The 57,011-nt window shown below is 64.0% G+C and carries 47 protein-coding genes, 1 tRNA gene and 1 pseudogene (2 of these 49 cut by a window edge); 23 read left to right on the top strand and 26 right to left on the bottom strand.

Annotation, left to right across the window (positions count from 1 at the left end; all coding sequences use genetic code 11):
- Positions 1–469: the 5' portion of a hypothetical protein gene (locus AC6H42_RS03630; protein ID WP_057157189.1), read on the bottom strand. 248 nt of this gene lie to the left of the window's left edge; only the first 469 of its 717 coding nucleotides appear in the window; the start codon lies at positions 467–469; its stop codon lies beyond the left edge, outside the window.
- Between the two features lie 100 nt (positions 470–569).
- Positions 570–1,019, bottom strand: a complete 450-nt coding sequence (gene smpB / locus AC6H42_RS03625) for an SsrA-binding protein SmpB (RefSeq protein WP_057157190.1) — start codon at positions 1,017–1,019, stop codon at positions 570–572.
- 92 nt (positions 1,020–1,111) lie between these two features.
- Here smpB and AC6H42_RS03620 point away from each other — a divergent pair, with 92 nt between their 5' ends.
- The 3 genes from AC6H42_RS03620 to AC6H42_RS03610 all read left to right on the top strand — a co-directional run bounded on the left by AC6H42_RS03620 (position 1,112) and on the right by AC6H42_RS03610 (position 2,656).
- A complete protein-coding gene (locus tag AC6H42_RS03620) occupies positions 1,112–1,546 on the top strand; it encodes a type II toxin-antitoxin system RatA family toxin (RefSeq protein ID WP_057157191.1) in 435 nt (144 codons plus the stop codon).
- A 7-nt stretch (positions 1,547–1,553) separates the two neighbouring features.
- Positions 1,554–1,832 carry an RnfH family protein gene (locus AC6H42_RS03615; protein ID WP_229418299.1) on the top strand — a complete coding sequence of 93 codons (279 nt, stop codon included), beginning with the start codon at positions 1,554–1,556 and terminating at the stop codon, positions 1,830–1,832.
- A gap of 128 nt (positions 1,833–1,960) precedes the next feature.
- Positions 1,961–2,656 (top strand): DUF899 family protein, encoded by a 696-nt coding sequence (locus AC6H42_RS03610; RefSeq protein WP_497547431.1) that lies wholly within the window; start codon positions 1,961–1,963, stop codon positions 2,654–2,656.
- Between the two features lie 151 nt (positions 2,657–2,807).
- Here AC6H42_RS03610 and AC6H42_RS03605 read toward each other — a convergent pair whose 3' ends face one another.
- The 7 genes from AC6H42_RS03605 to AC6H42_RS03575 form a co-directional block, all read right to left on the bottom strand.
- Positions 2,808–5,063, bottom strand: coding sequence for a beta-glucosidase (locus AC6H42_RS03605; RefSeq protein ID WP_497547430.1), 2,256 nt, complete (start codon positions 5,061–5,063; stop codon positions 2,808–2,810).
- A complete protein-coding gene (locus tag AC6H42_RS03600) occupies positions 5,060–7,417 on the bottom strand; it encodes a GH36-type glycosyl hydrolase domain-containing protein (protein ID WP_497547429.1) in 2,358 nt (785 codons plus the stop codon). Before AC6H42_RS03600 ends, AC6H42_RS03605 begins: the two co-directional genes overlap by 4 nt.
- A 39-nt stretch (positions 7,418–7,456) precedes the next feature.
- On the bottom strand, positions 7,457–8,812 hold the full coding sequence (locus AC6H42_RS03595; RefSeq protein WP_497547428.1) for an MFS transporter: 1,356 nt from the start codon (positions 8,810–8,812) through the stop codon (positions 7,457–7,459).
- 84 nt (positions 8,813–8,896) lie between these two features.
- A complete protein-coding gene (locus AC6H42_RS03590; RefSeq protein ID WP_497547427.1) occupies positions 8,897–11,323 on the bottom strand; it encodes a TonB-dependent receptor in 2,427 nt (808 codons plus the stop codon).
- 22 nt (positions 11,324–11,345) lie between these two features.
- A complete protein-coding gene (locus tag AC6H42_RS03585) occupies positions 11,346–11,858 on the bottom strand; it encodes a gluconokinase (protein WP_057157197.1) in 513 nt (170 codons plus the stop codon).
- 201 nt (positions 11,859–12,059) lie between these two features.
- Positions 12,060–13,088 (bottom strand): HTH-type transcriptional regulator GntR, encoded by a 1,029-nt coding sequence (gene gntR / locus AC6H42_RS03580; protein WP_497547426.1) that lies wholly within the window; start codon positions 13,086–13,088, stop codon positions 12,060–12,062.
- Between the two features lie 55 nt (positions 13,089–13,143).
- Positions 13,144–13,686 (bottom strand): DUF4124 domain-containing protein, encoded by a 543-nt coding sequence (locus tag AC6H42_RS03575; protein ID WP_497547425.1) that lies wholly within the window; start codon positions 13,684–13,686, stop codon positions 13,144–13,146.
- Between the two features lie 143 nt (positions 13,687–13,829).
- On the opposite strand from AC6H42_RS03575, the gene guaB reads away from it, so the two are divergent.
- Together guaB and guaA are read left to right on the top strand one after the other, a co-directional pair.
- Positions 13,830–15,293 carry an IMP dehydrogenase gene (gene guaB, locus AC6H42_RS03570; RefSeq protein ID WP_057157200.1) on the top strand — a complete coding sequence of 488 codons (1,464 nt, stop codon included), beginning with the start codon at positions 13,830–13,832 and terminating at the stop codon, positions 15,291–15,293.
- A gap of 66 nt (positions 15,294–15,359) precedes the next feature.
- Positions 15,360–16,970 carry a glutamine-hydrolyzing GMP synthase gene (gene guaA / locus AC6H42_RS03565; RefSeq protein ID WP_057157201.1) on the top strand — a complete coding sequence of 537 codons (1,611 nt, stop codon included), beginning with the start codon at positions 15,360–15,362 and terminating at the stop codon, positions 16,968–16,970.
- 134 nt (positions 16,971–17,104) lie between these two features.
- Here guaA and AC6H42_RS03560 read toward each other — a convergent pair.
- Positions 17,105–17,610: pseudogene (locus AC6H42_RS03560) on the bottom strand (TetR/AcrR family transcriptional regulator).
- 188 nt (positions 17,611–17,798) lie between these two features.
- On the opposite strand from AC6H42_RS03560, the gene AC6H42_RS03555 reads away from it, so the two are divergent.
- The 3 genes from AC6H42_RS03555 to AC6H42_RS03545 all read left to right on the top strand — a co-directional run bounded on the left by AC6H42_RS03555 (position 17,799) and on the right by AC6H42_RS03545 (position 20,666).
- The gene (locus tag AC6H42_RS03555; protein ID WP_497547424.1) at positions 17,799–18,692 is read left to right on the top strand and encodes an NAD(P)/FAD-dependent oxidoreductase; all 894 of its coding nucleotides are present in this window, start codon (positions 17,799–17,801) and stop codon (positions 18,690–18,692) included.
- 188 nt (positions 18,693–18,880) lie between these two features.
- The gene (locus AC6H42_RS03550) at positions 18,881–19,756 is read left to right on the top strand and encodes an alpha/beta fold hydrolase (RefSeq protein ID WP_057156247.1); all 876 of its coding nucleotides are present in this window, start codon (positions 18,881–18,883) and stop codon (positions 19,754–19,756) included.
- Positions 19,757–19,802: 46 nt separating this feature from the next.
- Positions 19,803–20,666 carry a class I SAM-dependent methyltransferase gene (locus tag AC6H42_RS03545; protein WP_057156248.1) on the top strand — a complete coding sequence of 288 codons (864 nt, stop codon included), beginning with the start codon at positions 19,803–19,805 and terminating at the stop codon, positions 20,664–20,666.
- 475 nt (positions 20,667–21,141) lie between these two features.
- On the opposite strand, the gene AC6H42_RS03540 is transcribed toward AC6H42_RS03545, so the two are convergent.
- On the bottom strand, positions 21,142–22,095 hold the full coding sequence (locus AC6H42_RS03540; protein ID WP_497547437.1) for an aromatic alcohol reductase: 954 nt from the start codon (positions 22,093–22,095) through the stop codon (positions 21,142–21,144).
- Between the two features lie 185 nt (positions 22,096–22,280).
- On the opposite strand from AC6H42_RS03540, the gene AC6H42_RS03535 reads away from it, so the two are divergent.
- The 7 genes from AC6H42_RS03535 to AC6H42_RS03505 all read left to right on the top strand — a co-directional run bounded on the left by AC6H42_RS03535 (position 22,281) and on the right by AC6H42_RS03505 (position 28,684).
- The gene (locus tag AC6H42_RS03535) at positions 22,281–23,177 is read left to right on the top strand and encodes a LysR family transcriptional regulator (RefSeq protein WP_057156249.1); all 897 of its coding nucleotides are present in this window, start codon (positions 22,281–22,283) and stop codon (positions 23,175–23,177) included.
- Between the two features lie 419 nt (positions 23,178–23,596).
- Positions 23,597–23,678: transfer RNA gene (locus AC6H42_RS03530), tRNA-Gly, on the top strand.
- Between the two features lie 94 nt (positions 23,679–23,772).
- Entirely contained in the window at positions 23,773–24,501 is a 729-nt protein-coding gene (locus tag AC6H42_RS03525; RefSeq protein WP_229418242.1) for a DUF1326 domain-containing protein, read from the top strand.
- Positions 24,502–25,335 carry a DUF2182 domain-containing protein gene (locus AC6H42_RS03520; RefSeq protein WP_497547423.1) on the top strand — a complete coding sequence of 278 codons (834 nt, stop codon included), beginning with the start codon at positions 24,502–24,504 and terminating at the stop codon, positions 25,333–25,335.
- Between the two features lie 142 nt (positions 25,336–25,477).
- Positions 25,478–26,047: a hypothetical protein gene (locus AC6H42_RS03515; RefSeq protein ID WP_057156251.1), complete on the top strand. Its 570-nt coding sequence runs from the start codon at positions 25,478–25,480 to the stop codon at positions 26,045–26,047.
- A 191-nt stretch (positions 26,048–26,238) separates the two neighbouring features.
- Positions 26,239–27,336 carry a serine hydrolase domain-containing protein gene (locus AC6H42_RS03510; RefSeq protein WP_497547422.1) on the top strand — a complete coding sequence of 366 codons (1,098 nt, stop codon included), beginning with the start codon at positions 26,239–26,241 and terminating at the stop codon, positions 27,334–27,336.
- A gap of 163 nt (positions 27,337–27,499) precedes the next feature.
- On the top strand, positions 27,500–28,684 hold the full coding sequence (locus AC6H42_RS03505) for a hypothetical protein (protein WP_497547421.1): 1,185 nt from the start codon (positions 27,500–27,502) through the stop codon (positions 28,682–28,684).
- A gap of 281 nt (positions 28,685–28,965) precedes the next feature.
- On the opposite strand, the gene AC6H42_RS03500 is transcribed toward AC6H42_RS03505, so the two are convergent.
- The 3 genes from AC6H42_RS03500 to AC6H42_RS03490 form a co-directional block, all read right to left on the bottom strand.
- Positions 28,966–30,042: a glycoside hydrolase family 62 protein gene (locus AC6H42_RS03500; RefSeq protein WP_497547420.1), complete on the bottom strand. Its 1,077-nt coding sequence runs from the start codon at positions 30,040–30,042 to the stop codon at positions 28,966–28,968.
- A 317-nt stretch (positions 30,043–30,359) separates the two neighbouring features.
- Positions 30,360–31,469: an alpha/beta hydrolase gene (locus AC6H42_RS03495; RefSeq protein ID WP_057156253.1), complete on the bottom strand. Its 1,110-nt coding sequence runs from the start codon at positions 31,467–31,469 to the stop codon at positions 30,360–30,362.
- Positions 31,470–31,596: 127 nt separating this feature from the next.
- Complete coding sequence (locus AC6H42_RS03490; RefSeq protein WP_497547419.1) at positions 31,597–34,263, bottom strand: TonB-dependent receptor; 2,667 nt, start codon at positions 34,261–34,263, stop codon at positions 31,597–31,599.
- 384 nt (positions 34,264–34,647) lie between these two features.
- Here AC6H42_RS03490 and AC6H42_RS03485 point away from each other — a divergent pair, with 384 nt between their 5' ends.
- From AC6H42_RS03485 to AC6H42_RS03470, 4 genes are read left to right on the top strand one after another with little or no spacing between them, the layout of a single operon-like run.
- A complete protein-coding gene (locus tag AC6H42_RS03485; protein WP_162249912.1) occupies positions 34,648–35,937 on the top strand; it encodes a cyanophycinase in 1,290 nt (429 codons plus the stop codon).
- Complete coding sequence (locus tag AC6H42_RS03480; RefSeq protein ID WP_497547436.1) at positions 35,937–37,277, top strand: M20 metallopeptidase family protein; 1,341 nt, start codon at positions 35,937–35,939, stop codon at positions 37,275–37,277. Before AC6H42_RS03485 ends, AC6H42_RS03480 begins: the two co-directional genes overlap by 1 nt.
- 3 nt (positions 37,278–37,280) lie before the next feature.
- Complete coding sequence (locus tag AC6H42_RS03475; RefSeq protein ID WP_497547418.1) at positions 37,281–38,291, top strand: GlxA family transcriptional regulator; 1,011 nt, start codon at positions 37,281–37,283, stop codon at positions 38,289–38,291.
- Positions 38,288–39,313 (top strand): arginine N-succinyltransferase, encoded by a 1,026-nt coding sequence (locus AC6H42_RS03470; protein WP_057156258.1) that lies wholly within the window; start codon positions 38,288–38,290, stop codon positions 39,311–39,313. Before AC6H42_RS03475 ends, AC6H42_RS03470 begins: the two co-directional genes overlap by 4 nt.
- A gap of 92 nt (positions 39,314–39,405) precedes the next feature.
- On the opposite strand, the gene AC6H42_RS03465 is transcribed toward AC6H42_RS03470, so the two are convergent.
- From AC6H42_RS03465 to AC6H42_RS03425, 9 genes are all read right to left on the bottom strand, one after another.
- The gene (locus AC6H42_RS03465; protein WP_057156259.1) at positions 39,406–40,659 is read right to left on the bottom strand and encodes an NAD(P)/FAD-dependent oxidoreductase; all 1,254 of its coding nucleotides are present in this window, start codon (positions 40,657–40,659) and stop codon (positions 39,406–39,408) included.
- Between the two features lie 2 nt (positions 40,660–40,661).
- Positions 40,662–41,018: a RidA family protein gene (locus AC6H42_RS03460; RefSeq protein WP_057156260.1), complete on the bottom strand. Its 357-nt coding sequence runs from the start codon at positions 41,016–41,018 to the stop codon at positions 40,662–40,664.
- 31 nt (positions 41,019–41,049) lie between these two features.
- Entirely contained in the window at positions 41,050–41,883 is an 834-nt protein-coding gene (gene kynA, locus AC6H42_RS03455; RefSeq protein ID WP_057156261.1) for a tryptophan 2,3-dioxygenase, read from the bottom strand.
- Positions 41,880–43,136: a kynureninase gene (gene kynU / locus AC6H42_RS03450; protein WP_200953985.1), complete on the bottom strand. Its 1,257-nt coding sequence runs from the start codon at positions 43,134–43,136 to the stop codon at positions 41,880–41,882. The genes kynA and kynU overlap by 4 nt, the downstream gene beginning before the upstream one ends.
- Positions 43,133–44,293 carry an aminotransferase class I/II-fold pyridoxal phosphate-dependent enzyme gene (locus AC6H42_RS03445; protein WP_082551907.1) on the bottom strand — a complete coding sequence of 387 codons (1,161 nt, stop codon included), beginning with the start codon at positions 44,291–44,293 and terminating at the stop codon, positions 43,133–43,135. Before AC6H42_RS03445 ends, kynU begins: the two co-directional genes overlap by 4 nt.
- The gene (locus AC6H42_RS03440) at positions 44,290–45,750 is read right to left on the bottom strand and encodes a M81 family metallopeptidase (protein ID WP_057156263.1); all 1,461 of its coding nucleotides are present in this window, start codon (positions 45,748–45,750) and stop codon (positions 44,290–44,292) included. Before AC6H42_RS03440 ends, AC6H42_RS03445 begins: the two co-directional genes overlap by 4 nt.
- Positions 45,747–47,072: an MFS transporter gene (locus AC6H42_RS03435; RefSeq protein ID WP_057156264.1), complete on the bottom strand. Its 1,326-nt coding sequence runs from the start codon at positions 47,070–47,072 to the stop codon at positions 45,747–45,749. Before AC6H42_RS03435 ends, AC6H42_RS03440 begins: the two co-directional genes overlap by 4 nt.
- A complete protein-coding gene (locus AC6H42_RS03430) occupies positions 47,065–47,742 on the bottom strand; it encodes a hypothetical protein (protein WP_497547417.1) in 678 nt (225 codons plus the stop codon). Before AC6H42_RS03430 ends, AC6H42_RS03435 begins: the two co-directional genes overlap by 8 nt.
- 93 nt (positions 47,743–47,835) lie before the next feature.
- Entirely contained in the window at positions 47,836–48,678 is an 843-nt protein-coding gene (locus AC6H42_RS03425; protein WP_497547416.1) for a serine hydrolase domain-containing protein, read from the bottom strand.
- 53 nt (positions 48,679–48,731) lie between these two features.
- On the opposite strand from AC6H42_RS03425, the gene AC6H42_RS03420 reads away from it, so the two are divergent.
- Entirely contained in the window at positions 48,732–49,340 is a 609-nt protein-coding gene (locus AC6H42_RS03420) for a TetR/AcrR family transcriptional regulator (RefSeq protein ID WP_082551908.1), read from the top strand.
- On the opposite strand, the gene AC6H42_RS03415 is transcribed toward AC6H42_RS03420, so the two are convergent.
- Positions 49,300–50,343, bottom strand: a complete 1,044-nt coding sequence (locus tag AC6H42_RS03415; protein WP_162249913.1) for a dipeptide epimerase — start codon at positions 50,341–50,343, stop codon at positions 49,300–49,302. The genes AC6H42_RS03420 and AC6H42_RS03415 overlap by 41 nt on opposite strands.
- 11 nt (positions 50,344–50,354) lie before the next feature.
- Positions 50,355–52,538, bottom strand: coding sequence for a TonB-dependent receptor (locus AC6H42_RS03410; protein ID WP_057156268.1), 2,184 nt, complete (start codon positions 52,536–52,538; stop codon positions 50,355–50,357).
- Positions 52,539–52,831: 293 nt separating this feature from the next.
- Between AC6H42_RS03410 and AC6H42_RS03405 the strand changes: the two genes are divergently transcribed.
- From AC6H42_RS03405 to AC6H42_RS03395, 3 genes are all read left to right on the top strand, one after another.
- Complete coding sequence (locus tag AC6H42_RS03405) at positions 52,832–54,679, top strand: glycoside hydrolase family 2 protein (RefSeq protein ID WP_057156269.1); 1,848 nt, start codon at positions 52,832–52,834, stop codon at positions 54,677–54,679.
- Positions 54,680–54,909: 230 nt separating this feature from the next.
- Positions 54,910–55,827 (top strand): MBL fold metallo-hydrolase, encoded by a 918-nt coding sequence (locus tag AC6H42_RS03400; RefSeq protein WP_057156270.1) that lies wholly within the window; start codon positions 54,910–54,912, stop codon positions 55,825–55,827.
- 82 nt (positions 55,828–55,909) lie between these two features.
- Positions 55,910–56,683: a hypothetical protein gene (locus AC6H42_RS03395; RefSeq protein ID WP_057156271.1), complete on the top strand. Its 774-nt coding sequence runs from the start codon at positions 55,910–55,912 to the stop codon at positions 56,681–56,683.
- 10 nt (positions 56,684–56,693) lie between these two features.
- On the opposite strand, the gene AC6H42_RS03390 is transcribed toward AC6H42_RS03395, so the two are convergent.
- A protein-coding gene (locus tag AC6H42_RS03390; RefSeq protein ID WP_497547415.1) for a cupin domain-containing protein crosses the window boundary here: on the bottom strand, positions 56,694–57,011 show its 3' portion. 45 nt of this gene lie beyond the right edge of the window; only the last 318 of its 363 coding nucleotides appear in the window; its start codon lies beyond the right edge, outside the window; it ends in the stop codon at positions 56,694–56,696.

The following is a 57,011-nucleotide window of genomic DNA, read 5'->3' as shown; positions in this document are numbered from 1 at the left end:
CCACCGGCTCCAGCAAGGTCAGCGCCAGCACGCCGGCGGTCAGCACGGTCGGCTCGCCCGGATAGCGGAACTGGGCGCGGCCCGGCGCGAAGGTATAGGCTTGCACATCGATGTCCACCTTGAGCGAACCGGCCGGGGTGCGCGAGACGATATGGCCGTCGCGCACCAGGGCCGACACCAGTTGCGCGGCCAGCGCACGCTGGAACGGCGATGCTTGCGGGGACGGCTCGGCGATGTAGAACGGCCGCGGAGGCGATTTCTTCAAGTCCGCCGCCAGGCCTTTTTCGATATGCTGGGCGATAACGCCCCAGTGTGCCGCGGCCTGCAGCGTGTATTGGTTGGACGTCGGGAAGTTGCTGGCGACGGGCACCGGGCTGTACGGCGTATGGGGAATCTGGGGCACTTGCTGGCCCGCGCAGCCGGCCAGCAGCGCGCCGGATATCAGGATTGCTGCGGTTTTCGTCACCATGTTCTTCCTCGCCGTCGTTAAAGAGTCTTGCCACGGCAGTTTACCATGGGAGTTTCTAGATAGAAACGCCTACGGAAGGAAGTGACCTCGAAGTGACATATTAACGACGATGCTGTTTCATGGCCGAAGCCACTTCGCGCGATGCGTCGCGGTCTTTCTCGGTGGCGCGCTTGTCGTGCTGCTTCTTGCCCTTGGCCAGGCCGATCTCGCACTTCACGCGGCCGCCCTTGTAATGCAGGTTGAGCGGCACCAGCGTGTAGCCGGAACGGGTGGCTTTGCCGATCAGCTTGTCCAGCTCGGCGCGGTGCAGCAGCAGTTTGCGGGTGCGCACGGCTTCCGGGCTGATGTGGGTCGACGCGGTGGGCAGGGCGCTGATATGGGCGCCGAACAGGAATAGCTCGTCGCCCTTGATGGTGACGTAGGCTTCCTTGATCTGCACGCGCGCGTCGCGGATTGCCTTCACTTCCCAGCCTTCGAGCACCAGGCCCGCTTCATAGCGGTCCTCGATGAAGAAATCGTGAAAGGCTTTTTTGTTGTCGGCAATAGTCATGGGTGGTGGGTAAAACAGTGCGGGTCGGTTAAACTACGGTTTCGCCGCGCGCAGAGCGCGGATAAACCAACATCATAGCAAACGGTAACACAATGGCAGTAGTGCACAAGTCGGTTATCCTGGGCTACAGCGCAGAACAGATGTTCGAGCTGGTTGCCAAGGTCGAAGATTATCCCAAATTTCTGCCTTGGTGTGGCGGCGTCGACGTGCGGGAACGCGGCGAAAATACCGTCGTGGCCAGCCTGGCCATCCATTATCACGGCATTCACCAGAGTTTTACCACGTCCAACGTGAATACGCCGCCCACCAGCATGAAGATGACGCTGGTCGATGGTCCTTTCAAGACCCTGGACGGCACCTGGACCTTCAAGCCGCTGCGCGAGGACGCTTGCAAGGTCGAACTGGACCTGCACTACGAGTTCTCCAGCCGCCTGCTGGAGCAGGTGGTGGGCCCGGTGTTCGGCATGATCGCCAACAGCATGGTGGACTCGTTCTGCAAACGGGCCGACACGGTATATGGCGGCTGACCAAATCATGGGCCAAATCAACGTCGAGGTGTGCTACGCCACCGACACGCTGCAGTTCCGCCGCGCGCTGCGGCTGGAGGCCGGCGCCACCATCCGGCAGGCGCTGGATGTGAGCGGCCTGGCGGTGGAAGTGCCGGGCATCGACCTGGCCGCGATGGCGGTCGGCCTCTACGGCAAGAAGAAGACGCTGGACACCGTGCTGCGCGAGCACGACCGGGTGGAAGTCTACCGCCCGCTGATCGCCGACCCCAAGAACGCCCGCCGCCGCAAGGTGCGCAAGAGCTGAATAGGGCTGTCAGCGCGGGATGCGCAGCCTAAACGCAGCGCCATGCCCGGATATGTGGGACGGCGCACGGTAGCCTTGGGCCGGGTGCGATAGCGTGGGCGATCTGACACTTTGCCCGGGAGCGCATTATGGATCAGCTCAAACCCGCCCATGAACTTGCCGCCGCCGCGAGCAAGCCCTATCCCAACGACAGCGCCGAGTACCGCGCCGCGCGCACCGCCTTGCTGGCCGAGGAAATCGAACTGCGGCGCCATATTGAACGGGTGGCCGAGCAGCGCCGCGCCTTGCCGCCAGGCGGTGAGGCGGCGGATTACCAGTTCAAGGATGAAAACGGCGCCACCGTGCCGTTGGCAGTGCTGTTCGGCAAGCATGACACACTGGTGACCTACTTCTGGATGTTCGGACCACAGCGCGACCGTCCGTGCCCCATGTGTACGGCCTTTCTCGGCGCACTCGACATCCCGGCGCGCGACATTACGCAGAAAGCGGCCATGGCGGTGCTGGGGCGTTCGCCGGTGGAGCGCCAGTTGGCCTTTGCGCGCGAGCGGGGATGGCGCAATCTGAAGTTCTACGCCACCGTCGGCGACGGCTTCGCGCGCGACTATCGCGGTCTGGCGCCGGATGGCAGCGAATGGCCGGCGCTGGACGTGTGGGTGAAGGATGGCGCCAAGGTGCGCCATTTCTGGGGCGCCGAGATGGGCGGCACGTCGGACCCCGGCCAGGATCCGCGACTCGCGCCCGATCCCACTCCGCTGTGGAATATTCTCGACCTCACGCCGGCCGGGCGCGGCAGCGACTGGTATCCCAGGCTGGCCTACGACTAAGCGCTGCGTCGCAGGCCCGCGCGAGCGGGCAAGGCGGGGCGGCCATAGGGGGCGCTGCCATGCTGTTCTTGTGCCGCCTCGGTGGGGCTTGCCTGCGGCTAATCCGCAGCTGGCTCGGGGCCGGCGCATCGCAGCCCCGGTTGCTGCCGTGCTATTGCGCGCCTGCCGGGCGGCCCCGGACGTCCACCGCGTGTGCGGGCAGGCGCAGGCGGACGGTGGCTGCGGGCGCGTCGGATGCGCTGGCCAGGATGATGTCGTAGTCGCCGCCGGCGATGCGCCACGTCTTGCTGGCGCTGTCGTACACGCCCAGCAGGCGCGGATCGACCGTCACCGTGGCGGTGTGGCTGGCGCCAGGGGCCAGCGCGAACTTGTCCCATCCGGCGAGACGCTGCGGCGCTTCCCAGCCGCCGGCCACCTGCGAATCCGGCGCAACCGGTGATTCGAGGGCAAGCGCTGCCACGTAGACCTGCGGCACGGCCTTGCCCGCCCGCGTGCCCGTGTTGCGCACGTTGAAGCTGACCGTAACCTTGCCATCCTTGAATTGCGCAGCCAGTCCGCCATAGGTGAAGCTGGTATAAGACAGGCCGTGACCAAAGGCAAACAGCGGTTTGCGGCCCTTCAGCTGGTGCCACTTATAGCCGACCGCCGCGCCTTCGATGTTGTAGTCGGCACGCTGCTGCCCAGCGTCGATGACGGGGCGCGGCAACTGTGTTTCGGCGGCGGGGAAGGTGGCTGGCAGGCGGCCGGAAGGATTCACCTCCCCGGTCAGCACGCGCGCTATCGCTACGCCGCCGCGCGTGCCCGGATACCAGGCCTGCAGCACGGCGCCCACGCTGCCCAGCCATGGCATGGTGACCGGGCCGCCGGTTTCCAGCACCACCACCGTGCGCGGATTGGCGCGCGCCACGGCGGCAATCAGCTCGTCCTGCCCGTTCGGCAGCGCCAGGGAAGCGGCGTCCACGCTCTCGGCTGTCCACTGCGTAGCAAACACGATGGCCACGTCGCTCGCGGCGGCCAGCGTGGCGGCGGCAGCAATGTCCTTGCCGTCCAGGTAGGCCAGGCGCGCCTTGCTGCGCGCGGCCAGCGCCTGCATCGGCGAGGACGGGTGGTACACCATGGGGCCGGGGAAGTGCGCCGGGCCTTCGTTGGGAACCGCCATGCCGCCGTGCGCATGCACCTGCGATGCACCGCCGCCGGACAGTACGCCCTTGTCCGCATGCCCGCCGATGATGGCGATCGAGCGCACGGCGCCGGCGAGCGGCAGCAGCGCGCCGCTGTTCTTCAGCAGCACCATGGCTTCCTCGCTGCCCGCCTGGGTCACGGCTGCGTGCGCGTTGAAGTCGATGCCGGATTCCGGCTCGACTGCAACCGGATGGTCCATCACGCCGTGCTTGAACATGGCGCGCACGATACGCTGCACCATATCGTCCAGCCGCGCCTGCGGCACGTGGCGGTTGGTGACGGCCTCCCGCAGGGCGTCACTGAAGTAGGCGGAGTGGTCGAAAGGCCAGCCGGACTGCTGGTCCAGCCCCGCGTTGGCGGAAGGGATGGTGGAATGCACCGCGCCCCAGTCTGACATTACATAGCCTTGGTAGCCCCAGTCCTGCTTCAGCACTTCATTCAGCAGGTAAGGGCTTTCGCAGGAATAGATTCCGTTGACGCGGTTATAGGCGCACATGACGGAGCCGGGATCGCCGCGCTCAATGGCGAATTGGAAGGCCAGCAGGTCCGACATGCGGGCGGCCGCGTCGTCCAGTTCGGAATCCACGGTGAAGCGGTGGGTCTCCTGCCCGTTGTAGGCAAAATGCTTGACGGTGGCGACGATGTGATTGGACTGGATGCCGCGCACCTGCTCGCCCACCATGACGCCCGCCAGCAGCGGATCTTCTCCCGCGTATTCAAAATTGCGGCCGTTGCGCGGATCGCGCATCAGGTTCACGCCGCCGGCCAGCATGACGTTGTAGCCGGACTGGCGCGCTTCCTTGCCGATCATGGCGCCGGACGCATAGGCCAGTGCCGGGTTCCAGGTGGCGGCCGTGGCCAGGCCGGATGGCAGCGAAGTACGCTCATAGGGCTGCTTCGAGCTGCTTTGCGTTGCCACGCCGATGCCCGCGTCGGCCTGCCATTGCGGCGGCAGGCCGACGCGCGGCACGCCGGGCACGTAGCCGGCCGAATCGCGCCGCGCTTCCTTCGGCGCGAAGTGGTTCTTCTTGGCGAAGTCGGTGGCGAAGTAGCCGAAGACGGTCTGGATCTTTTCTTCCGCCGTCATCGCCGCCACCATGCGTGCGGCGCGCTCGTCCGCGCTCGGGGCCGGCGGCACCGCCTGCGCGGGGCAGGCCAGCGCCACGGCCGCGGCCGCGGCTGCGACTGTATCTGTGACTGTACCCCGTGCGCGCCCCGTCCTCATGCCGGCACGAATACGCTGAGGTTGTAGGTCGCGCCCGGAGCGATATTGGCGATGTGGGCAGACGGCAGGAACTGGCCGGCGTGCATCACCATCACTTCCTTCACGTCCGTGCGGCGGATGTTCAGCACGAACTTCGCGCCCCTGAACATGCGCGTCACCTTGATGCCGTCCCATTCCGCCGGCAACTGCGGGTTGATGCGCAGGCCGTCGGCGTCGCCCTGCAGGCCGCACAGGCCTTCAATGAAGCAGCGGTAAGCCCAGGACACGGTGCCGGTGTTGAACAGCTGGCTGGAGCGGCCGGCCTGCTCCGGATACTGGTGATACGCGCCGCGATAGTAGTTGGGAATGAACACCGGCAGCTGGCCGCGCTGCAGATAGTCCGCCTCGCTCGGGCCGGGGATCATCTGGCGCAGCAGCTTGTAGGCGCGGTCCTTTTCGCCCACGGTGTACAGGCTGTAGATGTAAAACACCGAGGCGTGGTTGTATACGGCGCCGTTTTCTGCCGAACCGGGGTGCTTCTGCGTGACGCGGCCCACGTCTTCGCGCATGGCGCTGAACGGCGGCGCGAACATGGCCACGCCGTATGGCGTATTGAGCTGCTGGTCCACCTGCGCCAGCATTTTCGTCCGCTGCTCCGCGCCGGCGGCGCCGCCCAGGATGGACCAGGCTTGTGGATTGAGCCAGATGCGGCCCTCCTTGTCCTTCCTGGTGCCGAAGGCGACGCCGTCGTCGGTAATGCCGCGCGAGAACCAGTCGCCATCCCAGAAATGCTTGTTGGCGGCTGCGTTCACTGCGGCCGCGCCGGCGCGGTAGTGCTCGGCGCGCTCGTCGCGGCCCACTTGGGCGCACATGTCCGCCCACAGGTTCAGCGCGTAGGCCGTGGCCACGGTCAGCCAGCCGGAAACGCCTGTTCCCTTGTAGCCCACCATATTCATCGGATCGCACCAGTCGCCCTGGGCGATGAAGCTCAGGCCGCGCTCGTCGCGCGCTTCCAGCAGCCAGTCCATGGCGCGCGAGATGCGCTCGAACACCGACTGCTCCACGCCATCCTCGGCGCCGCGCACGGCGGTGCGCAGCAGTGCGTAGTCGGCCGTTTCGTCCAGGTAGGTCTTCAGGCAGACCGGCAGCCACACGCAGTGATCGGTGTGCGGCACCTGGTTGATGTACTTCAGCTCCGCGCCTTCCACCAGCAGGATCCCGTCCGGCATGGCGCCGTTCGGTTCCTGCTGCGACAGCGCGTGCAGGAAGGCCGCGCGCGTGACCTGGGGCTTGATGAAGCTCATGCCCATGTTGTCCTGCAGGTAGTTGCGGGTTTGCGGGTCGGTGGTCAGGCGGTTCACGTCGCCATGGTAGTAGACCTGGCGCGGCAGCCAATGGTTGACGAAATTGTCCAGTTCCGCGTCCGGCGTTTCGATCTGCAGCACACCCCGGCCTTGCTCAATGTACCAGGCGTAGTCGCGCTTGGCCTCGGCGAAACCGGCCTGGCTCAGGTACTTGCCGCGCATGGAGCGGATCTCCGCGTCGTCGAAGGCCGGGCCGAAGATGAAGCGCAGCGCGCGCTCCCCGCCGCCGTCCAGCGTAAGCCGGTACTGTACGGCGGCGGTGGGCGTTTCGTAGCGCGCGTCGCTGCGCGACAGTTCGTCCTGCCGCACTGCGGAAGGCGCGTGCAGGCCGCCTTCACCCTCGAACGCCTGCTGCATGGTTTCCCACGAATCGGGCGGCGTCTCGCACAGGAAGTAGGTGCGGTCCTTGAAGAACTTGTTCTTGAAGTAGTCCGCCACCTTCTGGTAGGGCGTGACGCAGCTGGCCACCACGCCGCCCAGGTCCACGCGGTACTCGGCGGACTGGTTCATCCACGACATGTAGCCGATCGGGAAATAGGGATAGACGCTGATCTTGCGCTGGCGGCCGGACAGGTTGACCACCTTGACCGACCACAGTTCCACCACGTCCTGCGTCGGCAGGCTGAGGGTCAGTTCGACGCGAATGCCAAGGTGCTCGACGGTCCATTCGATGTCGCTCTTGCCGACCGAGAAACGGAAGCTGTCGACCGGCGCGCGTACCGGCTCATAAGGGGCCGAGAAGAACTCGCCGGTCTCCTCGTCCTTGACGTAGACGAAGCGGCCCGGATGGTGGGCGTAGTAGTTCTGCTCCGGCTGCATGAAGGTCTTGGCCTCCAGGTTAGGCGCGTAGGCGTACTTGGCGGGCTCGGGCTGCATGAACTGCGCGGTGGCGTAGCCCCGGCAGGTCACTTGTATCATCATTTTCTGGTTCCACAGGAAGCCGCCGGCCTTCGGCATGGCCGTCGGGCTGGTCAGTTCGTAGCGGTCGCCATCGTGGGTTGGGCGTAGCATGGGTATCTCCGGAGTGTCTTTCAGCTTACTGCGTTTGGCTTACAGCGCCGCCTTGCGGACCGCCAGTTCGGTCTGGATCAGCGCCAGTTTTTGTTTATCGAGGTCATAGAAGAGCATCACGGCCACGGCCAGCGCGGCGAAGAAGGCCGGAATCAGCGACATCAGCCACACGATGCCGGCCTGCGAGCCGGTGGTCTGCGCCGCGTTGGGCACATAGCCCAGCGCTGTGAACAGCGCGCCGATCACCGCCACCGCCAACGCAGTGCCGAGTTTTTGCGAGAAGGTGGCTGCGGCGAAAGTCATGGCGGTGGCGCGGCGGCCGGTACGCCATTCGTTGTAATCGGCGGTGTCGGCGTACATGGAGAACGCCAGCGGCGACTTGGGGCCGAGCACGAAGCCGAGCGCGATCTGCAGTGTGTACATCAGCCAGACCTGCTCCTTGTCGACGAAGAAGAAGGCGCTCGACAGCACCGTGGTGCAGCCCATGAGGATGATCAGCAGCTTCTTCTTGTCCACGTAGCGCGTCATCAGCGGCGTAAGCGAGGCGCCTGCTGCAGCTGCCACCATGTAGGCGGGAACGAAGGTGGCCATCAGCTCAGGGCGGCCCACGTAGTACTTGAAGTAGTAGATGGCGGTGGAGGTGCGCAGCGTGATGGTGATCATGATGATCAGCGCCAGGAAGAACAGGACCAGCCAGGGGGCGTTGCGGGTCAGGTCGCGGATGTCCTGCGCCACGTTGCTCTTTTGCGTGGCGGCGGGCGCGATGCGTTCGCGCGTGTTGAAGAAGGTGAGCGCAAACAGGGCCGAGGCGGCGACGCCCCAGGCCAGCATGGTGAGCTGCCAGCCCTGCTTATCGTCGCCGCCGCCCAGCAGGCGCACCATGAAGGGCGTAGCGGCGGTTACCAGCGTGCTGCCGGCGAAGGCGAAGATGAAGCGCAGGCCGTTGATGGTGGAGCGTTCCTGCGGATCGCCCGACATGACGCCCGACAGCGCGTTGTACGGGATGTTGATGGCGGTGTAGCACACCATCATCAGCAGATAGGTGCCGTAGGCCCATGCCAGCTTGCCGTCGTGGCCCAGGTCCGGCGTGGTGTAGGTGAGCACGGCGGCTGCGCCCAGCGGCAACGCCATCCACACCAGGTAGGGACGGAACTTGCCGAAGCGCGTGGTGGTACGGTCGGCCAGCGCGCCGATCAGCGGATCGGTGAAGGCGTTGACGATCTTGATCGTGAACAGCATGGAGGCCGCAGCGGCGGCCGATATGCCGAATACGTCGGTATAAAAGAACAGCAGGAATGTGGCGATATTGGTCCAATAAAAATTGAAACCCATATCGGCAATGCCGTAGCTGAATTTCTCGCGCCACGACAAGGGGGAATTGAGCACTGCAGCCACGGATTGCTTTCGGTGATAAGGGACGATGCCGAGTTTAACGCGAACGCGCCGCCCCGATTGATGGCGGGGACGGCGCAAGTGCTATCAGAAATCGGCGGTCAGGCGCACGCCGAAGGTGCGCGGCGCCAGGTACATCGCCTGCCATACAGGACGGTCGCTGGCTGCCGGCGGCAGGTTCACGATGTTGACGGTGGTCTTGATGTCCTTGTTCTCCAGGTTCTGCACGAAGGCTTCCACCTGCCAGTGCTTGTCGCCTGCCGGCTTGTAGCGCACGGTGAAGTCGCTGCGGGTGTAGGCACGCTGGCGGTCCGGCTCGCCGTCGTTGAACACATCCAGCCAGCTCGCGGTCTCGTAGTGCATATTGATGCGCGGCGAGATGCGGGCGCCGCTCTCCAGGTTGAAGTGGTGCTGGTAGCCCACGTTCAGCGAGAAGTGCGGCGCGTGCGGCAGCTCGTTGCCTTTCAGGTCGCGCACCTTGCCGCCGTTTGGACCGGGCAGATTGTTGTAGCTGGAGTTGTTCGGGTCGGCCGTCAGCAAGGTATCCATCTCGGTACGCTGGACAGACATGGCCACGTTCAGCGTATCCACCGGCGTCACGCGCGCCGTCAGCTCGCCTTCGAAGCCCTTGGCCGTCGCGCCTTTCGCGTTGGCCGTCAGCAGGAAGCTGGCGCCGTTCGGGAAGGTGGTTGGTACCGAGATCTGGTAGCCCTTGAAGTCCGCGTAGTAGAGCGAGGTGGCCCAGGTGACTTTGCCGCCCATCAGCTTGCCCTTCGCACCGAGCTCATAGCTGGTCAGCGTTTCAGGCGCCGTGTGCACGCCGCCGTCGGTCAGCACGCCGGACTTGTAGCCGGTGCTCACGCTGGCGTAGGCCATGATGTCCCTGGTCACGTCATAGTCCGCCTTCAGCAACCAGGTCGGCTTGCTCCACTTGTGCTGGCCGTCGTTGTTCAACGCCGGCTTGCCGTCCGGGCCGATCACCGATGGGTTGGGCACGAAGCCCACGCTGCGCGGATCGTCCTGCGCCGTGATTGGCAGGCAGGGCTTGCCGTTGGCCGGCTGCGTTGTCGGGCAGTAGAAGTTGGTGCCGCCGCGGTTGTGCTTCTCGTCCCAGGTTTTGCGCAGGCCGCCGGTCAGGCGGAAAGTCTCGGCCACGTTCCAGGTGTTCTGCGTGAAGAAGGCGTGCGATTTGGTGTCCTGGTTGGGCTGCACGAAACTGTTCTGGGTCAGCGCCGGCCAGCCGCAGTTGGTGCAGCCGTAGCCCGCTTGCGTGCCGGACCATGCCGGCTGGTCCAGGCGGATGCCGGCCTTTTCGTGGAAGACGTAGGCGCCCACCAGCCAGTCCACCGTCTTCTTGCCGGAGGACTTCACGTTCAGTTCAGCGCTGGCGTTGGTGTAGTGCTCCCAGTTGATGCGCGTGTTGCGCAGCACGCCGCCGGTGGTGTTGCTGGTCGGCACGGTGTAGCCGCCGCGCGCGTCGAACTGCATGGCGCCGTCGGTGCGCTGGGCGCCGGCGATGAAAGCCAGGTCGATATCCTGGTTCACGTTCCAGTCGGTGCGGGTGCGGATGGTGTCTACCTTGCGGTGCAGGTAGGGCGCGATCTGGATCAGCGCCGACCACAGCTTTTGGCCCGGACGCGGTTCCTGGTTCAGGTTCATGGACGGCGTACCGTCGTCGCGGAAGGTCTCGAAGGACAGGTCGGTGCGCAGGCTGCTGTTTGGCTGCCAGGCGGCCGACAGGCGCAGCGCCTTCTGGTCTTGCGCGTTGTACTTGTCACCGCTGGTGACGAAGGCGTTCTTGTCCAGGCCAGGGATGTTCGGCGGCTGCTGATAGTCCACGTAGCCGTCGTGCGACTCGCCGGCATAGGCCACGCGCAACGCGAACTGCTCGGTGATCGGCAGGTTGTACATGAAGCGGGTGCCGGTGCGGTTGTAGTTGCCGACCGTGATTTCAGCGCTGCCCTCGGTCATGCCGAACTTCGGCTTGGCGCTCACCATGTTTACCGCGCCGGCGGTGGAATTGCGGCCCCACAGCGTGCCTTGCGGTCCGCGCATTACCTCCACACGGTCCATGTCGTAGAGCAGGGCGGTGGCGCCTTCGGCGCGTGGGGAGTAGACGCCGTCCACGTAGACCGACACTTCCGGGTCGGCCTGTTCGGTCTTGGCGCCGTCGTTGCCGATGCCGCGCATGGTCAGCAGCAGCACCGCGTGGTCGCCCTGGCTGGTGGCCTGGAAGCTCGGCGACAGGTGCGTCAGATCCTCCAGGTTCTTCACGTGCGCATCGTCCAGCGCCGCGCCGCTCAGGGCGGTGACGGCCAGCGGGGTTTTCAGCAGCGAAGTGGAGCGCTTGGTGGCGGTGACGATCACCTCGGCCACGTTGCCGTTGTCGGATGCCTTGGCTGCCGCTTGGGGGGCTTGCGCGGCCTGCGGCTCGTCCGCCGCGTAGGCGCTGGAAATGTGGGCGGCCATGGCGACCAGCGAAGTGGTCAGGATCTTGTTGCGGGTAGTAAGCATCGTGTCTCCGTTGAGGATTTAGTTATGGATTGCTGTTGAAGATGTCGCTGATGAGCTGCGCCGGCTCCTTGCGGATATCCAGCGTGATACCGGCCTCGTCCGCCTGTAGCGGCTCCAGCACGTTCAACTGGCTGTCCAGCAGCGACAGCGGCATGTAGTGGTTGATGCGGGCCAGCATGCGGGTGGCGATCAGCTCGCGGTCGCCGGCGAGATGGGCGAAACGCAGTTCCGGATCGCCCTCGCGCAGCAAGTCGCGGTAGCGGCGCTTGAGTGCCGAGCAGGACAACACCAGGCTCTCGCCGCGCTCGCGCGCGTCGCGGATTTCCGCCATTAGCTGCAGCAGCCACTCGGCGCGGTCGGCATCGTTCAGCGGCGTGCCGGCCGACATCTTCGCCACGTTGGCCGGCGAATGGAAGGTGTCGCCTTCGAGGAACGTGGCGCCGATCTTTTGCGCCAGGCTGCCGCCAACCGAACTCTTGCCACAGCCGCAAACACCCATCACCACCCAGCGCGTTGGTTTCGTCTTTTCTGTCATATCCAGTCCTATTTGGTAGCGCTATCTGTTAGCGCTATCAGTGGACCGGAGTTTAACGTGGCGCGAAAAAATGTAAAGAAGATTCGATGCTGCATCGCACCAAATTCCAACCGAGCTGAGCCGCATTTTCCAAACTTCGGGGTCAGACCCCGAAGTTGGAGGAATGCGGCTCAGCTCGCTTGTAGGAATATGGGAGGATGCTTAGGCGCTTTCGCGGGCCATGAGGGTGAAGCCGAGGTCGATTTGGACGGCGGGCGGCTGTTCGCCGCGGATGACGCCGCGCAGCAGGGTGGCCGCTTCGAAGCCGACCCGGTAGCGCGGCGTGCCTATGGTGGTTACGGACGGGTTCATCCAGGCGGAGGCGGGCAGGTCGTTGAAGCCGCAGATGGCCAGCTGCTCGGGCACGCTGATGCCGCGCCGCTGGCATTGGTAAATGGCGCCGTGCGCCAGGTCGTCGTTGCAGCAGAAGATGGCGTCCAGGTCGGGGGTCGCAGACAGCATCCGGCCCACCAGTTCGGCGCCCAGGGCGATGGTGGACGGGTCGGCCACCATCAGCTCCAGTTTGGGATCGGCCAGGCCGGCTTCGTCCATGGCCTTGCGGTAGCCCTCGGCGCGCTTGATGGTGCGCTCGTCCAGCTGCGCGCCCATGAAGCCGACGCGCTTGTAGCCCTTGTCGATCAGGTAGCGTGCCATGGTGTAGCCGGCTTGCACTTGGGAGAAGCCGACCGACAGCTGCGCCGGATCGGGCGACAGGTCCATCATCGACACCACCGGCACGCGCGAGGTGTCGAGCATCTTTTGCACGCCTTTGCTGTGTGACATGCCGGACAGCAAAATGCCGTCCGGATTGGATTGCATGTAGACGTTGAGCAGCTTTTCCTCTTCGGCGTCCGAATAGCGGGTGTTGCCGATCAGGATCTGGTAGCCGTACGGGTCCAGCGCGTCCTGTATGCCTTGCAGCACCGCCGTGAACACGGCGTTCGACAGCGACGGCACCAGCACCACGATGACGTTCGAACGCGACGAGGCAAGGGCGCGTGCGGCGCGGTTGGGAACATAGCCCAGCTCTTCCACGGCCAGCTGGACGCGCGAGCGCAGCATGGGCGATACCAACTCAGGCTGGCTGATGGCGCGCGATGCCGTCATCGTTGCGACGCCCGCGCGTGCAGCAACGGCTGCCAGGGTTACTCGGCCGCTGGCGCGGCTCTTGCCATTATGTGGTTTGGTCATCCGGTATTTTTCTTGGTTTTTGGTAGCGTTAACATCATTCTATACTGCCTGGATGTCATTTTTTAGAGCATTCTGCCAAAATCTTCTGGTTGCGGCGGGAGCGCTCGGCGCGCTGCTCGTCGCTAAGGAAGACGCGCTGGCCGCTTTTGTCGAATTCGGTCATGCGGGTGCCCGAGTCAAGCGCGGCCTGGTTGCTGCGCGCGCTGTCGCAATTGGCGGCCTGTTCAGCTTTGCGCGCCGCTTCCTGCGCCGCCTTCTGCTCGGCCGCCTGGCTTTCAGCCTTGCGCTTGGCGAACTCGGCGTTACGCTCGGCCACCGTCGGCGGGCGTTTCACCTTGGACTCGGCCGCGTCGGGCGCGTCGCCTTCGGCCGCAGGGGCAGGGGACTGGGCGGCGGGACCATAGCCCGGCGCTGCGGCGCCTTGCCCGCGCGGCTGCTTCAGGATGCGGTTCTGCGGCACCGACGGCGGCGGCGGCTGGTCGGACAGCTGCTTCATGCCCTTTTCATCCAGCCACATATATTGGGCATGGGACCAGGCCGGCAGCGCAGCCAGCGCCAGCAGTACGGAAAGCGCGCGCGCCGTTCGGTAGTGTTTCATGGTGGATAGATTCCTTTATTCCTTGCGGCAGATTTCCATGCTTTGCCTATGCTGTCAACCGGCGTTGCCAATTTTCCCCGGGGTAAAGACGTCGGACGTGACTTACTGTATAATCGACTTTTGCGCCTATAGGAAATCGTACTATGCGTTTACTTCAAAAAGCACTCACCTTCGATGACGTGCTCCTCGTCCCTGCGTACTCCAATATTCTGCCTGCGGATACGTCTCTCAAAACTCGCCTGACCCGCAACATTTCGCTGAATATTCCGCTGCTGTCGGCCGCGATGGATACCGTTACCGAAGCCCGCCTGGCCATCGCCATGGCGCAGGAAGGCGGCATCGGCATCATCCACAAGAATCTGAAGCCGAAAGACCAGGCCCGCGAAGTAGCGCGCGTAAAGCGTTTTGAAGCCGGTGTGCTGCGCGATCCGATCACGATCCCGCCGGACATGAAGATTCGCGAAGTCATCAAGCTGACGGAGCAGTATGGCATTTCCGGTTTCCCGGTAGTAGAGGGCAAACAAGTAGTTGGTATCATCACCAACCGAGATCTGCGCTTCGAACAGGAGCTGGACGCTGAAGTACGCGCCAAGATGACCCCGCGCGACAAGCTGGTGTACGTGAAAGAAGGCGCAGACACGACCGAAGCCAAACGCCTGATGAACAAGCACCGCCTGGAGCGCGTGCTGGTGGTGGACGACGCCTTCAACCTGCGCGGCCTGATTACCGTAAAAGACATCCAGAAATCGACCGAGCACCCGAACGCATCGAAAGACCAGCACGGCAAGCTGCTGGTGGGCGCCGCTGTCGGCGTGGGCGCGAAAGACGAAGAACGCATCGAGCTGCTGGTCGCGGCCGGCGTGGACGTGCTGGTGGTGGACACCGCCCACGGCCACTCGCAAGGCATCCTGGACCGCGTGAAGTGGATCAAGACCAAGTTCCCGCACGTGGACGTTATCGGCGGCAACATCGCCACCGCAGCGGCCGCCAAGGCGCTGGTGGAATACGGCGCGGACGCGGTCAAGGTCGGCATCGGCCCTGGCTCCATCTGCACCACCCGCATCGTCGCCGGCGTGGGCGTGCCGCAGATTACCGCGATCTCCAACGTGGCCGAAGCGCTGGCCGGCACCGGCGTGCCGTGCATCGCCGACGGCGGTATCCGCTTCTCGGGCGACATCTCCAAGGCGCTGGCAGCGGGCGCATCGACCGTGATGATGGGCTCGATGTTCGCCGGCACCGAAGAAGCGCCGGGCGAAGTGATCCTGTACCAGGGCCGTTCGTACAAGTCCTACCGCGGCATGGGGTCGCTGGGCGCGATGTCGGACGGCTCGGCCGACCGCTACTTCCAGGACGCCACCATGAAGGCCGACAAGTTCGTGCCTGAAGGTATCGAAGGCCGCGTCGCCTACAAGGGCAGCGTGCTGGCGATCATCTTCCAGCTGGTGGGCGGCGTGCGCCAGTCCATGGGCTACTGCGGCTGCGCCACCATCGACGAGCTGCGCGAGAAAGCGGAATTCGTCGAGATCACGTCGGCCGGCATGCGCGAATCGCACGTGCACGACGTCCAGATCACCAAGGAAGCGCCGAACTACCGTTCCGGCGACTAATCCTCTCAAACGCCGGCGGCCTACCGCCGGCGTTTTCTTATTTCCTCTTAGCTTCAGCGCTCATCCATGCATTCTAAAATCCTCATTCTCGATTTCGGTTCCCAGGTTACCCAGCTGATCGCCCGCCGCGTGCGCGACTCCGGCGTGTTCTCCGAAGTCTACCCGTACGACATCGGCGACGACTTCGTGCGCAACTACGGCGCCTCCGGCGTGATCCTGTCGGGCAGCCACAACTCCACGCTGGAAGGCGACTCGCCGCGCGCGCCGCAAGCCGTGTTCGAGCTGGGTGTGCCGGTGCTGGGCATCTGCTACGGCATGCAGACCATGGCAGCCCAGCTGGGCGGCAAGGTCGAGAACGGCCTGGTGCGCGAGTTCGGCTACGCCGAAGTGCGCGCCCGCAACCACACCAAGCTGCTGGACGGCATCAACGACTTCGTCACGCCGGAAGGCCACGGCATGCTGAAAGTGTGGATGAGCCACGGCGACAAGGTGCTGGACATGCCGCCAGGCTTCAAGCTGATGGGCGACACGCCAAGCTGCCCGATCGCCGCCATGGCCGACGAAGAGCGCAATTTCTACGGCGTGCAGTTCCACCCGGAAGTGACGCACACCGAGCAGGGCAAGGCCATGCTGGGCCGCTTCGTGCACGAGATCTGCGGCTGCAAGTCCGACTGGAACATGCCGGACTACATCTCCGAAGCCGTGGAAAAGATCCGCGCACAAGTAGGCAGCGATGAAGTGATCCTGGGCCTGTCGGGCGGCGTGGACTCGTCCGTGGCCGCCGCGCTGATCCACCGCGCCATCGGCGACCAGCTGACCTGTGTGTTCGTCGACCACGGCCTGCTGCGCCTGAACGAAGGCGAAATGGTGATGAATATGTTCGCCAAGAACCTGGGCGTGAAGGTGATCCGCGTGGACGCCACCGACCAGTTCATGGGCCACCTGGCCGGCGTGACCGATCCCGAGCAGAAGCGCAAGATCATCGGCCGCGAATTCGTGGAAGTGTTCCAGGTGGAGTCGGGCAAGCTGGTCAACGCCAAGTGGCTGGCGCAGGGCACCATCTATCCGGACGTGATCGAATCGGCCGGCAAGGGCAAGAAGGGCCAGACCATCAAGTCGCACCACAACGTGGGCGGCCTGCCGGACACCATGAAGCTCAAGCTGCTGGAGCCGCTGCGCGAACTGTTCAAGGACGAAGTGCGCAAGCTCGGCGTGGCGCTGGGCCTGCCGCATGACATGGTCTACCGCCACCCGTTCCCTGGCCCGGGCCTGGGCGTGCGCATCCTGGGCGAAGTGAAGAAGGAATACGCCGACCTGCTGCGCCAGGCCGACGCCATCTTCATCGAAGAACTGCGCAACACCCCGTACGAGTTCGTGGCCGGCCAGGCTGTGAACACGGAAGAGCTGCCGAAGAACTGGTACGAGGCGACGTCGCAAGCGTTCGCGGTGTTCCTGCCGGTGAAATCGGTGGGCGTGATGGGCGACGGACGTACCTACGAATACGTAGTGGCGCTGCGCGCCGTGCAGACGCAAGACTTCATGACCGCGCACTGGGCGCACCTGCCGCACTCGCTGCTGGGCAAGGTGTCCAACCGCATCATCAATGAAGTGCGCGGCCTGAACCGCGTGGTGTACGACATCAGCGGCAAGCCCCCAGCGACCATCGAGTGGGAGTGAGTTGCAATTACATTAATATTGCATGTTGGCTCACTTGAAGGATTTAAGGCCCTGTTTTTACAGGGCCTTTTTCTTATATTCCCCGATCCGAGTCCCCGGTTTTTCCTCCCCTTAGCCCGACAGCATTAAGATCACTATCCGCCCCCGTGGCCATTGCTACCGTGCGCGGCGCGGAACATGGCGATGGCCGACCTGCTATAGGAAACAAGCGGGCGGACCGGAGAGGATCGGGCACGTTCAGAACCGCCTTCGCGTGCAATTGACGCAACAGGGCCTCGATTTGGGCGATGGCATGGGCGGGCCCGGCTTCGTAATGGAGCTTGCTTAACGACTTTTGATTCGTCTTGTCGGCCATGATCGTGGCTTCGACACGGCGGACTTCCGGGCTCAACAGCGTGCGAAGCGGCGATGATCCTACAACCATGAGCCGATCTTCGGCCGAACCGTCGACGCTTTCAACAAGGGCCTGTGGTGCAAACTGATGGCAGCGGGCCACAAGGGCCGCGCTGAACAGCGCCTCCTTGTTCTCGAAGTGCCGATAGATGCTTAGCTTGGAAATCTTCGCCCGCTGGGCGACCTTATCCATTGTCGTCGCTTGAAAACCCAGTTCCCCAAAGCGTTCGTACGGAGCGTCGACTATCGTTTGGCCTCGGGCCTCGTTGGCGGGCCGGCCGCGCCGCCCCTAGCTGTTTTCGGTCACGATAATTTAAGTACTTGACAGTATTTAAATTCGTCAATTATGATACCGTTCAGTATTCAAAATGCGCAAGCCAATGGCTAGTACGCCCGGCGATATCCCCCTCCATCCACAACACGGAGCCCATCACTATGAATGACGTCATCATCATCGGCGGCAGTTTTGCCGGCCTCGCCGCCGCGCTGCAGCTCGGTCGTGCCCGCCGCAAGGTCACCGTTCTCGATACCGGCCTGCCACGCAATCGCTTTGCCAGTCACTCGCATGGCCTGCTCGGCCACGATCACAAGCCACCACTGGACATCTTGGCCGAGGCGCGGCAGCAACTGGCGCGTTATCCCACGATCAGGCTGGTCAGTGCCCGTGCCGACAGTGTCTCCGGCGCCATCGATGATTTCTCCGTCCTCACTGGTGATTGCGAAAGCCATGGGGCGCGCCGCCTGATCCTGAGCTATGGCGTCGCCGACCAGATGCCTGATGTTCCGGGCTTTGCCGAATGCTGGGGCACGTCCATCGTGCCCTGTCCCTATTGCGACGGCTTTGAAATCGCCGGCCGGCATTGGGGCTTCGTCTGGTCCGGCCCGCAGTCGCACCAGTCTGTCAGGCTGTTCCAACATTGGACCGACAAGTTGACTGTCTTCGCCGATGGTCATGACATTCCGCCCGATATCCAGGCCGATCTGGCGCACCGCAAGATACCTGTCGTCGATGGCCGGATCGTAGAGATCGCCCATCACAAGGGGCATATCACCACAGTCAATCTCGATACCCGCCGCAATATCGCGGTTGACGTCCTGTTTGCCCAACCGCGCAACAGGCCGTCCGCAGGCCTGCATGAATCACTGGGCCTCGCCACGGTGGATACACCTGCCGGCATCGGCCTCAAGGTCGACGAACGCCGCCAAACCAGTATGCCCGGCATCTACGCCGCTGGCGACCTCGCCACGCCACTCCTGCCTTCGGTCACAGTTGCATCATCGCAGGGCGCGATGGCGGGTATCTTCGCCCAGCAATCGATGCTGGTTTGAGAGTTGAGAGTCCTTTCCCCGCGTGCCGCAGGCCGCCATATCGTGAAGATTGCGGGCCGGTGTCACGAAGAACCGTTTGGCCGGCTGACCCGCACCGGCGCCTGAGGAAACGCACTTGTCCGCAACCCGTGAAGCTGAAGTCAGCATCAGCATCTTTGTCCATCCGCTTTTAGAGAAACCTGACCCACATGGACTTTAAACACGTCACCTTTGACCTGCCACACGGCACCTTTCACGCGCTGCAGGGTGGTGATCCCACTGGTCAGCCGACACTTGTCTTGCACGGCTTCCCCGACCATCCGCCGACAGCGATGCCCTTCCTTGCCGAGCTCGGTCGCCGTGGACGTCACGTCGTCGCCCCCTGGCTTCGCGGATACGCCCCGTCCCCAACGGCGGGGCCGTTCGACATGGCCGCCCTTACCGGTGACGTGCTCGCGTTGATCGACCGCTGGTCTCCCAGGCGAGCCGTAGAATTGATCGGCCACGACTGGGGCGGCGCGATCACATATGATGTCTGCGTCGCCGCGCCGGAGCGGATTGAACGCGCCGTAACGCTGGCATTCCCCCACCCACTGACGTTTCTGAGCCAGCCGCGCCTCGCTCAGCTACGCCGGAGCTGGTACATGGGGCTCTTCCAACTGCCGGGAAGCGGCTGGATCGTCAGCGCCCGAGATCTCGCCCTCATCGACCACCTATGGCGTCAGTGGTCGCCCGGCCTCTCGCTCGAGCCAGCTCTCCAGGCGGAGCTACACGAGACCCTGCGGGCGAGTATGCCTGCGCCCTTGCGCTACTACCGGGGCCTGCTGCGACCCGGCATGCTTGGGGCGATGCGTCGCCTATCTCAGCCGATCACAACGCCCCTGCTGCAGCTCCACGGTTCCGACGATGGCTGCATCTTACCCCAACAGGTCAATGACAGACATCGGTTCGCCGGTCCGCACGCGCTGGAAGTCGTCCCCGGCGTCGGTCACTTCCTGCACATCGAGGCCCCCGTGGCGATCGCGGAGCTGATTGCGGCATGGGCTGAGCAGCGCCCTTTGCCCTACGCCTCGATCAAAAGGTAGCAAGTTAAGGCAACTAGTTGAGAACGAATCAGAACAAGGATTTGACATGGCAGAGAGTAATACCTATCAGGTCGCCGACTGGAATGGCGAAAGTGGGGAGCGCTGGGTCGCCAACCAGGCCCGGCTCGACGCTATGGCGGCGCTGTTCGGCCAGGCTGCGATCGAAGCCGTCGCACCCGGGACGGGCGAGCGCGTGCTGGACGTCGGCTGCGGCGCGGGCGCGTCGAGTTTGGCTCTGGCCGCCCGCGTCGGGGCGTCGGGGCAGGTGCTGGGCTTGGACATCTCCGAACCGCTGATCGGCCGGGCGCGCGCGCTTGCGTCACCGGATACGCCGGTCCATTTCCAAGTGGCCGACGCCAGCAGCGCCGAGCTGCCCGAGGGCGCGTTCGACATCCTGTTCTCCCGTTTCGGGGTGATGTTCTTCGACGATCCGACAAGGGCGTTCGCCCATATGCGACGCGCGCTCCGGCCGGGTGGGCGGGTCGCTTTCGTCTGCTGGCGCGGCGCGGCCGAGAACGATTGGGTGCGCCTGCCAATGGATGCGATCAAAGGCATCGTCCCGTCGATCGCGCCGCCCGATCCCGAAGCCCCCGGTCCATTTTCGTTCGGCGACCGGGGGCGGGTGGCGCGCATCCTGATGGCGGCTGGCTTCGCGGATATCGCTATCGCGCCTTTCGATGCTCCCATCCCGTTGGGCGAGGGCGGAACGCGGGACGCAGCGATCGACGACGCGGTGAAAATGGCGCTCGAAGTAGGGCCGCTGTCGCGCGCGCTCGCTGATCAGGCCGACGACATCCGCGCCCGCGCCTCGTCCGCGGTTCGTACCGCCTTCTCTGGCTACGCCGGAGAGCGGTCAGTGATGATCGACGGCGCGGCGTGGATCGTCATGGCGCGCAATCCGGAAAACTGACAGGGACTAACAGCGGAGACGCCAACGCTCGGTGGAGCGGGGCGTCTTGGCGGGTCAGTTGGGCCAGAGAGACCGTATTCACCGACGGTCTTGGTATCGGAGAGCGCGGCGTGGCGCTCTGCTAAACTCCTGCTGTTGTATGATGAATTGTTGCGCTCAACGTTGTTTTTCGAAGGCGTTCGATGAATTGATGCGATGGTATTTTTGATGGTATCGAACTCGGATTGACTGAAATTCACGCATGAAATCAATGGCTTCAGGCTGTGATTGATAATCGAGTGGGAGTAGGGTTGCTGCATGGAAATGTAAATTTCCGTGATTGATTAAAACTGGAGCCCTGCAACCTGTGCAGGGCTTTAATTTTGGTATTTAAAGAATTCAGGTTATAGCATGATCCCGGCCACAGGCGACCGCACCGACTAGCGCGCAGCGGTCGCAAGCTGGTCTGATGCCTATGCCCGCGTGACGGCCGGGCTTACTTGCCGCGGCTGGATGTCAGGTTTGCATTGATCCACGTGACCACGTCGGTAACCGGAAGGCCGCGTTGGCTGTTGAACGTGCCGCTCTTGTTCCAAGCGAAACCTCGTCCTTGGGCAAAGGCAGCACGATATTTGCTCATCATATTGTGCGGGTCGCGGGCCAGTTCGCCGAGCAAATACTCCTCACTCCATTCCGAACGGCTAAAGGGCCGGCCAAGGGACGCTTCCAACTTGTCGGCGACCTCGCCATAAGTCACTGTGTCGCCGGCCAGAAAGACAATCTCGTTCCGAATTCTAGGTTTCTCGAACACGATTTCGGCAGTCAGCATCCCGATATCATCGGGAGTCGTCAGCGTCACTGCGGTGCCGAGGCTGCCCAGTGCATGGATTGCGTCGTTGCGCAGGTCGACAACGCCGAATTCGGGCTCAAACAGGTAGCTCATGAACATACCTGTCGAGATAATGACCCACTCAGTCTGGTGCTGACTGCGCAAAAGCTCCCGCACGTCCAACTGTGCGTCGAAAATGTCTTGCGGACTGCCGCGTCCGATGACATCAAAGTCGACGCCGAACTGCCACGGAAAATATCTTGGGATTCGCGCCTGCAAGGCAGCGCGCGCTAATTTCATCGGCGTGTCGATCCCGGCAGCGTAACCGGCGCAACCGATAACTGTGTCATATCGTGCGAATACTTCGGCAAGTTCGTCAACGGAGCTCTTCACAAGATCGCCCACGACGATCTCGATACCAAGTTCCCGAATCTCTGTGATGTCACGTCGCTTGTCCGGTGCGGTGGACTCAACGGCGCTTGCGCGTAGCAGGACGCTGATCTTCACACCGTCGATGCTCTTCGCGCCGCGTGCAAGACTGCGCAGCACTGGTAGGCCAAGTTCTCCGGCGCCGAGCACGAGAATATTGTGAGACATGGCGTTAGGGTCCGCTGGGTTCACCGTGAGAGGTACATGCAGTTGGCGATCTTGATTGGACATTCTTGATTACTCCTGATGACTTATGTGACTGCACTGTAGCAACACGGATGACGCAGAAAAAGTGGCCCTAGAGGTTTTCATCATGCAGAAAAGGCGAACAATCTTGCGGTATAGTTCGGTTTTCTATATCGGTATCAGGGCAAGAAATGGATCGCGTTCAGGCAATGCAAGTTTTCCTTCGCGTGGTTGAAAGCAAGAGTTTTGTCCGAGCGGCAGAGACCTTGGGCCTACCGGCATCATCAGTTACCGGCATCATCAAGAGGCTGGAAAAACATCTGCAGACACGCCTGCTTAACCGTTCCACCAGAAACCTTAGCTTGACGCCAGAGGGGGAGCGGTACTTTTACCGCTGCCGCGAGATACTTGATCTCATTGACGATACGGAAGCCAGCCTGCATGGGGCGATGGAGCATCCGCAAGGGCGACTGAGGGTCGATATGCCGGGCGGCATTGCGCATGCCGTTATCCTGTCGCAGTTGGAGCAATTCCAGCAACGCTACCCCGATATCTATCTAATGATCGGCATAAATGATCGTCAGGTGGACCTGATTCAGGACGGAGTCGACTGCGTGATCCGTACCGGAAGACTGCATGACTCGACGCTGGTCGCGCGCCGCTTGGGTGAGCTGCGGTGGATTACTTGCGCGGCGCCGTGCTACCTGGATGAGAAGGGTATTCCCGAGGATCTGGAGGCTTTGCAACGGCACCGGGCGGTACACTACTTTTCCAGTACGACGCGTCGGGATGGCGAACTGCATTTCGTGGAGGGCGGGGACAGCGTCACTGTTCCAGTTCCCGGGACGGTTGCAGTTAATGAGACTGGGTTGTACATCAAGCTTGGCCTTGACGGAGTCGGCTTGATGCAGTTGGCTGAAATTTTAGTGGCGGACCATTTGCGAAGCGGAAAATTAGTCGAGGTGCTTCCTGATATGCGGCCCGCACCTGTGCCGATATCACTCGTTTATCCCCATCACCGCTTTCTCTCTCCGGCCATGCGAGCGTTCGCCGATTGGACGGCCGAGTTGTTCAGTAATGTTAGTTAAGGCGCGAAAAGCGGACATAGCTGTAGGGTCTAGATGATCAGTTGCCACAAGAAATGGCAGTAGCTTTCAGCGTAAAATGACAGCGCTAGTTCGCCCGACGTGGCGACACTTTTGCATGATTGTGTAACGACCCACTGAATTCCTGCTCGCGTCATAATTGAGGAAATTATCAGTGAGTACGAAGATGGACGAAGAAGTGAAACGCGGACACCATCCGCCCCTCCGACTCGCTCCGGAACTTCTGCCAAGCGCATAAACGGGAAAGAAGCTCATCAGCCACGGCTGGTCCTGCGGCCCGCAGCACTGCACTGGGCAAGCCGGTGCGTTGAAGCTGGACCTCGAGCGCGGCCTGGCAAGCCCTGAACGGTCGGGTGATGCGTTTGCGCAGCATTGCCGAGCCGGTGCGCCCCATGCTGGGCGGTCTGGTGGTAACCGGCCCGATGGCTCCGCCGTTTCCACCGGTGACTTGTGCCGGTGGTTCGATTCCGCCCCGGGCCACCAGAATTTCCAGTCAAAATGGCGACCTTCACAGGTCGGCGTTTTGCATTCTGACCCTGGCCCCCCTCTGGGATATAGAAAAGCCATTGCCGACACCATGGATACGACCTACAGTGAATTGCGGGAGGCTTGCCGCCTCCCACAGCATTGCCTTGCTGAGAGCTGGGCACACTGCGACTGGGAGGATGCGATCATGGTACGAGCAGACTGGCGGCTGGAAGGCGAATGGGTCAAGAACTGCAACTGTGCGTTTGGATGCCCGTGCGATTTCAATGCACGCCCCACCAATGGAGAATGCAAAGGCCTTCTCGGGATGCGGATTACGAAGGGAAATTTTGAGTCGACCGATCTTGGCGGCCTGAGTTTTTTCGTTACAGTCCACTTTCCCGGGCCATTACACGAAGGCAACGGCGAGGCGCAAGCGATCATCGATGAGCGCGCCACACCGGCGCAACGCGAAGCATTGTTTGCCATCCTGTCCGGGAAAAACTCTGCGGAAGGAACGTTGTTCCATATTTTCAGCCTGATCGTGGCGACAATGCATGAGCCGATCTTTGCGCCCATACACTTCGAGTTCGACAAGCTCGCCAGGGTCGCGGGCATCGACATTCCGGGCGTGCTCACAACCGAGGTAGAACCGATCAAGAACCCCGTGACGGGCGCCCCGCACCGCATTCAAGTCGTCATGCCAGAAGGGTTCGAGCACCGGGAGGGCGAAGTCGCCTCAGCGAATATCCACAGCACTGGCGCCATCAGGTTCGATACCAGGGGAACGCACAGTACGCTGGCCGATGTCGTGCAAACGCCGCATGGCGTGGAAGCGTAGATGAAGCGCGCTCGTGGGCGCGGCAATGGCTTGGTAGAACGAGCCTTGCGGTACGATCGCCTCCTCGTGATTGCAGGCGTGTTGGCCGTTATCGTGCTGTCGTGGACCTATCTGCTGGCCGGCGCAGGCACCATGCAGGAGATGGATGGCATGCTGATGCCCATGAGCTCGGGCCCGTGGACACCCGGCCATGCCCTCGTTATGTTGCTTATGTGGACTGTGATGATGGCGGCCATGATGCTGCCGAGCGCCGCATCAATGATCCTGTTCTACACCGCGATTGCACGCGGCCGTGACACAAGCGGCATGCCGACCGCGCGTTCGGGGATCTTCGCCGCCGGCTATGTCGCGATCTGGACCGCCTTCAGCCTCGCCGCGGTTGCGCTTCAGTATGGCATGGAGCGGCTTGCCCTGCTCTCGCCCATGATGGAGACGACAAGCAAGACCCTGGCCGGTGGAATACTGATCGCGGCAGGCCTCTATCAATGGTCGCCGCTTAAGAAGACTTGCCTGCAAAGCTGTCGTTCCCCCCTGGAATTCGTGCTGAGCCATTGGCGATCCGGCGCGCGTGGCGCGTTCGTGATGGGAGTGCTGCATGGCGTCTACTGCGTGGGCTGTTGCTGGATGCTGATGCTACTGCTCTTTGTCGGCGGCATCATGAACCTGGGCTGGATTGCCGGGCTGGCCATCCTGGTTCTGGCCGAGAAGCTTGTTCCCGCAGGCTACTGGATCGGCCGCGGTGCGGGAGTTTTACTGATCGGGTGGGGCATTGCCACACTGTTGTATGCCGGTGCGACCGGGCCCGGCATGCTGGCGTTGCCGTTTCATCTCTAGAATCCTACTGTCCGGTTCATCTCCGCGCAGGGCGTTCTCGCAAGCGTAGAATCAGAATGTCACAAGGAGTTGAATCGCGCGAAGCAGTCCTTTAAAGATGTGGGGCAACTCCATGCATTCACGCTAGGTGAGGAGCGTCATCATGTTCAGCAAAGATCGGTTCATACAGGATTGCAGGACTGCGGTGGTCGAGGGTCAGGGAGCCATTCGAGAAATCGTGGAAGAAGCGGTTTCCAATAGAGCAAAAGTAATGGCAGAGCTCGGCGAACCTCGGTGTGCAGGTATCACTACGCTATATCGGGCGCATGACTTGACCATTCTCCAGTTCACTTGGGCACCGTATATGGTGCTCATGCCGCATAACCATCAAATGTTTGCGGTAATTGGCATCTATTCAGGCAGAGAAGACAATATATTCTGGCGCAGGAAAGAAATGATCATCGAGGCGGCAAGCGCAAGATCGCTTGGGCCAGGTGACGTTGTGGCGCTTGGGCGGGATACCATCCATTCAGTTCTGAATCCAATCAGCAAGATGACATCGGCGATACATGTTTATGGCGGGGATTTCTTCGCTCCGGATGAGCCCAGAAGCGAATGGGAACACGAGACACTAGTCGAACGCCCTTGGGATGTCGAGAGAGTGAAAATGCTGTTCCGCGATGCAGAGCAAAGATTCAACGCTGTGAAAAGGTGGTCGCCTGGTCTTGCTTAAGGGCGGGCGCGCGACCTGTATCGCAGCGGGCCCACGTGTTGCAGTCCGTCTCGCAAATGCGCTGTCTGGCGGCCTCTTTTTACCTCTCGTCACACTTCCCGATGGTGCGGCAAGGAAACTTGATACAGTGAAGTAATGAATCGCATCACAGGTACGAAATCGTCACTCACAGTTAACATGAAGGAGGATTCATGCAGTTTATGAAGTATCTCGTCACACCTGCCGCCGTCGCTGTTGCACTTTGGTTTCCCTGCCTTAACGCCTCGGCGAGTACGGTCAATGAAGCCAATCAATTGGCCAGGGAAGCGATACAGCGGACGATGAAGGATCTGCGAATTCCTGGCTTGCAGATTGCGGTCGTCAAAGATGGTCAGGTTGTTTTGTCAGAAAGCTATGGCTTGGCCAACGTCGAGAACCGCGTACCTGTCACTCATGCGACGCTGTTTCCCATCAATTCCGCGACAAAAACGTTTACCGGCGTCGCCATGATGCAGTTGGTCGAAGCCGGACTGGTAGAGCTCAACGCCCCTGCCTCGCGCTATCTGGATGACCTGCCTGAGGCTTGGCGGAGCATTCGCATCCGTCAACTACTAGGGCATACGTCAGGCCTGCCCGACATCGTCGATCAGAAGGGCCTGATTGGAGGCGGGAGTGAGCGCGATGCCTGGAAGGCGGTCAAGATGCGCCCGATGGATGGGCCCGTTGGCGATAGGTTTGCCTACAATCAGACCAATTATGGGCTGCTGGCGCAGATCATTGCCAAGCAAGGGAAAATCCCGTATGAGCAATATCTCGCAGAGCATCAGTTCGCGCCGGCAGGCATGCCTTTATCGACTTTTGGCGATAGCTATGATCTGGTTCCCAACGCCGCGACAATTTATAGCTACTCACCACGTGGAACCATGGCGAGAGACGATGACAATCGCTTGTCCCGTTGGATTTACGATATGCCTTATAGCCTTTGGGCTGGTGGCGGAATCCAAACCACCGCGGATGAAGTAGCGCGCTGGATCATCGCGCTGTCCAACGGCAAGCTAATTAGAGCAGCCAATGTCGAGCGCATGTGGACGCCAGAAAAGCTGAACAGCGGAGCTGACGGAGCCTGGGCAGCCGGATGGCCGGTACTGCAAACCTCGCCCAACTTGCAAGTGGCAGGGATCGGTGGCGCTCGTGCCGCCTTTTTCGTCTATCCGGATGATCGACTGGCGGTCGTTGTGCTTACCAATCTCGCGGGCGCGAATCCCCAGCGCTTTATCCCACAGATAGCCAGGTTCTACAAATCTCCGTAGCCGAGTGTCTCAAAAAAGGTCAACCCCTCATCCGCTGGTGCGCTACGGGGTGCCACGGTGATGGACCGGACGCGGGGCATGTGGGGGGCGCAAACGAGTATTGCATTATTTGCAATCCAACAAGTAAAATAGGTCCCTTCATAAGTCATTGAAGGATCTCCCGATGCAGCGATTCCTTGGCCTGTGCGCCGCTTTCCTGATGTTGTGTATTGGTCCACTCGTGCATGCGGAGCAGCAGCCTGAGATTGCCGTAGCAGTGGACGTGCGCCATGTGGCGAAAGACCTGTGGCGCGTGGATTACCGTTTCGCGCAAGCCGTGACGGCGGTCAAACTGCATTCCATAGGCGCGTTCCGCAAGCAGGAGTGGAAAGTGCTCACGCCCGGCATGGCCATGACATCTGGAGCGGACTTCGATGTCATTGCGTCGAAAGGCAAGCCGTTCAAGACTGCCAGCGTGCAGATCAGGACTTTCGACGGCTGGTCGCCCAAGGAATATGTCTCGTTCAACCGTTTCAGTGATGGCGGGACGTCGGTCTACCTCGGCCATCTGCAAGGCGACGTCGAACAAGGCGACAAGACGCTCTCCATGCACACCGATTTCAGCTTCGCTGGCCTGGCGCAGGAGAACGTGATCGCGCCGCCGGCCAACCGGCTGAAGCCGGGTGGGCAGCGTGGCTATGCCTACTTTGGACCGGCGCAGGCCATCCTTGCCGGTGCGGTGAAGGTCGTGATCGATCCCAAGGCCCCGCAGTGGCTGCGCGAAACCATACTTGACGTCGGTGCAAAAACGTCCGGGTACTACGAGAAGGCCTATCAGCGCCAGTTGAAGGACGAGCTGCTGATCATGGTCGCTATTGGCAACGTCGAATCGCCGGGCTTTTCGATGAAAGGGGGCGCCATCATGGGCGCAGGCCAGGTTTCTTACCTGATGGAAGGCAAGCAAGTGCAGCTTGACCATCCGAAACTGCGCGAGTACGCGACCAAAACCGTAGCACACGAGATGGCGCACATCTGGCAAATGGCGGTTGCCCGCGGCGGCCTGGGCGACGACCAGGGGCCGTGGATCCACGAGGGCGGCGCCGAGGCCATGGCACTTGACGCCCTGGCCCAGACTGGCTTGTTCAGCGAGGAAGCAGTGAAAGCCTACCGCGCGAAGCAAGCTGCGGCCTGTGAGAAACTGGGCGGTGCCGTCGATACCTTTGACGGCATCTATGCCTGCGGGCTGATGCGCTTCGACAAGCTGGGCGTCGGCATCGTCCCGCTTTGGCGCGCCATGATGGAGACAACCGAAGCAACGGGCGCTGCCTATTCCCAGCAGATGATCGACACTATCGTGGCTGCGAAATAGCTGTATCGGTGCGTGAGGACGAATACGAACTCGGGCACGAGAGGTCTTAGTTTCTCGAGCGGCATCTGATTCCCCTTCCCCTCGGAGTTGCTGAGCAGGTCAGCTGTCCAGTCTGCAAACGGTCCGCCACCGGATCTCGGCTACCTGCGTCCAAGCCTAGGCCGTTAAGACACAACTTGATGTCAGGCTACAAGCTGCTGTCAGCCCTGCCTTTCGCCTACGGGAGTGGAGCGAGGCGAATTAGCTGGGCGGCCGCGATGGGTGCACCGCCGCAGCGATTGTCAGTGGGATGCCGCGCCGGGCCGCCGGCAGAGGGCGCTGACGGGATTCGGCCCCTTCGCCGTGAGCACGCCCAGGCGGTACGGAATCTTGATGTAATCATTTACGCGCACTGCAGGGTCATTTCCCTGGAAGAGGTACTCCAGCGGCTGGCAAGGGTCGATTGTCATCGTTTGATCGGTATTGGTCCGCACCAGTTCGCCGTGCGAAATCCCTTCCGACCAGATCCGTTCCACGTTATCGCGCGTCGCGAAAGCGTTCATCGGCGCGGACGAGAAGGGCTCCCATTTTCCGTCCAGGCTATCGCTCTTCCAGATCCGGAAGTAGCGTCCCGCAGGCGATATTGCCTCCACCAGCGTGATGTAAGTATTCGTGTTGGCGATCTTGTAGGTATTGCTTGCCTCGAATACGTCTTCCTTTTTTTCGGACATGACAGCGACAGTGTTGCGGAAGCCATTCGGGAACTGGCTCAACCCGGTTTCGGACCGCAGCAATCGTCCGTTATCGTCGGTACTGAACAGGTAGCATTTTTTATCATCGCAGATCACCCAGAAATCCAGCCAGCCGGCGCCCTGCGGAGCCTTGACGATGTCGGGTTCGACTGGAAAGAACTTTTTCGGTGCGCTCCACGACAGCGGATCGCCGATATCTTTCGAGGTTGAATACAGCGGATCGGCGCCTTGATAGACGAGATACCAGGTCTTCTGCGGAGCGAAATAGAATACTTGCGGCGCTGCGCGATAGCCTGGCCCCATGGGGGACTTGTCAAGCGGGACTATTTTCGCTGCCGGCGCGTTCGACCAGCTGTCGAAGCTGGTGTACCCAAGGCCCCAGCCAGCAGACCCGGCGGTTGTGATAAAAGCGTGATATTTTCCATCCACGTAAACAATCGAAGGATCTTTCACGCCGTAGATTGTCTGGTTGGGATCCGCCTGAGGCGAAATCAGCTGCGAACTGGAAGTCCAGTTAAACGCCAGTTTGGCAGGCTCCGTCATGCTGTTGGCAATTGCGTTGTCGCCACCCCATCCTGCGAAGGCAGCCAACAGGCTCACACCCGCGCTGCATTTTTTTAGCTTCATTAATGTCTTCCTCGATTGGCACGTCCGAAAATACTTCGGAATGGAGCATAGACCGAGTTGCGTGCGGACGAATAAGACAGAATGCAGAGACTTGGCTACTCTGCTGATTCATGAACGAAGTGTGCCAAAAGTGTTATGCCGCCCGGGCCCGCATTGGCCAGGCGGGCAGCACAGGGATGCGGGAATAGAAATAAACGCCCGAGTGCTTCAACCATCTGCACGCCGCCAGCATTTTCAGGATAGTCGCTGGCGGCGCCTGCGCCGACTTAACCCATCTTTAAGCGGAATCACGGACTCAGGTCTGCCGTGGAGGCAAGCTACTTGCGTTTGGGCGGTGCCACCGCCAGCGGCCGCACCGTCTCGAGCAGGCTGACTAACGTCTTGCCTGGTTCTTCCCACGGGATCATGTGAGCGGAATGCTCGAACCATATGCCGCTCTTGTAGGGCGCCTTGACCCGCTTGAGCCACTGGTCGGTTGGCGCCGATGGCGTGGTGTAATCGTTGCGACCCATGAACATCACGACCGGGATGGGGAAGCTGCGCACGTTGCGGTAGTCGACCCTGAGAAACTCCGGAAGCAAACGGCCGAGCGAGAACATATTGCCGGCGTTAATGGCGTGGACGTCGCAGTCGTTATACTCTGGCGACAATTTGCCGGCGGCGAAAAAATAGTTCGAACTGTCGCGATAGGCACTCAAGCCACCGTAATATTGCGCCCAGGTACGTGCCGTGACGATACGCTCGCGGGTGAGCGGCTGGTCGCCAGGATAGGGCGCGATGGACGCCAGTTCTGCGACGGCCTTCCCGTTGTTGTGCGCCTTCGATTGCTCGACCGCGTAGTCAAAGCTGATGCGTTCATTCTCTTGGGTGCTGATCACCTGGCCAATGCCGACGTAAGCATAGAAAAGGTCCGGCCTCTTCAACGCCGCGCCCATGCCGATCACTGTGCCCCAACTGTGGCCCATCAGGATGACCTTGTCCTTGTGGTAGCGGGTCTTGATGTGTTGCGCAACTTCGATCGCATCGTCGATATAGCGCGGGATGTGGATGCTGTCACCGAGCGCATCCGGCGCGGTTTCATTGAAGGTCTTGCCGGCCCCGCGCTGGTCATAATTGACGATGGTGAAGTATTCTTCCAAAGGACGCTGGAACTGCCAGATGGCTGGAATGAGCGGCGAGGCCGGACCGCCGTGGATGAACAGGATCACAGGGTTGCTCTGTTCCTGCCCGCGCACGTTGATCCATTGATCGATGCCGCCGATTTTGGTCTTGTAGGCGTCCTGCACGCCGGACGGCGCGACGATGCGGCCCAGGTCCTTGATCACTTCTCGCGCCTTGGCATATTCCGCCTGGCTCTTGCACTCCTGCGCCCACGCACCGGCGCACAGCGACGCCAGCAGGACGCCAGCCATCAGAATTTTTTTCATCGACGCACAACCTTGGACATGAAGAGGATGCAATTCTAGTCCGAATTGCCCGTGAGCGCCGTCGTGAGTGGTTAACGCGACAGCGCCCCACCTGCCGCCAGGCAGGACGGGGCGCCTGATGGGAGGATCAGAACTTGTACTGCAGGTTCGCAAACATCGAGCGGCCGCGCGGATCGCCGTAGGTCGGGTCCCAGGTCACTTCGAAGTAGCGCGACTGGTTGGTGAACGGCGGCGGCGTATCGAACATATTGATCACGCCGGCGCGCAGCTTGAGCTGCTTGGTGAACGCATAGCTGCCGGTCAGATCCCACAAGGAATAGGCCTTCACGTCGCGGTCGTTCCAGCCTGGGTCAGCGAGGCCAGGGATGTTCTGGTCGCGGTAGCTGGAGAAGAAGGTGTTGCCCAGGCTCAGATTGACGGCGCCCAAGGTCCAGTCGACATTGAGCTTGTGGCGCCAGCGCTGCACGGCCTTGTCGTCGCGGAACACGCCCAGGCCATCGGCCATCGGCGAATTGGGATCGGACTGGAACTTGTACTGGGTGATCAGCGTACCGTTCAGGCTGGCGCTGAAGCGGCCCAGCGAAGTAGCGTCGCCATACCAGTTCAGCGCAATATCGAGACCGGAGGTGTTGAGTTTGCCCCGGTTCTCCTTCTTGAACTGCAGGTAGGACACGAAGCCATCCTCGTCACGCACCACGATTTCCGGATCGTTGTAGTAGATCGGGTTGTCGAACACGGTCTGCTCGCCGATTTCCGAGATGATGTCGGTCTTGCGGATGATCCAGTAGTCCAGGCTGGCGTTCCAGTTCCTGTTCGGCTCCAGGACCAGGCCGGCCGAGAACTGCTTGGATTTTTCCGGCTTCAGCAACGGGTTGCCGTAACGGTCCAGATCGAACTGGGCAATTTCGCCCGACACCGGGTCGTTCACGAAGCTGGCCGTGGTGCCCGAACGCACCGGCAGGAACAGTTCGGCGATCGACGGTGCACGGAAGCCGGTGCCGAAGGAGGCGCGGCCCAGCACCGCCTTGTTCGGACGGTAGCTGATGGCGACTTTCGGATTGGTGGTGGTCAGTTTCGGCGTGGTGACATTGGTCAGCGGATCATGCACGCCCTTGTAGCGGTCGTGGCGGATGGCGAACTGGCCTTCCCATTCCTTGCTGAACGGCGCGTTGATCTCGGTGTAGATGCCGGCGATGTCGCGCGAGTTGGACGAGTCGGCCAGCAGTTCGTCGGAGCTGGCGCGGTCGCCCTGCACGTCGTTGGTGCGCAGCGCGTCGGTGGAGCTGAACGCGGTCTTCTCGCGCCGCAGTTCGGCGCCCACCGCCAGCATCACATCGCCGCCGGCCAGTGCCATCAGCGGGCGGGTCAGCTTGCCGTCGAAGCTGTCGCTGGTGCCTTTGGACATGCGCGCCGCGCCGTGGATCTTGATCGAGTCCATGAACTTGCGGCCCGCGTCGTCCGTGGCCGGGACGAAGGGGTTGTACTTGCCGCTGGCAATGCCGGCCAGCATTTTGCTGCGCGAAACCCAGCCGTCGATGTCCAGGTCGGTGGCCTTGTTGACGCTGTGGTTGTAGGCCGTATCGTATTCCCAGTCGCCCACCTTGCCGGTCCCGCCCAGTACGAAGCGCGAGGCCTTGCTGGTGACCTCCGAAGTGCGCCGGCCGGCGTCCGACAGGCGGAAGCGGAAGTTGACCGGGGTGGTGATGCCGGTCTTGGCTTGCAGGTCCGCCGGCAGGGAGATGCCCGTGCTGGCGCCGTTGATGGCGCCGGAGGTGGCGGGCGAGGCCGCGTAGCTGGTCTCGGCTTTGCTCAGCAGTACTTCCGCAAACAGTTGATGGTCGTCCGACGCCTGGAAGGTGGCGCGGCCGATAAAGCTCTGTTTTTTGGAGTCCGGATAGACTTCCGAGTCGCCCATGTAGTTGAAGGAACAGCCTTCCGTGCCGCCGGGGCCGAGTGGGCGCACCACGTTCGGACTGCCGTTTACGCAGGCTTCCTTGCCGAGACTGACGCGCCGGCCCGGCGATGGCGCCCAGGTGCCGCCGGGGCCGGTGCCCTTCAGGTAGCCCGATTTATTCAGCGCCGCCAGCTGGGCGGCAGTCAGGTCGACGTTGGCGGGGAAAGAATAGCTCGACAGCTGTGGCGACAATCGGTCGGGCAGGCTGTATTCCTGCATGAACTGGCGTTGCGAGCTGGCCAGGCGGTCCGTTTGCTGCACGTCCAGCGCGCCGAACACATTGAAGCGGTCGGTGCTCAATGAACCGAAGCCGCCGGACAGCGAGGCTGACTTCTTGCCGCCGCCGCCTTCGTCCGTGCGCAGCACGTACACGCTGGCATCGCCGCCCTGGTAATCCTTGCGGGTGATGAAGTTGATCACGCCGCCCATGGCGTCGGTACCGTAGATGGCCGATGCGCCATCCTTGAGCACTTCCACGCGCTGGATGGCGCCCGCCGGGATGTTGTTCAGGTCGACGCCGGAATTGTCGCCGGGGCTGGCGAAGTTGGCCATGCGGCGGCCGTTCAGCAGCACCAGCGTGCTCGATACGCCCAGGCCGCGCAGGTTGGCGCCGTTAAAGCCGCGCTGGCCACCCATGACGTCGCTGACGCTGGAGGCATCGGTCAGGCCGCCCACGTTCGAGGAAATCTTTTGCAGCAGTTCGGCGGCGGTGGTCACGCCGGACTTGTCGATGTCTTCCCGCTTGATGATCTCCACCGGCAGTGCCGCCTCGCCCTCGATGCGCTTGATGCTGGACCCGGTGATTTCCACGCGCGGCATGGTTTGCGCGTAAGCGTTCAAGCCTATGCTGCCAAGTGCGAGTAATACTGCATGGGTGCAGCGGGAGCGGCGGAATGTAGACGCCTTGTGCGTGCCAGGTATTTTCATGCGATCAGTCCTCGTAAGTGGGTATTGGTACGGAAGCAACAATCTGATGCCACCCCTCGGTGGTGATGAAACAGTTTCATAGTATGCAACATTGGCGGCTTGCGCGCGCAGGAACTTGCCGGGGTCGCTCTGGGTGAAAGCCATGTCGCATTTGCTATGAAAGTAGCTATCATCTGTTGCGGACTATCCACAGTGCGACATGCAATTGCCAAAGTGCGCAAATAGGAGAGGGGGGCTGGCTACAGTTGCCAGATCGATGGCAACATAGCCGCAATGCCATGGCGAAGGAGCTTGCTTGTGAAATCCGTGTCGATATTGCTGCTGTGTGCGGCGCAACTGGGCGCTCTATTGCCGGGTTCTGTCGCCCAGGCCGCAGAGCCTGGGCAGGCGCTGGCGTTTCAGCCTGTGGTGGGCACGGTGATACCGATGGGCGGCGCCGTGCGCTCCGACAATGAGGCGGTACGGCAGCGGCTGGTGCAGCTGGCAGGGGGCGCCGCGGCGCGGTTCGTGGTGATTCCGAGCGCATCGTCGCGTCCCGAACTCTCTGGCGCGGATGCGGTTGCGCAACTGCAGCGCCGTGGCGCCAAGGCGGAATTGCTCAAGATCGCACCGCTGTGGGCGGGCGAGACGCTGGAGTCGGCACGCCGGGCGGCGGCTGACCCCGACATCGTGGCCCGGATCCGGGCCGCCACGGGCGTGTTCTTTACCGGTGGCGCGCAGGAGCGCACGGTGGATGTGCTGAATCCGCACGGGGTGGCCTCGCCGGTGCTGCAGGCCGTGCGCGAGTTGCAGCGGCGCGGTGGCGTGATTGCCGGCACCAGCGCCGGTGCGGCCATCATGAGCAGCACCATGTTCCGCGATGCGCTCAATCCGGTGCAGGTGATGAAGGGCGTGATGCGCGACGGTAAGGAAATCGACCGGGGGCTGGGCTTTGTTGGCGACCAGCTGTTCATCGACCAGCATTTCATCAAGCGCGGCAGGGTGGGGCGCATGCTGGCGCTGATGCTGGCGAAAGGGTACAAGGTCGGCCTCGGGGTGGACGAGAATACCGCGGCAATTATTCACGGCAGCGAAATCGAAATTGTCGGCAGCAGCGGCGCGCTGTTGCTGGACTTGCGCCAGGCCACGCAGGAGGCGGGGCCGGTGAACGTGCGCAATGTGCGCATTTCCTATCTCGACAATGGCGACCGCTATGACCTGGCCAAATTGCAGGGGCAGGTGCTGGCGGCGAAACTGGCCAGGGGCGAGATCAAGTTCCGCCAGCCTGGCTTTGCCTCGGACCTGGAGAATATCCGGCCCGCCTATACCGACATCCTCGGTGAAAACACCATGCTGCGCGCACTGACGCAACTGGTGGACGGCCCGCGCGATCATATCCGGGGCATCGCTTTCGACCTCGAGCAGTTCCCCGATGCGGTAGTGGCCGATCCCGCCCCTGAGCTCGGTTTTGAGTTCATCCTGCGGCGCGATGAACGCACGCGCGGCTGGGATAGTGCCGGACTGGACGACAATGATTACTCGATCTTCGATGCGCGGCTCGATGTGCGGCCGGTACGCCTGAAGACGCCTTTTTATCAGGCGTGGTAATGCGGCCGGGCCACTGGGTCGCCAGCCTGCTGCTGTGCAGCCACTGCCTCTGCGCGGTGGCGCAGTCGGCTGCGCCGGCCCCCTATCACACGCAGCTCGACGCTGCGGCGGCGAACGTGCTGCCGGAAGTGGTGCGTTGGCGGCGCGACCTGCACGCCCATCCCGAACTGGCGTTCCAGGAGCGCCGCACAGCGGATCTGGTGGCGAAGGAACTGAGCCGCATGGGCTACGAAGTGACGCGCGGCCTGGCCGGGACGGCCGTGATCGGCTTGCTGACGACGGGGCGTCCGGGCCCGGTGGTGGCCCTGCGCGCCGATATGGATGCCTTGCCCGTGACGGAGGAGACCGGCCTGCCGTTCGCTTCGCGCCAGCGGGTGCAGTCCGGCGGCCAGGAGGTCGGGGTGATGCATGCCTGTGGCCATGACATGCACGTGGCCATGCTGCTCGGTGCGGCGCGTGTGCTGGCCGGGATGCGCGGGCAGTTGTCGGGCGCCATCAAGCTGGTGTTCCAGCCGGCCGAGGAGGGCGTGGCCAATCAGCCGAATGGCGCCGAACGGCTGGTCCAGGCGGGTGTGCTGGACAACCCCAAGGTCTCGGCCATGTTTGCGCTGCACGTCGGCATCACGCCGCAGCCCACGGGAACCATCTCCACCCGCGCGCGCGGGCTGATGGCCGGCGGCGATACCTTCGAGATCGTGGTGCAAGGGCGCCAAACCCATGGCGCCCTGCCGTGGAACGGGGTGGATCCGGTCGTGGTGGCGGCGCAGATTGTGCTGGGGCTGCAAAGCATTGTCAGCCGCCAGACCGACCTGACGGTTGCACCGGCCGTGATCACGGTTGGCACCTTGCACGCTGGCCAGCGGCCCAACATCGTGCCCGGCGAAGTCAAAATGAGCGGCACGATACGCAGCTTCGATCCGGCCGTGCGCGAGCAATTGCTGTTGCAGGTCAAGCGGACGGCAGAGCATCTGGCGCTATCGGCCGGCGCCACGGCGGCAGTGCGTTTCGATCCCGGATATCCGGTCACATGGAACGATCCCGCGCTGACGGAAAAAATGCTGCCCAGCCTGCGCCGCGTGGCGGGCGCGCAGTTGCTGGGCGACGCCGCGCCGAGCACCACATCGGAAGACTTTTCCTATTACAGCCGGCACGTCCCGTCCCTGCTGTTTTTCCTCGGCGCGAATCCTCCCGGCGCCGATCCGGCACTATGGGCAGCGAATCACTCGCCGCGTTTTAATCCGGATGAGGCGGCCATGCTGACGGGGGTACGCGCGCTCGCCAGTCTGGCCGCCGACTATTTAACTGGTAAGCTGGGGACGGGCGCAGCTTTAGGAAAATAAAGCATGGGGAATCTCTATTCCGTTTCGTTGGTCTTGCTACCCGGCTTCTCGCTGTTCACGCTGGGGGCGGTGCGCGCGGCGTTCACCGCTGCCAATCAGGTGGAAGGGGAGCCCTTGTATCGCTTGCGTCAATTTAGTCCGGAAGGCGAAGCGGTCTCGTCCCAATGCGGCCTCACGCTGGCGGCGGAACCGCTGGCCAGGTTGCATGTGGAGCAGCCCGGCCTGCTGTTGCTGATCGCGGGCGAGCGCACCGACGAGCGTCTGGGCGACCAGGCCAGCCACCTCCTGGGACAGCAGTTGCGCCGCCTGGGACAGGACACCGTCTGGGTCTTGGGTGCCTGCGGCACAGGCGCGCAAGTGCTGGCGCAACACGGACTGCTCGATGGCTACCGGGCCGCGATCGACTGGCAATTGCACGCCGAGGCGGCGCGGCGCTATCCCGCCACGATGTTCACGCCGGGGCTGTACGAAATGGACCGCAACCGCATCAGTGCCGGTGCCGGTGCTGCGGCGATCGATTTGTTGCTGCACTGGCTAGGCAAGCGCCACGGCAGCATGTTTGCCGCCGAAGTGGCGGTCGCGCTGGGGCTGGACAGGCTGCGCGGCGGCGACGAGCGCCAGCCCGTGCCCGCATCGGCGCAGCCGGCGGTGGGGTCGACACGGCTCAAGGATGCGCTGGAACTGATGGCGGCTAATCTGGCCGAACCGTTGCAGGCAGAAGATATTGCGCAACTGGTGGGGGTGTCGCGCCGCCAGCTCGAGCGCCTGTTCCGCCAGCACCTGGATACCTTCCCATCCCGCTACTATCTGGAATTGCGGCTCAAGCACGCCCGCCGCCAGTTAAAGCAGACCACGTTGTCGATCCAGCAGGTGGGGCTGGCCTGCGGGTTCACCTCGGGCTCGCATTTTTCCACCACCTACCGTAATTATTTTGGTTGCACTCCGCGGGAGGAGCGTGCCCGGCACACCATGCCGCTAGTGGAGGTCAATAACGCCGGAGAGGAGATGGAATGAAGCATCTGGACTACCTGTTGCGTCCGGCAACCCTGGATGATCTCGACGTCATGGAAAAATTCTCCAAGGCGGCGGCATTCAGCATCCGTACCCTGAAACCCGACCGTGCCCGCCTGGCGGCGCGCATCGAACGGTCGCTGCTGGCCTTTGCCGGCAGCGAAGCGCCGAACGGCGATGAGATTTACCACTTTGTGCTGGAGGACATGCGGGCCGGGCGGGTCGTTGGCACCAGCGGCATCGTCGCCAGTGCGGCCGCGAATGGCCGCTTCTACTGCTACCGGAACGAGTTTCTCGCCCACGGCAGCGAGGAGCTGGGCATCACCAATCGCGAGCACACCTTGCGGCTGTGTGAAGAGCTGTCCGGCCACACCTTGCTCAGTTCGTTCTACATCGAGCCCGAATACAGTGCAACGCTGGCGCCGCAACTGCTATCGCGCGGCCGGCTGCTGTTCATCCGTAACTACCCGCAGCTGTTCGCAGAGCGGATAGGCGCGGAAAATCCCGGCCTGTGCGATGACGGGGGCAACAGCCCCGTGTGGGACGCGCTCGGGCACCGCTTCTTCAAGATGCCCTTGCTTGAGGCCGAGCAGCGCACGGGCGGGCGGTCCAAGAGTTTTATCGCCGAGCTGATGCCGCGCATGCCGGTGTATGTGTCGCTGCTGTCCAAGGAAGCCCAGTGGGCCATGGGGCAGCTGCATCCGGATGCCGAACTGCCGTTCGGCATCCTGGTAGCGGAAGGGTTCGACGTCGATTCCTACGTCGACATCTTCGACGGCGGACCGATCGCGGAAGCGCGTGTCGCCATGCTGCGCTCCGTGGTGTCGGCGCTCAATGTGGCGCTGCGTGGCGATGCGGGTGCAGAGGGCGAGGCCTGCCTGGTCGCCAATATGGAACGCACGGGCTTCCGCGCGACGCTGGCGCAGGGCAAATTCCTCGACGATGCCTTGCAGATGGCGCGCCCGGCGATCCAGCGGCTCGGGCTGGCCGAGGGGGCGCGCGCCTGTGCCGTGCGGGTGACTTGATGGCTTTCGGTTTGAGCCAGGCAGATCGCCGCACGGCCAACGCCGGGTGATGGCTGGGCGGGAGTGAGGCCTGGCCAGCCAGGCCCTGCCGGTCAGCCAAAGCGGCCTGGCGCATAGCCGGCCGCATCGGTGTAAGGCGTGCCGCCGTCGATCAGGTCTGCCAGCAGGCGGGCGCTGGCCGGTCCGAGGGTGAAGCCCTGGTGGCCGTGGCCGAAATTGAACCACAGGCCATCATGTCTTCCCGCCTTGCCGATGATGGGTTTCATGTCCGCCACGCAGGGGCGGCTGCCCAGCCAGGGAGTGGATTCAACGGGCTCGCCCAGCGCAAGCAAGCCCGCCGCAGCCGCTTCGGCCAAGGCCAGCTGCCGGGGTGTGGGCGTCGCGTCGATGTCGGCGATTTCCGCACCTGTCGTGATCCGCAGTCCCTTCTTCTGCGCCGACATTACATAGCCGCGCTCCGCGTCCAGCGTGGGCACGGCGACCGTGGCCCCGTTGACATAGTGGCGGTGGTAGCCTCTCTTGACGAAAAGGGGCAGCCGGTAGCCGAGCCGGCGCGTGAACGGCCCGGCCCATGGCCCAAGCGCCACCACGGCCTGGGATGCCTCCACCCTTCCTTCCACAGTGTCTGCTTGCCAGCCTGCGCCCGCCTGGCGCAGGCTGCCGGCATTGCCCAGCACGAAACGTCCCCCCAGCGCAGTGAAAAGCCGGGCGTAGCGTTCGACAACCAGGCTGGGGTCGCTCACGCTCCACGAATCCAGCCAGTGCACCGCGCCGGCCAGGGGGATGCGGAAGCCAGGTTCGGCGGCCTGTAACTGCGCGCCATCCATTGCGCGGAAGGCGATGCCGTACTCCCGTTCTATCCGCGCCGCATCCTTGAGCGCCTCGTCAAGCAAGCCGGCGCTTCGGTAAACCAGCCGCAAGCCCTGGCGCTGCACCAGTGCATTTGCTCCGGCGAGATCGAGCATGCGCTGGTGCTCGCTGGTGGCATGCGCGATCAGGGCGGCATAGTCGCCGCTGGCCTGCCGGTGCCTGTGCGGCGCCGAAGCGCGCCAGTATTGCCACAACTGGGGCCAGGCCGCCAGCAATCCGGCGACGTGGTAGTGCACGTCCGGCGTGCGCCCCAGTGCCGCCGCAAGAAGAAAGCGCAAGCTGCGCGGCATGGCGTAGGGCTCGACCGCCTCGCGCTGGATGACCCCGGCATTGCCGTACGAGGTTTCCAGCCCGGGAAGGCGCCGGTCCATCAGGGTCACCCTGTGTCCGCGCAACGCAAGCTCCAGCGCGGCGCAAGTGCCGACTATGCCGGCGCCGATGACCAGTATGTCCTTGCTCGTCCCGTCCGCAGCCACTGTCAGCTCTCCCTGTCGGCGGCGACGACCGCGATTTCAATGCGCGCGCCGGGCACCACCAGCGGCGCGACCACCGTGGCGCGCGCGGGCAAGACGCCGTCGAAGTGCTGGAGGTAGGCCGCGTTGAAGTCGGCAAAGTCCTCCGGATGGGTGAGGTAGACCGTGGCCTGTACCACATCGGCCAGGCTCAGGCCCGCAGTGCCCAGCGTCGCCGCCAGGCGGCGCAGCGTCAGGCCGGTCTGCGCGGTGATGCCGTCCGGGATCTTGCCCTGGTCGTCGAAGGGCAGCTCGCCCGACAGGAACGCCAGGCCTGCGGCGCGGCGCATTTTTGAAAACGGCAGAGTTTGAGTTGTATGCATGATAGTCTTGTTCTAGCAGTGAAAGTGACAGTCAGAGCGCGGTGCGCACGCTCCATAGTTCGGGAAACAGCACCACGTCCAGCATGCGGCGCAGGTAGGCGGCGCCGGACGTGCCGCCGGTGCCGGTCTTCAAGCCGATGACCCGTTCGACTGTGCCCAGGTGCCGGAAACGCCATAGCCTGAAGGCTTCCTCCAGGTCCACCAGCTTCTCGGCCAGCTGGTAGAGATCCCAATACCGGTCCGGCGCCCGGTACACTGCCCGCCAGGCCAGTTCAACCCGGTGGTCAGCCGTGTAGGGCAGCGTGTAGTCGCGCTGCGTGTGCGTATCGGGCACCGCCAGCCCGCGCCGCGCCAGCAGGCGCAGCGACTGGTCGTAGATCGATGGCCGGCGGTACAGTTCCTCAACCTCGGCAAGCCGGCCTGGCTGGTGGGCGTGCGGCCGCAGCATGGCGGCGTTCTTGTTACCCAGCAAAAACTCGATGCTGCGGTATTGCCAGCTCTGGAAACCGGAACTGTTGCGCAGGTAGGGACGGATCACGCCGTACTCGGAAGGCGTCATGGTCGCCAGCACGTCCCAGGCTTGCACCAGTTGGGTCATGATGCGGGTGACCCGGGCCAGCTGCTTGAAGGCAGGCCCGCAGGCATCGCCGGCAATGCCGGCCACCGCCCCGCGCAGTTCATGCAGCATCAGCTTCATCCACAGTTCGCTGGCCTGGTGCTGGATGATGAACAGCAATTCGTTGGGGTCCGGCGACAGCGGGTGCTGGGCTTGCAGCACCTGGTCCAGGTGCAGGTAGTCGCCGTAGCTCATGTCGCTGGAGAAGTCGAGCCGCACGTTAGCCTCTTCCGGAATGCTGATAGTCATGTGACGGCCCTCCGTTCGGCGTAGCTTGGCTTGCGCCATTCTCCGGAGGCAAGGATGCCGCTGAGCATGTCCACCGCATCCCATACGTCCGCAAAGCCGGTGTACAGCGGCGTGAAACCGAAGCGCAGGATGTCCGGTGCGCGGAAATCGCCCACTACGCCGTGCGCAATGAGCGCTTGCATGATGGGGTAGGCGGCGTCCGGATGGACCAGGCTGACCTGGCTGCCGCGCAGGGCATCTGCGCGTGGCGTAACCAGCGCCAGGCCGTGCCCGCCGCAGCGGGCGTCCACCAGGTCGATGAACAGGCTGCTCAACGCCAGCGACTTGCGCCGCAGCGCCGCCATCCCGCCGGCCGACAGCACACTGTCGACGCCGCACTCGAGCGCCGCCATGGCCAGCACCGGCGGTGTGCCGCACAGGAAACGCCGGCTGCCGGGGGCGGGCGCATAGTCGCTGTGGAAGGCGAACGGCGCGGCGTGGCCGAACCAGCCGGACAGCGGTTGCACGCAGTGCGCAGCGTGGCGCTGGTGCGCCCAGACGAACGCCGGCGCGCCGGGGCCGCCGTTCAGGTATTTATAGCCGCAGCCGATGGCGAAGTCGGCGTCATCGCCGTTCAGGTCGACTGGCACCGCGCCGGCGGAATGGGCCAGGTCCCACAGCGTCAGGGTCGATTGCGCCCGCGCGCGCCGGTTCAGGGCGGCCATGTCATGCATGCGTCCGCTACGATAGTTGACGTGCGTAAGCATCAGCACGGCGACATTGCCTTCGTCCAGCAGCGGGCCGATCTGGCCGGGTTCGTCCACCAGCACCAGGTCGCAACCGTGCTGCCGGGCCAGGCTTTGCGCGATATACAGATCGGTGGGGAAATTGTGCCGTTCGGACAGCACCACGCGCCGTTCAGGCCGCGCCGCCAGTGCCAATGGCAGGGCCGCTCCCAGCGCCTTGTAGGCGTTGACCGAAGTCGAGTCGGCCACCACCAGCTCGCCAGGGGCGGCGCCGACCAGGCGCGCGATCTTGTCGCCGATGCGTTCGGGCAGGCTGACCCAGTGGGCGCTGTTCCAGCTGCCGATCAGGCCGCGTCCCCATTCCTCGTACACCACTTGCTGCAGGCGCTGCGCCGTGGCGTGCGGCAAGGGGCCCAGCGAATTGCCGTCCAGGTAAATCATGCCAGCCGGCAGGTCAAACAGCTGCTTGTGCTGTGCCAGCGCGTCGTCGCGGTCGAGCGCCAGGGCTTCGTTGCGTGAGATGGTCATGCCTGCCTCCCTGCCAGCGATCCGAGGCGGGCCGGCGCGCCGAGCAGCAGGCGGCCCAGCGCCGACAGCAGGCGCTGGATGTCATCCTCGCTGTGGTCGGCAAAGGCTGCGATGCGCAGGGCGCCTTCCGGCCCGGCGCCGACATAGTTGGAGTAGGTAATGAAGATGCCCTGTTCCATTAACCGTGCCTGGATGCCGCGCATGTGGGCGGCGTTGCCGGGCACGAAAGCGGCGACCGGGCTGTCATTGTCGTCGATGGCCTGGCCCAGTTCGCGCAGGCCGCGCTTGAGCTGGCGGCTGTTGGCCAGCAAGCGCGCCCGCAGCTCGGGCTGGCGGCGCACCAGCCGCAGGCTGGCGGCCGACATGGCGGCGCCTGCCGAGGAGCCCAGCGCTGCCCCGCGCGCGGCAGGCATGCGCCACAGCCGTTCCATCATCCCGGCGGGACCGACCGCGATGCCGCCGTGGGCCGCAAACGCCTTGGCCATCGAACCGCCGGCAACGACCCGCTCGCGCGGCACGCCGCACGCTTCCACGGCCCCCCGGCCGTTGGCGCCCAGGGTGCCGAAGGCGTGCGACTCGTCCACCGCGAGCCAGCCGTCGTGGCGCCTGGCCAGGCGCGCCAGCTGCGCCAGCGGCGCGACGGTGCCGAAGGTTGGAAACATGCCATCGGTGGCAATCAGCGGCCGCTGCCCCGTGGCGAGCTTGCGGGCAAGCAGGCGCGCCAGGCTGTCGGCGTCGCGGTGCGCGAAGTGGTGGACGGGCTTGCCGCTGGCCTGCGCGCCGTCGCGCAGGCTGTAATGCGCAGCCTCGTCGATGAAGATGGTGTCGCACACTTCCGCCAGGGCGGGAATGGCGATCAGTCCGAACAGATAGCCGGTGCCGAAATACATGGCGCCGTCCACGGCGAAATAGTCGCGCGCGGCCGTTTCGGCGTCCAGGTTCGGCACCGAGGCGAAGCCATAGTGGCGCCCCAGTTGCGAGTGCACGCCGTACTTGCGCAAAGCCGCCGCGCCTTCCTCGGCCAGGAAGGGATTGCCGTCCAGACCCAGGTAGCCCGAGCCGCCGAAATTGAGCAGCTCGCGGCCGTCGACTGTCACGCGCGCGCAGCTGGGCGATTGCACCTGGCGCAGCATGGCGCCTTGATGTCCGTGGTTCATGCCAGCTCCGGGATGGGGTTGGCCACGGCGGGGAAGAATGCCATGCTGCGGCGCCGGTAGGGCAGGCGGGCGAAATCCATCGACAGCGCGGCGCCGGTTTCGATGACGTGGCAATTGCTGGACAGGCGCGAGAACTCGGCATAGTAGTGATGGCTCGATTTCACGGCGATGACCTGGGCCTCGTGCAGCGGCACGCCCAGCCCCGTAAACGCGGTGGGCGAAAGCGTTTGCTGGCGCCGGCTGACCAGTACGATGTCGACGCCCGCACAGCGCACCCAGGCCGCGCTGCCAAGCGGGTCGTGCAGCTGGCCGGCGCGCTGGAAGTGCTGCTCGGCCACGCCGTGCACGGTGACGTCCAGATCGAGTCCATGACCGGATGCCGGCCCGGCCTTGCCGCCGATGCGCAGCCGCAGTTGCGCACCCTGGCCGGCGGCGCGGCAGGCGGCCACGGCTTCGGGATCCCACAGCATGCCGAACGCGCAGCGCAACGCCGGCCGCTGCAGCAGCGCGGCCAGCAAGGCGGTATGGTCGCACGGGGCGCCGCCGCCCGGGTTGTCGCCGGCGTCCGCCAGGATCACGGGGAACGGGCCGGCCGGCGCCGGGTCCAGTACCTGGGCCACGGATTCCAGCCTGGGCTGCAGTGCGCTGCGGGCGCGGTACAGGGCGCGGGCCAGTTCCTGCGCTGTCTGCTCGGCCAGGGCGCGGTCACCGTCCGCCACCACCAGCACCTTGCTGCCGGCATCGGGCACATCGCCCCAGGGGAAGCCGTGCACGTAGCTGGCCGACAGGATGCCGGGCAGGCGCTCCACCTCGGCCAGGCGGTCGACCAGGCCGCGCATCGGTTGTGCGGTAGTCGGGTAGAAGCCCACCATGGCGCAATCGGCCACTGCCATTACCGGCCGCGTGGCGCCGGCGGCGGCGGCGCGGCATAGTTCAAACAGCTCCACCGCGCGCGCCTCGTAGTCCACGTGCGGGTACTCCCGCATCAGGATGATGGCGTCGGCCTGGGTCGCCATGGTGTTACTCATGTGGCAGTGTGGATCGAGCTCGACGCCGATCACGCAAGCGCTGCCGGCTTCTGCGCGGATGGCCGCGATCAGGTCGCCTTCGCAATCGTCCACGCCGTCGGCCACCATGGCGCCGTGCAGGAACAGCAGTACCATGTCGACCGGCAGCGCCTGTTTCAGGGCCGCCAGGATCTCCCCGCGCAATTGCCTGTAGGCGGCCGCCTCGACAATGCCGGCCGGCTGGGCGATGGCGTACACGCCTTCCTGCACGGTGTCGCCGTGCGCGGCCGCCAGGCGCCGCCATTGCTTGACGATGGGGCCGACATCGCTCAGCACGTCGTCGGCCACCGGGCCGCGCACAATGCCGAGTTCCTCGAACGAACGCAGGGTGGTGGGGAAGGTGGAGAATGTATTGGTTTCCGTCACCAGGGCGGAGGTGAAGATTTTCATGCTTTGGATTCCTTTATGGAGAGCGTACGGAGCCGCGCAGTAAGCGGCGCCAAGGCGAGCAGTGCGGCCAGCAAGGCTGCCGCCGGTATGCCAACGAACAGCGTGGCAAGGCGATCGAGCGCTTGCGGGACGGGCGCGCCTTGCAGCGGGCCAACCCAGTCCAGGCCGAAGCCGACCACGATCCCTCCCAGCGATTGGCCCAGCTTTTCCGCGGAGAACAGGATGCCCAGGTATAGCCCCAGGCTTTCGCCCTCGCTGGAGGACTTGGTGGCGGCCTCCATCGCCAGCGTGGAGATCAGCACGGTCAGGGCGCCGCATGCCAGCCCGAACAGCGCACCGCCGGCCAGCATCGACGCGTTGCTGCGCGGCCCGGCCGTGAACCAGGCCACGCCGGCCAGCGCCACGGCCAGTGCGCCCGCCAGCAAGGTCTGCGGCGCCGCGCGGCGCGCCAGCCATGGCGCGCTGGCCACGCCCACCAGCAGCGACAGGAAAATCGGTGTCAGCAGCCCGGACAGGTTCTCGGGTCCGGCGCGCAGCAGGTGCTGGTTGGCATACGGCAGCGCGGCGAACAGCGCCGTGGAACTGGCGCCCAGCATCACAAGGATCACCACGATGCAGTAGAAAGTGCGGTTGCGCAGCGTCACGCGCAGGGCGGCCAGCAGGCGCGGCGCCGACTTCGGCTCGACCCCGGCCCGCAGCGGTACGCCGCGCACCGCCAGCCAGCACAGCGCCAGCGCCAGCAGGGCGCCGCTGGCCAGTACCGCCGCCATGCCGGCATAGCCGGCGGCGCCGGCGCCGAAGTAGGCGATGATCTGCGGCGCCAGCATCGACACGATCACCCCGGCCACGGTCTGGCCCAGGGCGCGTGCCGACATCAGCGTGCTGCGCCCGGCCATCGACGAGGCGATGTCGCCTGCGATGGCCGTGTGCGCGACCGAGAACATCGTCAACAGCAGCGACTGCGCGATCAGGCACAGGCCGAGGAAGAACACCCGCAGCGGCAGGGCCCAGGCGGCCACCGGCACGAACAGCAGTACCAGCATGAGCGGCAGCAGCAGGGCACTGGCGGCGATCAGCGCGGCCCGGCTGCCTGCCGAGCGGGCCCAGGCATCGGTGCAGCGGCCGATCCACGGGTCCAGCAGCAGGTCCGCGATTTTCGGCACTGCCAGCAGCACGCCCGCCATGGCCGGAGGGACGTGGGCGAACTCGGTCAGGTAGAACAGGAACAACAGCGGCACCACACCGGCGCTGAGGGTAGCTCCGAGCGGGCCGGCGCCGAATCCGGCCGCCAGCAGGCGCGGTGGAGCGGAGGAATCAGCCATGGCCGTGGTCCTCCTGCAGGCGCAGCCGGCGGGTGCGGGCCGTATCGAGTATCAGTTCGCGGCGGCCGCCCTCGTGCTGCTGCAGGCGCAGCGTGCCGTGCAGGGGCAGGTGCGGGTCGGCGCTGACCATCAGGCACACATCCGGGCGCAGCGGCTGCAGCTTGTAGACGCTGCGGCCGTACAGGCCGGCAATGCGCATACTGGCGGCGCCCGGCCCTGCGGCCTGGATCACGATGTCGGCGCCCAGTTCCGCGCTGCGCCACTTGCCGCCGAACGCGGCTGCCATGCCATCCTGGCAGGCGGCTACCCGGTCGCACCGGTAGCGCTCGCCCTGTTCCACGATTTCAATGGCTTGCACGGCGCCGCTGCCATCGCGCACTGGCGCCACTTCCAGCGCGATGACCGATAGCACGTTGACGCGCAGCAGGCCGTCGTCGTCCTTGTCCTGCAGCAGGGGCATCGGCATGCCGAAATTCACCAGGTAGAGGGCGCCGTCGCGCGCTTCGATGCTGAAATGGCGGCCGTTGCCGGGGCAGTAGTAGGCGCCGCCCAGCGGCTCCGCCAGGGCCGGGTCGGCGGGCTGCTCCGCCTCGGTTTGCCCAGGCCCGATCAGGGAGCTCAGCAGTTTCTGGGCAATGTCGGCCGCGGCCACGTCGCTGCGGTTGCTCATGACAACGATCTGAATATCGTGCTCGGGCGCGGCCAGCATCTGGCAGGTGCCGCCTACCACACCGCCGGCGTGGTGGAAGATGGTCAGGCCGCGCTAGCGTTCGCGGATCAGCCCGAAGCCGTAGGGATGGAGGTAGCCGTTGCGCAGCTCGGTCGGCGTCATCATCTCCTCCGACAGCGCGCGCGGCCACAGGACCGGCGAGATCAGGTGGCTCAGCCAGCGCTGCATGTCGTCCAGCGTGGAGGCGACGCCGCCCTCGCCGAGGATAACCGCGGGGAACAGGCTCTTGGAGAAGCGCCCGTCCGGATGGGCCAGGTGGGTCGCCGCGCAGCCGGGCAGGGGATCGAGGTCGCTCGACCAGAGCGAGGTGTCGTGCATCGAGAGCGGTTCGAACAGGCGCTGCCGCAGTGCCTGGCCCAGCGGCATCTGCAGCACGCGCTCGATCACCATGGACAGCAAGCGGTAGCCGCCGTTGTTGTAGATTAATTGTTCGCCCGGCGCGAAGTTCTGCTCTTGCTGGCGGCACTGATAGTCATAGGCCGCGTCCGCCGGCACGATCGCCAGTCCGTTCGACAGCAGCGACAGGTCGAGGTAGTCGCGCATGCCGCCGGTATGGTTCATGAAATGGCGCAGCGTGCGGCTGCCCTGGGACGCCGGCAACTCGGGCAGCCAGCGCGACACCGGCTCGTCGATCGACAGTTTGCCCTCGTCGCGCAGCATCAGGATCAGCGCGCAGCAAAAATGCTTGGTCGTGGAACCGATGCGCATCTTGGTCGACGGCGTATTGACCAGGCCGGAGTCCAGGCTGGCCAGCCCGCAGCCGCGGCGCAGCAGCGTGGCGCCGCCGCGCTGGACGCTGGCAATGATGCCGGGCGCGGTGCCGGAGGCCAGGTGGGAGACCACCGCTTCAAGTTTTTCGATGTCAGTGTTGTTCATTGCAGAGTCTTTCACGTAAAATGAATGATTAGTCATTATTTTTGGTCCTATCCATGCCCAAGCGAGATCCCAGCCACATGGCGGCAGTGCGCCAGCAAATCCTCGGCGCCGCGCGCGCCGTGTTCGAACGCAAGGGGCTGTACGAAGCGTCGATGAGCGACGTCAGCACCGAGGCCGGGCTGTCGGTCGGCTCGCTGTATGTCCATTTCCGCTCCAAGGAAGCGATATTGCTGGCCCTGATCGAGACGGCGGACCTGCGCGGCACGCCGTTTGCCGCCTGCGCCACTGCCGGCGAACTGCTCGGACTGGTGGAAGCGGTGCTGCTGCGGCAGGATGGCACGGACGCCGCCAGCCAGGCCGCCAGCACGGCGCTCGAAGTGGCGGCGATTGCGCGCCGCAGCGCCGAAGTCAAGGCCGTGGTGGTCAAGAACTACGAGCTGCTGCGCAGCAATGTCATGGATGCCGTGGTGCGGGTCGGCAGCGCAGCCGGCAAGGTCGACAAGGCCGAGATGCTGGCCATAGGCGAAAGCCTGCTGTGCCTGCTTATTGCGGCGCAGTCGCAGACCCTGATCGGCGTGCCAACCGCGTGCCAGGCCAAGCTCAAGGCGGCGCGCATGCTGGTCACGATGCTGCATGGTGCACCTGTGCGGGTGAAGCGCTAGCGGCGGCCTGCTGCGTGGCCGGCAGATAGGCCGCGCTGCAGAAAGCGATCCGGCCGCCGGCGTACGAGGCGGCGGGCACGCTGTCGCTGGCCATCAGCAGCGGCGCGTCGAGGTCGACCAGGTCGGCGCCCTGCGCGGCAATGAAGGCGGGCAGCAGGGCCATCGAGCGCCCGCCCATGCAGCCCACCATGATGCGCATGCCTTGCCGGCGCGCCTGCGCCGCCAGCAGCAGGGCTTGCGACAGCCCGCCGCATTTGTCCAGTTTGATGTTGGCGACCTGGTAGCGCCTGGCGACCTGGTCGAGGTCGGCCATGGTCTGCAGCGACTCGTCGGCCGCCAGCGGGATCGGCGAGCGGTAGCCGTGCAAGGCCGCATCGCCGCCGGCCGGCAGCGGCTGCTCGACCAGTTCGACCCGCTGCGCCAGCAGCACGCTCATGATCTGCTCCAGGTGGTCCATGGTCCAGCCCTCGTTGGCATCGACGGAGAGGCGCACGTCGGGCCGGGCGCGGCGCACCGCCTGCACCCGTTCGGCATCCGCGCCGCTGCCGTCCAGTTTCAGCTTGAGTGCACGCGCCTGCGGGTAGTGGCGCGCCATCTCCGCCATCCGGGACGCGTCGGCCACCCCCAGCGTCACCATGGTCTCCATGGCGTCGAGCGAGGGCAGGAAGGCCAGCCGGTAAGCCGGCATGCCGCGCTGGGCCGCCTCGAGCTGCCAGCAGATCCAGTCCAGCGCATTGCGCGCGCCGCCGGGCGCCATCTGCTGCACGCGGCACCACAGGCCGGGAAGGTCGGCGGGCATGTCCGCCAGCGCCGCCTGGACCTGCTGCTGCATGGACGCGCCGTCCTCGCCCCGGTAAAACACGCCGGCCGCCTCCGCCTGCGCGGTCCAGCCACGATAATGCGCGGTCACGCGCAGCACCTGCTGCCCGGCCAGGGTCCTGCCGGCGATGGCCAGCGGCTGCTTGAATGCGATCTGGTCGACAAATGTGGAAATCAGCATCATGTCGCCGCCCTTCATTGGAACGCCATGTTCAGTTGCACGCCCAGCGAGCGCGGCGTGCCCAGGTTCACGCGCGCCGGCGCGCCTAGCAGGCTGAGGGTTGTGTCGGCCGAGGTCTGGCTGCGCTCGTTCAACAAGTTGCGCAAGAAGAAGCCGACACTGATGCTGCCCAGTTCCACGCCGGCGCGCAGGTCGATCGTGGTATAGGCTGGCATCCGGTACAGCGGGCTGGCCGGTGGCCGCGCGAAGGCGTTGACCCGCTCGCCCGTGTAGCGGATAGACGCGCCGACGTAGGCCGGCTTGCCGTACAGCTCGAAGTCGCGGTCCGCCTGCAGCGCCGCCGACAGGCGGGCGGTGTCCGGCAGGCGCTCGCCGGCCTTGCCGCCAAGGTCGGGGCTGTCGTCCCGCAGTTCGGCATCGATGGCGCTGAGCGCAGCCGCTACGCGGACTCCGTCGGCGGGCCGCCCGCGCAGCGTGGCCTCGATACCGCGCGACCGGGCCCGGCCGGCATTGCCGATGCCCGAAAAACCGGCGTTGCTGGTAAACACCTGCATGTCCTTCCAGTCGATCTGGTACAGCGCTATTTCGGTCGACCAGCGGCCCGGCACGATGTCGCCTTTCCATCCTGCTTCGTAGCTCCACAGTGTATCGGATTGGAATGCGGGCTTGTTCAATGGCAAGCCGGTGAGCGGGTTGCGGATGATCGGCAGCGGTCCGCCCGGGCGGTAGCCGCTGGCGGCGCGCAGGTAGAGCGCCTGGCGCGGGGCAGGGCGCCAGCGCGCCGTCGCCATCCATGTCGTCACATCTTCTGACGAGCTCGCCGCTGGCTGCGGGCCGGGAGCGAACAGGCCGGCGAAACGCTGGTCCAGGTGCTGCGCGTTGCGGCTCTTGCGCACGCCCAGCGTGGCGTCCATCCGCTCATTGATGAAATAGGTGCCGGTCCCGAAGACGGCCGTTTCGCGGAACGTGGACGGGAAGCGGGCGTCTGCCAACAGCGGCTGGAGCGGTTCGAAGTTGTCGTTGAGCGGCTGCAAGCGCTGCGACCGCGAACCGCGCTCGCTGGTGTAGAAGGCGCCCGCCAGCCACTCGAATACCCGGCTGCGCGGCGAAGTCAGCCTGATCTCCTGGGTCAGCTTCCTGTTGTAAAAGGAGTAATCCAGCGCGTATCCCGGCGCCACGATGCCGGCCGGGGCCAAGTAGGGCACGTAGAGCGCGGACGGATCCGAACGGCCGGTGCTGGCCGAGCGCTGCCAACCGCTGATGGCGTCGATGGTCGCCCATTTCAAGTCGGCTTTCAGCGCCAGCGAGACCAGGTCGTTGCGCACGTCCACGGCCTCGGTCACGAACAGGCGCTTGCTCTGGCGGCCATCGACCGGCTCGCCGGTGGCCAACGACACGTCTTCCGTGGCGGCGCCGTCCCGATGCTGCTTCTGGCTCAAGGCGGTCAGGCGCAGCGACAAGTCGCGGCTTGGCGCCAGCGTGAACGCCAGCCGGCCGCCGTCGGTGCGCAGGCCGTCGACGATGGCGTTGCCGTGATTGCGGTCGCGCACGAAGCCGCCGTCGGCTCGCTGGTACAAGGTGGCGCGCATGGCGGACACGCCGGGCTGGATCGGCACGTTCATCACGCCGCGCACCACGTGGTTCAGTTTGCCCCCCTTGGCGCCGGACAGCTCGGTGGTCAGGGCAGCTGCCAGCTCGCCCGGTTCCGGTTCCACCGCCACGTATTTGATCAGGCCGCCCATCGCACCGGCGCCATACAGCGTGCCTTGCGGACCGCGCAGCACTTCGGCGCTGGCCAGGTCGAACAGGCCCAGGTCGAGCGCATTGGAGCCGCCGCCGGCGTAGCCGGAACTCGAGCCGAATGGCACATCGTCCACGTACATGCTGACCGTGGCGCCGACCTGCGAGCCGGTCGTAATGCCGCGCATGGTGACCTGGCTTTGTCCGGTGCCGCTGCCGGCCTGGTTGTAGTTCACCCCGGGCAGCAGGGACGTCAGGTCGGCCAGGGATTGATAGCCGGCGCGTTCCAGCGCCGCTCCCTTGACGACGTCGGCCGTGAGCGGCACTTCGCGCGCCGGTTCGCGCCGGCGCTGTGCAGTCACCACGACTGTGTCGATGGGCTCTGCCAACTCGCCGGGGCTGGCTGCCGGTTGTTGGGCCAGCGTTGCAAGCGGCATGGCAGCGAGTGCGGCTGCCATGGCGAGCTGAAGCCGGGTGGGCTTGCATGGTGGCCGATTGCCACCGAAGTAAGTTTGCATCTCTGTCTCCATAATGAATGAGTGTTCATTTTGTTTTTTTTTGGATTATGCGGATGCTTTTGTCATAACGCAAGAAGAATTCGTCATGACGCGCCGAAATCATGCAGGTGTCGCTTGAGCGGCTCGCCGGCAGCAATCATCAACATGAGCGCACCTGAGCGGCAAGGGAACCTATACTCGATGGATACTAATATTTCAGCCCCGGCTGCCACCCGCCTCCAGCCTCCACATTCATGAATACACTTGCCAATGCGCTGTTTATACTATTTGCGTGGATCCTGGCCGGCGCCCCGGTTGCTGCGCAAGGTTTCCGCCCCGCGTTCCTGCTCACGGGGGCGCACAACCGGAACAGCCAGGATCTCTCGGGCCAATGGCGCTACTCGAAGGACCTGTACCGTACCGGTCTCACGGACATCAATGGCTGGGTCGCCAAGTCCCGCATGCAGCGCTACCGCGATATCGATATCGCGGCCCAGGAGGCGCGCGGCGGCGCCGACTTCTTCGAGTTCGACATGGACCGGGGGCCGCTTATCAATGTGCCCGGTGCATGGAACGCCGCCGAGCCGGCCTTGCGCTATTACGATGGCCTGATGTGGTTCCAGCGCAAGTTCAAGGCCGATCCCTTGCAAGGCAAGCGCGCCTTCCTGCGTTTCGAGGCGGTCAATTACCGTGCTTATGTTTACCTGAACGGCAAGGAGATCGGCCGGCACGAAGGCGGCTTCACCCCCTTCGTGCTGGAGGTCACCGACGCGTTGCGGGCCGGTGACAACCGCCTGACTGTCGGCGTCGATTCGCAGCATGACGCCCAGTCGATTCCAACCGCGATCACCGACTGGGACCTGTACGGCGGCATCACGCGCCCGGTGCGCCTGGTCATCACGCCGGCCACCTTCATCGACGACGCCACGCTGGCCCTGCAGCAGAGCGGCCGCATTACCGGCGAAGTGCGCCTGCAGGGGCCGCAGGCTGCGGGCCAGCAAGTCAGCGTCAGGATCGGCGCGCTGGCCACCGCCGCTGCGGTCACCGACGGCCAGGGCAGGGCCGTGTTCGACATCCAGGCACCCGCCGGACTGGCGCGCTGGACGCCGGAGCAGCCCAGCTTGTACGACGTGCAATTCAGCACCGCAGCCGACGCAGTGCGCGACCGCATCGGCTTCCGCACGATTGCCGTCGAGGGCAACCGGATCCTGCTGAACGGCAAGCCGATTTTCCTGCGCGGCATATCGCTGCATGAGGAAGAGTTCGGTCCCAACCCGTCGCGCAATATGACGGAGAGCGCATCGCGGGCGCTGCTGCACCAGATCAAGCACGGCCTGCATGGCAACTATGTACGCCTGTCGCACTATCCGCATTCGGAGGTGACGGTACGCCTGGCGGACGAAATGGGGTTGCTGGTGTGGAGCGAGATACCGGTGTACTGGACGGTGGACTGGGACAACCCCGCCGTGCTGCGCAAGGCGCTGGCGATGCAGGCCGAGACGGTCTACCGCGACCGGAACCGCGCGTCGGTGATCCTGTGGAGCGTGGGTAACGAGACGCCTGTGTCGGTGGCCCGCACGCGTTTCCATGGGGCCATGGCCGACAATGTCCGCGCGCTCGACCCTACGCGCCTGGTCAGCGCCGCGCTGCTGGTCGAGCGCAGGACAATCGACGGCAAGGACGTGATCGAGATCCAGGATCCGCTGGCGGGCAAGCTCGATGTGCTGGCGGTAAATACCTACGCCGGCTGGTACGGCAGCGATACCCTGGATGCCTTGCCGGGCCTGCACTGGAAGGTGCCCGGCGACCGGCCCTTGATACTGTCGGAATTCGGGGCGGACGCGCTGGCCGGCTACCGCAATGACGGCAACAAGAAGTTCACCGAGGAATACCAGGCCGAGTACTACCGCAAGACGCTGGCCATGGCGGACCAGATTCCGAATCTGCGCGGCATGTCCCCGTGGATACTGAAAGACTTCCGGTCGCCACGGCGCGAACATCCGGTGTTCCAGAATGGCTGGAACCGCAAGGGGCTGCTGTCGGAAAGCGGCGTTCCCAAGGAGGCATTCGGCGTGCTGGCCGATTACTACGGTAAGCGGTAGCGCAAGAAATAGCGCAAGGTGCGCTGTGCGCTTGCTGCCAGCGGGCGGGCGCAACATAATGGAGCGCCTCTCCCAAAAGTGGCGCTTGGTGCGTTTCAGGCACCACTGTGCGTCCGTTGGCAGGCCTACCGCCGCGTTCCCATCACCTCTACGATAAAGGCATGCAATTTGCTGCCAGTCGCCCGACTGGTCAGGCCCGGACGACCGGGCCGTCTTAGAGGAGATGAATCATGTTTGCTGTAGATAAGGCCGAGCGCGCCGTCAGCCGGCACACCGAAGAACTGGTGCCTTCCCGTTACGCGCTGCAGGTTGGCGAGATAGACGTGCTGATCGTCAGCGACGGCGTGCTGCCGCTGCCCACCGCGACCATGGCGACCAACGCCACGCCCGACGATCTGGCCAACTGGCTGGATTACATGTTCATGCCGCGCGACGCCTTCGACTGGCCGCTGAACGTGATGGTGGCGCGCAGCGGCGCGCAGACCATCCTGGTCGACACGGGGTTGGGATCGCAGTTCTCGGGCTTCCCGCGCGCGGGGCAGTTTCCGCAGCGGCTGAAGGCCGCCGGCATCGCGCTGGACACGGTGACCGACGTGATCATCACCCACATGCACATGGACCATGTGGGCGGCCTGCTGGCCGACGGCGTGAAGGAGCAGCTGCGCCCGGACGTGCGCATCCACGTTGCCGCCGCCGAAGTGGAATTCTGGGACGCGCCCGATTTCACCCAGACGGTCATGCCGACGCCGGTGCCGCCCGTGCTGCGCTCGACCGCGGCGAGCTTCCTGAAGGAATACCGCAGCAAGCTGCGGATTTTCAAGGACCAGTACCAGGTCGCGCCGGGGGTGGTGGTGCGCCTCACCGGCGGCCACACGCCGGGGCACAGCGTGGTCGACCTGACGTCCGAAGGCGAACGGCTGACCTTCGCCGGCGACGCCATGTTCCCGGTCGCGTTCGACCATCCGGAATGGCAGAACGGCTTCGAACATGATCCGGAAGAATCGACCCGTGTCCGGCTTGGCCTGTTCCGGGAACTGGCGGAAAACGGCGGGCTGCTGGTGGCGTCCCACCTGCCGTTCCCCTCCGTCGGCCGGGTGGCCGTGGACGGCGACGCCTTCCGTTATGTGCCGGTGATCTGGGATTTCTGAGCGAGTGTCACCGTAGCGCCGCAGTCGCGGCCGAATAGTCGTCGTTGGTCTTGCACATTATCAAGAAAGGTTGGAAGATGGCATGGCGTGCCGGGAAGCGGGCCGCCTGCCATTCACCATCATTGCGGAGAGCGCTTCCTGGTACGAAGAATCTTGTGAGAACAATACCGGAGCCAAGCGCGTGAATAAGACCAATGAACAATTACTGGCAATTATGGCCGATGAGAAAGTCGCGTACGTAATCGAAGGAAAAGAAGCCTATATCAAGCTCGCCAACAACCAATACAACACATTTCAGACCTCGGTTGTGGAAGGCCTGGAGCAGCTCGATATCGCAGGCGACAAGAAAAGAACGCTGTGGTGGGTGGACCTGGCCATGTGGCCGCACCTTGCCGACGGCATCCTGCAGCAACTGCAAGCCGAGCCTGGCGCCAAGCCCGACGTCAGCATGCTGTGGAATCCCCGCCGCTCGGTGAGCCACAAGGTCATTGACAACGGCGCCCAGTCGGCCAAGCTGCAATCGATGACCGTGATGGGCGGCCGCGTGCTGTCGCTGGAGACCAACATGACGGTGGGCGGCGCCAGTGGCGGGATCCAGAAGCTGGCCACGGCCATCTACACGGAATTCGCGGGTTCTTATGAGCTGACGCAAGCGGACCCGCGCCACATCGGCACCCACCGCGACCAGACCCTTCCTCCGCAGCACAAGCACATCGTGAAACGGGGCGGCGGCGAGTGGAGCGCCGACGATGTCGATACCGTATATGCCCTGGCGATGAGCCTCGGACTGACCGAATGGGATCCTGTGTTCGGCGCCAAGAACAAAAAAGTACGCGATCTTTCCAAGAAAGCGTAAGCCTGCCGCGTCAGACTTTGCGGTCGACTATCACGTAGTGCTTCTTGACCGGCTCCAGCACTTCGAACACGCCCCGGAAACCGGCCGGTATCACCAGCGCCGCGCCCGGGCCCGCCTCCACGGCGTGGCCCTGCTCGTCGATCAGGCGGCAGCGGCCCTCGGTGACGAAGAAAAACTCATCCTTTCCCGCGGCGAACTCGATGCGCCAGCTGCCCACCTCGCACGCCCAGATTCCCGCCGCCATATCGCCGTTCGCGCTGTTGAAATGGTTCCAGGTTGTGCGCGCAGGATTGCCCTGCAAGCGGCGCTCTTCGCGCGGATGGTCGTA

Source organism: Massilia sp. NBRC 108631 (genome assembly GCF_059704565.1).
Note: the sequence above shows the minus strand (reverse complement) of the source record. Positions and strands in the feature narration are given on the sequence as shown.

Excerpts from the sequence above, each read along its gene's own strand:
- AC6H42_RS03510 (WP_497547422.1), top strand. The coding sequence starts at position 26,239 with ATGCAGTTTATGAAGTATCTCGTCACACCTGCCGCCGTCGCTGTTGCA.
- AC6H42_RS03445 (WP_082551907.1), bottom strand. The coding sequence starts at position 44,293 with ATGAACCACGGACATCAAGGCGCCATGCTGCGCCAGGTGCAATCGCCC.
- AC6H42_RS03500 (WP_497547420.1), bottom strand. The coding sequence starts at position 30,042 with ATGAAGCTAAAAAAATGCAGCGCGGGTGTGAGCCTGTTGGCTGCCTTC.
- AC6H42_RS03395 (WP_057156271.1), top strand. The coding sequence starts at position 55,910 with ATGGCGTGCCGGGAAGCGGGCCGCCTGCCATTCACCATCATTGCGGAG.
- AC6H42_RS03460 (WP_057156260.1), bottom strand. The coding sequence starts at position 41,018 with ATGCATACAACTCAAACTCTGCCGTTTTCAAAAATGCGCCGCGCCGCA.
- AC6H42_RS03440 (WP_057156263.1), bottom strand. The coding sequence starts at position 45,750 with ATGAAAATCTTCACCTCCGCCCTGGTGACGGAAACCAATACATTCTCC.
- guaA (WP_057157201.1), top strand. The coding sequence starts at position 15,360 with ATGCATTCTAAAATCCTCATTCTCGATTTCGGTTCCCAGGTTACCCAG.
- AC6H42_RS03480 (WP_497547436.1), top strand. The coding sequence starts at position 35,937 with ATGCGGCCGGGCCACTGGGTCGCCAGCCTGCTGCTGTGCAGCCACTGC.
- AC6H42_RS03415 (WP_162249913.1), bottom strand. The coding sequence starts at position 50,343 with ATGATGCTGATTTCCACATTTGTCGACCAGATCGCATTCAAGCAGCCG.
- AC6H42_RS03430 (WP_497547417.1), bottom strand. The coding sequence starts at position 47,742 with ATGAGCAACCGCAGCGACGTGGCCGCGGCCGACATTGCCCAGAAACTG.
- AC6H42_RS03435 (WP_057156264.1), bottom strand. The coding sequence starts at position 47,072 with ATGGCTGATTCCTCCGCTCCACCGCGCCTGCTGGCGGCCGGATTCGGC.
- AC6H42_RS03605 (WP_497547430.1), bottom strand. The coding sequence starts at position 5,063 with ATGAGGACGGGGCGCGCACGGGGTACAGTCACAGATACAGTCGCAGCC.
- smpB (WP_057157190.1), bottom strand. The coding sequence starts at position 1,019 with ATGACTATTGCCGACAACAAAAAAGCCTTTCACGATTTCTTCATCGAG.
- AC6H42_RS03425 (WP_497547416.1), bottom strand. The coding sequence starts at position 48,678 with ATGAACAACACTGACATCGAAAAACTTGAAGCGGTGGTCTCCCACCTG.
- AC6H42_RS03475 (WP_497547418.1), top strand. The coding sequence starts at position 37,281 with ATGGGGAATCTCTATTCCGTTTCGTTGGTCTTGCTACCCGGCTTCTCG.
- AC6H42_RS03610 (WP_497547431.1), top strand. The coding sequence starts at position 1,961 with ATGGATCAGCTCAAACCCGCCCATGAACTTGCCGCCGCCGCGAGCAAG.
- AC6H42_RS03420 (WP_082551908.1), top strand. The coding sequence starts at position 48,732 with ATGCCCAAGCGAGATCCCAGCCACATGGCGGCAGTGCGCCAGCAAATC.
- AC6H42_RS03590 (WP_497547427.1), bottom strand. The coding sequence starts at position 11,323 with ATGCTTACTACCCGCAACAAGATCCTGACCACTTCGCTGGTCGCCATG.
- AC6H42_RS03495 (WP_057156253.1), bottom strand. The coding sequence starts at position 31,469 with ATGAAAAAAATTCTGATGGCTGGCGTCCTGCTGGCGTCGCTGTGCGCC.
- AC6H42_RS03520 (WP_497547423.1), top strand. The coding sequence starts at position 24,502 with ATGAAGCGCGCTCGTGGGCGCGGCAATGGCTTGGTAGAACGAGCCTTG.
- AC6H42_RS03600 (WP_497547429.1), bottom strand. The coding sequence starts at position 7,417 with ATGCTACGCCCAACCCACGATGGCGACCGCTACGAACTGACCAGCCCG.
- AC6H42_RS03545 (WP_057156248.1), top strand. The coding sequence starts at position 19,803 with ATGGCAGAGAGTAATACCTATCAGGTCGCCGACTGGAATGGCGAAAGT.
- AC6H42_RS03400 (WP_057156270.1), top strand. The coding sequence starts at position 54,910 with ATGTTTGCTGTAGATAAGGCCGAGCGCGCCGTCAGCCGGCACACCGAA.
- AC6H42_RS03515 (WP_057156251.1), top strand. The coding sequence starts at position 25,478 with ATGTTCAGCAAAGATCGGTTCATACAGGATTGCAGGACTGCGGTGGTC.
- AC6H42_RS03585 (WP_057157197.1), bottom strand. The coding sequence starts at position 11,858 with ATGACAGAAAAGACGAAACCAACGCGCTGGGTGGTGATGGGTGTTTGC.
- AC6H42_RS03410 (WP_057156268.1), bottom strand. The coding sequence starts at position 52,538 with ATGGCAGCCGCACTCGCTGCCATGCCGCTTGCAACGCTGGCCCAACAA.
- gntR (WP_497547426.1), bottom strand. The coding sequence starts at position 13,088 with ATGACCAAACCACATAATGGCAAGAGCCGCGCCAGCGGCCGAGTAACC.
- guaB (WP_057157200.1), top strand. The coding sequence starts at position 13,830 with ATGCGTTTACTTCAAAAAGCACTCACCTTCGATGACGTGCTCCTCGTC.
- AC6H42_RS03405 (WP_057156269.1), top strand. The coding sequence starts at position 52,832 with ATGAATACACTTGCCAATGCGCTGTTTATACTATTTGCGTGGATCCTG.
- kynU (WP_200953985.1), bottom strand. The coding sequence starts at position 43,136 with ATGACCATCTCACGCAACGAAGCCCTGGCGCTCGACCGCGACGACGCG.
- AC6H42_RS03470 (WP_057156258.1), top strand. The coding sequence starts at position 38,288 with ATGAAGCATCTGGACTACCTGTTGCGTCCGGCAACCCTGGATGATCTC.
- kynA (WP_057156261.1), bottom strand. The coding sequence starts at position 41,883 with ATGACTATCAGCATTCCGGAAGAGGCTAACGTGCGGCTCGACTTCTCC.
- AC6H42_RS03525 (WP_229418242.1), top strand. The coding sequence starts at position 23,773 with ATGGATACGACCTACAGTGAATTGCGGGAGGCTTGCCGCCTCCCACAG.
- AC6H42_RS03575 (WP_497547425.1), bottom strand. The coding sequence starts at position 13,686 with ATGAAACACTACCGAACGGCGCGCGCGCTTTCCGTACTGCTGGCGCTG.
- AC6H42_RS03535 (WP_057156249.1), top strand. The coding sequence starts at position 22,281 with ATGGATCGCGTTCAGGCAATGCAAGTTTTCCTTCGCGTGGTTGAAAGC.
- AC6H42_RS03550 (WP_057156247.1), top strand. The coding sequence starts at position 18,881 with ATGGACTTTAAACACGTCACCTTTGACCTGCCACACGGCACCTTTCAC.
- AC6H42_RS03505 (WP_497547421.1), top strand. The coding sequence starts at position 27,500 with ATGCAGCGATTCCTTGGCCTGTGCGCCGCTTTCCTGATGTTGTGTATT.
- AC6H42_RS03555 (WP_497547424.1), top strand. The coding sequence starts at position 17,799 with ATGAATGACGTCATCATCATCGGCGGCAGTTTTGCCGGCCTCGCCGCC.
- AC6H42_RS03620 (WP_057157191.1), top strand. The coding sequence starts at position 1,112 with ATGGCAGTAGTGCACAAGTCGGTTATCCTGGGCTACAGCGCAGAACAG.
- AC6H42_RS03615 (WP_229418299.1), top strand. The coding sequence starts at position 1,554 with ATGGGCCAAATCAACGTCGAGGTGTGCTACGCCACCGACACGCTGCAG.